The 57,671-nt window shown below is 73.8% G+C and carries 41 protein-coding genes and 1 pseudogene (1 of these 42 running past the window's edge); 19 read left to right on the top strand and 23 right to left on the bottom strand.

The window, feature by feature from the left end; translation table 11 throughout:
* Together ABD808_RS35400 and ABD808_RS35395 are read left to right on the top strand one after the other, a co-directional pair.
* A protein-coding gene (locus tag ABD808_RS35400) for a hypothetical protein (protein WP_344906833.1) crosses the window boundary here: on the top strand, positions 1-102 show its 3' portion. The gene continues 618 nt to the left of window position 1, outside the view; only the last 102 of its 720 coding nucleotides appear in the window; its start codon lies beyond the left edge, outside the window; its stop codon occupies positions 100-102.
* A gap of 94 nt (positions 103-196) precedes the next feature.
* Entirely contained in the window at positions 197-625 is a 429-nt protein-coding gene (locus ABD808_RS35395) for a PPOX class F420-dependent oxidoreductase (RefSeq protein ID WP_344906830.1), read from the top strand.
* Between the two features lie 247 nt (positions 626-872).
* On the opposite strand, the gene ABD808_RS35390 is transcribed toward ABD808_RS35395, so the two are convergent.
* The 5 genes and pseudogenes from ABD808_RS35390 to ABD808_RS35370 all read right to left on the bottom strand — a co-directional run.
* On the bottom strand, positions 873-3,488 hold the full coding sequence (locus ABD808_RS35390; RefSeq protein WP_344906828.1) for a GMC oxidoreductase: 2,616 nt from the start codon (positions 3,486-3,488) through the stop codon (positions 873-875).
* Between the two features lie 57 nt (positions 3,489-3,545).
* Complete coding sequence (locus tag ABD808_RS35385; RefSeq protein ID WP_344906825.1) at positions 3,546-4,640, bottom strand: alpha/beta hydrolase; 1,095 nt, start codon at positions 4,638-4,640, stop codon at positions 3,546-3,548.
* A 180-nt stretch (positions 4,641-4,820) separates the two neighbouring features.
* Complete coding sequence (locus tag ABD808_RS35380; protein ID WP_344906822.1) at positions 4,821-7,838, bottom strand: helix-turn-helix transcriptional regulator; 3,018 nt, start codon at positions 7,836-7,838, stop codon at positions 4,821-4,823.
* A gap of 444 nt (positions 7,839-8,282) precedes the next feature.
* A complete protein-coding gene (locus ABD808_RS35375) occupies positions 8,283-8,903 on the bottom strand; it encodes a LutC/YkgG family protein (protein ID WP_344906819.1) in 621 nt (206 codons plus the stop codon).
* Positions 8,900-9,577: pseudogene (locus ABD808_RS35370) on the bottom strand (4Fe-4S dicluster domain-containing protein); the annotation flags it as partial. The gene ABD808_RS35375 and the pseudogene ABD808_RS35370, both read right to left, overlap by 4 nt.
* Positions 9,578-9,649: 72 nt before the next feature.
* Here ABD808_RS35370 and ABD808_RS35365 point away from each other — a divergent pair.
* On the top strand, positions 9,650-10,852 hold the full coding sequence (locus tag ABD808_RS35365; RefSeq protein ID WP_344906817.1) for an RNA-guided endonuclease InsQ/TnpB family protein: 1,203 nt from the start codon (positions 9,650-9,652) through the stop codon (positions 10,850-10,852).
* Positions 10,853-10,990: 138 nt separating this feature from the next.
* Here ABD808_RS35365 and ABD808_RS35360 read toward each other — a convergent pair whose 3' ends face one another.
* Positions 10,991-11,899, bottom strand: coding sequence for an acetamidase/formamidase family protein (locus ABD808_RS35360; RefSeq protein ID WP_344906815.1), 909 nt, complete (start codon positions 11,897-11,899; stop codon positions 10,991-10,993).
* A 135-nt stretch (positions 11,900-12,034) separates the two neighbouring features.
* Between ABD808_RS35360 and ABD808_RS35355 the strand changes: the two genes are divergently transcribed.
* The 3 genes from ABD808_RS35355 to ABD808_RS35345 all read left to right on the top strand — a co-directional run bounded on the left by ABD808_RS35355 (position 12,035) and on the right by ABD808_RS35345 (position 13,779).
* Complete coding sequence (locus ABD808_RS35355) at positions 12,035-12,490, top strand: MarR family winged helix-turn-helix transcriptional regulator (RefSeq protein WP_344906811.1); 456 nt, start codon at positions 12,035-12,037, stop codon at positions 12,488-12,490.
* 122 nt (positions 12,491-12,612) lie between these two features.
* Positions 12,613-12,831 (top strand): hypothetical protein, encoded by a 219-nt coding sequence (locus ABD808_RS35350; protein ID WP_344906808.1) that lies wholly within the window; start codon positions 12,613-12,615, stop codon positions 12,829-12,831.
* 6 nt (positions 12,832-12,837) lie between these two features.
* Positions 12,838-13,779 carry a ribokinase gene (locus tag ABD808_RS35345; protein WP_344906805.1) on the top strand — a complete coding sequence of 314 codons (942 nt, stop codon included), beginning with the start codon at positions 12,838-12,840 and terminating at the stop codon, positions 13,777-13,779.
* Here the strand turns inward: ABD808_RS35345 and ABD808_RS35340 are convergent.
* Positions 13,776-14,216, bottom strand: coding sequence for a PH domain-containing protein (locus ABD808_RS35340; protein WP_344906801.1), 441 nt, complete (start codon positions 14,214-14,216; stop codon positions 13,776-13,778). The two genes, ABD808_RS35345 and ABD808_RS35340, sit on opposite strands and share 4 nt — an antisense overlap.
* Before the next feature lie 130 nt (positions 14,217-14,346).
* Here ABD808_RS35340 and ABD808_RS35335 point away from each other — a divergent pair, with 130 nt between their 5' ends.
* Both ABD808_RS35335 and ABD808_RS35330 read left to right on the top strand, forming a co-directional pair.
* Positions 14,347-15,279, top strand: a complete 933-nt coding sequence (locus ABD808_RS35335; protein WP_344906798.1) for a Ppx/GppA family phosphatase — start codon at positions 14,347-14,349, stop codon at positions 15,277-15,279.
* Positions 15,280-15,391: 112 nt separating this feature from the next.
* Positions 15,392-17,557, top strand: coding sequence for an MMPL family transporter (locus tag ABD808_RS35330; RefSeq protein WP_344906795.1), 2,166 nt, complete (start codon positions 15,392-15,394; stop codon positions 17,555-17,557).
* Positions 17,558-17,650: 93 nt separating this feature from the next.
* Here the strand turns inward: ABD808_RS35330 and ABD808_RS35325 are convergent, their stop codons facing one another.
* The 4 genes from ABD808_RS35325 to ABD808_RS35310 all read right to left on the bottom strand — a co-directional run bounded on the left by ABD808_RS35325 (position 17,651) and on the right by ABD808_RS35310 (position 25,234).
* The gene (locus ABD808_RS35325) at positions 17,651-19,591 is read right to left on the bottom strand and encodes a protein kinase domain-containing protein (protein WP_344906792.1); all 1,941 of its coding nucleotides are present in this window, start codon (positions 19,589-19,591) and stop codon (positions 17,651-17,653) included.
* Positions 19,592-19,732: 141 nt separating this feature from the next.
* Positions 19,733-23,008 carry an error-prone DNA polymerase gene (locus ABD808_RS35320; RefSeq protein WP_344906789.1) on the bottom strand — a complete coding sequence of 1,092 codons (3,276 nt, stop codon included), beginning with the start codon at positions 23,006-23,008 and terminating at the stop codon, positions 19,733-19,735.
* Entirely contained in the window at positions 23,001-24,527 is a 1,527-nt protein-coding gene (locus ABD808_RS35315) for a DNA polymerase Y family protein (protein WP_344906786.1), read from the bottom strand. Before ABD808_RS35315 ends, ABD808_RS35320 begins: the two co-directional genes overlap by 8 nt.
* On the bottom strand, positions 24,524-25,234 hold the full coding sequence (locus tag ABD808_RS35310) for a hypothetical protein (RefSeq protein WP_344906783.1): 711 nt from the start codon (positions 25,232-25,234) through the stop codon (positions 24,524-24,526). Before ABD808_RS35310 ends, ABD808_RS35315 begins: the two co-directional genes overlap by 4 nt.
* A 113-nt stretch (positions 25,235-25,347) precedes the next feature.
* Between ABD808_RS35310 and mtnA the strand changes: the two genes are divergently transcribed.
* Positions 25,348-26,382, top strand: a complete 1,035-nt coding sequence (gene mtnA / locus ABD808_RS35305) for an S-methyl-5-thioribose-1-phosphate isomerase (protein WP_344906780.1) — start codon at positions 25,348-25,350, stop codon at positions 26,380-26,382.
* Here mtnA and ABD808_RS35300 read toward each other — a convergent pair.
* On the bottom strand, positions 26,379-27,236 hold the full coding sequence (locus ABD808_RS35300; protein ID WP_344907625.1) for a transferrin receptor-like dimerization domain-containing protein: 858 nt from the start codon (positions 27,234-27,236) through the stop codon (positions 26,379-26,381). The genes mtnA and ABD808_RS35300 overlap by 4 nt on opposite strands.
* Before the next feature lie 52 nt (positions 27,237-27,288).
* Positions 27,289-28,512: a PA domain-containing protein gene (locus ABD808_RS35295; protein ID WP_344906777.1), complete on the bottom strand. Its 1,224-nt coding sequence runs from the start codon at positions 28,510-28,512 to the stop codon at positions 27,289-27,291.
* Positions 28,513-28,623: 111 nt separating this feature from the next.
* Here ABD808_RS35295 and recD2 point away from each other — a divergent pair, with 111 nt between their 5' ends.
* Complete coding sequence (gene recD2 / locus ABD808_RS35290; RefSeq protein WP_344907622.1) at positions 28,624-30,927, top strand: SF1B family DNA helicase RecD2; 2,304 nt, start codon at positions 28,624-28,626, stop codon at positions 30,925-30,927.
* A 142-nt stretch (positions 30,928-31,069) separates the two neighbouring features.
* On the opposite strand, the gene ABD808_RS35285 is transcribed toward recD2, so the two are convergent.
* Complete coding sequence (locus ABD808_RS35285) at positions 31,070-32,572, bottom strand: peptide ABC transporter substrate-binding protein (RefSeq protein ID WP_344906774.1); 1,503 nt, start codon at positions 32,570-32,572, stop codon at positions 31,070-31,072.
* Positions 32,573-32,781: 209 nt separating this feature from the next.
* Here ABD808_RS35285 and ABD808_RS35280 point away from each other — a divergent pair, with 209 nt between their 5' ends.
* Positions 32,782-34,233 carry an LVIVD repeat-containing protein gene (locus tag ABD808_RS35280; protein ID WP_344906771.1) on the top strand — a complete coding sequence of 484 codons (1,452 nt, stop codon included), beginning with the start codon at positions 32,782-32,784 and terminating at the stop codon, positions 34,231-34,233.
* 13 nt (positions 34,234-34,246) lie between these two features.
* On the opposite strand, the gene ABD808_RS35275 is transcribed toward ABD808_RS35280, so the two are convergent.
* Genes ABD808_RS35275 through ABD808_RS35265 form a run of 3 tightly spaced genes read right to left on the bottom strand, consistent with a single transcriptional unit; the run spans position 34,247 to position 37,575 of the window.
* Positions 34,247-35,512, bottom strand: a complete 1,266-nt coding sequence (locus tag ABD808_RS35275) for an aromatic acid exporter family protein (RefSeq protein ID WP_344906768.1) — start codon at positions 35,510-35,512, stop codon at positions 34,247-34,249.
* Positions 35,513-35,570: 58 nt separating this feature from the next.
* Positions 35,571-36,098: a CGNR zinc finger domain-containing protein gene (locus tag ABD808_RS35270; RefSeq protein WP_344906765.1), complete on the bottom strand. Its 528-nt coding sequence runs from the start codon at positions 36,096-36,098 to the stop codon at positions 35,571-35,573.
* Between the two features lie 10 nt (positions 36,099-36,108).
* Positions 36,109-37,575: a glutamine synthetase family protein gene (locus tag ABD808_RS35265; protein WP_344906762.1), complete on the bottom strand. Its 1,467-nt coding sequence runs from the start codon at positions 37,573-37,575 to the stop codon at positions 36,109-36,111.
* A 104-nt stretch (positions 37,576-37,679) separates the two neighbouring features.
* Between ABD808_RS35265 and ABD808_RS35260 the strand changes: the two genes are divergently transcribed.
* Positions 37,680-38,771: an amidohydrolase family protein gene (locus tag ABD808_RS35260; RefSeq protein ID WP_344906759.1), complete on the top strand. Its 1,092-nt coding sequence runs from the start codon at positions 37,680-37,682 to the stop codon at positions 38,769-38,771.
* 14 nt (positions 38,772-38,785) lie between these two features.
* Here the strand turns inward: ABD808_RS35260 and ABD808_RS35255 are convergent, their stop codons facing one another.
* Positions 38,786-40,042 (bottom strand): tetratricopeptide repeat protein, encoded by a 1,257-nt coding sequence (locus ABD808_RS35255; protein ID WP_344906756.1) that lies wholly within the window; start codon positions 40,040-40,042, stop codon positions 38,786-38,788.
* An 83-nt stretch (positions 40,043-40,125) separates the two neighbouring features.
* On the opposite strand from ABD808_RS35255, the gene ABD808_RS35250 reads away from it, so the two are divergent.
* Genes ABD808_RS35250 through ABD808_RS35230 form a run of 5 tightly spaced genes read left to right on the top strand, consistent with a single transcriptional unit; the run spans position 40,126 to position 49,937 of the window.
* A complete protein-coding gene (locus ABD808_RS35250; RefSeq protein WP_344906753.1) occupies positions 40,126-43,446 on the top strand; it encodes a DUF4132 domain-containing protein in 3,321 nt (1,106 codons plus the stop codon).
* Positions 43,443-44,531, top strand: coding sequence for an ATP-binding protein (locus ABD808_RS35245; RefSeq protein WP_344906750.1), 1,089 nt, complete (start codon positions 43,443-43,445; stop codon positions 44,529-44,531). Before ABD808_RS35250 ends, ABD808_RS35245 begins: the two co-directional genes overlap by 4 nt.
* The gene (locus ABD808_RS35240; protein WP_344906747.1) at positions 44,531-46,855 is read left to right on the top strand and encodes a DUF5682 family protein; all 2,325 of its coding nucleotides are present in this window, start codon (positions 44,531-44,533) and stop codon (positions 46,853-46,855) included. The genes ABD808_RS35245 and ABD808_RS35240 overlap by 1 nt, the downstream gene beginning before the upstream one ends.
* On the top strand, positions 46,852-47,994 hold the full coding sequence (locus ABD808_RS35235) for a VWA domain-containing protein (RefSeq protein WP_344906744.1): 1,143 nt from the start codon (positions 46,852-46,854) through the stop codon (positions 47,992-47,994). The genes ABD808_RS35240 and ABD808_RS35235 overlap by 4 nt, the downstream gene beginning before the upstream one ends.
* Complete coding sequence (locus ABD808_RS35230; protein ID WP_344906742.1) at positions 47,991-49,937, top strand: hypothetical protein; 1,947 nt, start codon at positions 47,991-47,993, stop codon at positions 49,935-49,937. Before ABD808_RS35235 ends, ABD808_RS35230 begins: the two co-directional genes overlap by 4 nt.
* 9 nt (positions 49,938-49,946) lie before the next feature.
* Here the strand turns inward: ABD808_RS35230 and ABD808_RS35225 are convergent, their stop codons facing one another.
* Entirely contained in the window at positions 49,947-50,885 is a 939-nt protein-coding gene (locus ABD808_RS35225) for an MBL fold metallo-hydrolase (protein WP_344906739.1), read from the bottom strand.
* Between the two features lie 24 nt (positions 50,886-50,909).
* Complete coding sequence (locus ABD808_RS35220) at positions 50,910-51,974, bottom strand: rod shape-determining protein (RefSeq protein WP_344906736.1); 1,065 nt, start codon at positions 51,972-51,974, stop codon at positions 50,910-50,912.
* 179 nt (positions 51,975-52,153) lie between these two features.
* Between ABD808_RS35220 and ABD808_RS35215 the strand changes: the two genes are divergently transcribed.
* On the top strand, positions 52,154-52,903 hold the full coding sequence (locus ABD808_RS35215) for a PP2C family protein-serine/threonine phosphatase (protein ID WP_344906733.1): 750 nt from the start codon (positions 52,154-52,156) through the stop codon (positions 52,901-52,903).
* Positions 52,900-54,678, top strand: a complete 1,779-nt coding sequence (locus ABD808_RS35210; RefSeq protein ID WP_344906730.1) for an N-6 DNA methylase — start codon at positions 52,900-52,902, stop codon at positions 54,676-54,678. The genes ABD808_RS35215 and ABD808_RS35210 overlap by 4 nt, the downstream gene beginning before the upstream one ends.
* A 96-nt stretch (positions 54,679-54,774) precedes the next feature.
* On the opposite strand, the gene ABD808_RS35205 is transcribed toward ABD808_RS35210, so the two are convergent.
* The 3 genes from ABD808_RS35205 to ABD808_RS35195 form a co-directional block, all read right to left on the bottom strand.
* On the bottom strand, positions 54,775-55,746 hold the full coding sequence (locus tag ABD808_RS35205; RefSeq protein ID WP_344906727.1) for a C40 family peptidase: 972 nt from the start codon (positions 55,744-55,746) through the stop codon (positions 54,775-54,777).
* A gap of 168 nt (positions 55,747-55,914) precedes the next feature.
* Entirely contained in the window at positions 55,915-57,339 is a 1,425-nt protein-coding gene (locus tag ABD808_RS35200) for a maltokinase N-terminal cap-like domain-containing protein (protein ID WP_344906724.1), read from the bottom strand.
* 2 nt (positions 57,340-57,341) lie between these two features.
* Positions 57,342-57,671, bottom strand: a 330-nt coding sequence (locus ABD808_RS35195; RefSeq protein ID WP_344906721.1) for an alpha-glucosidase C-terminal domain-containing protein, incomplete at its 5' end; no start/stop codon positions are given.

Genomic DNA, 57,671 nt, shown 5'->3' with positions numbered 1-57,671 from the left:
ACCGACCGAACCGACGGGACGGGCGCCGGGGACGGCGGCGACGGCCGGGACGCCGAGCCCGCCGCCGACGTCCTCGACTTCCCCGCCCTCGCCGCCGGATAGTTCCGATCGCCTCCCGCCCCCGGGAAGCGATCGGGCCGGTGCGCGGTTGACGCCTGGAAAGCGGACCAGGGCGTGTTCAGGACGGAGGCCGACGATGGCGGACGAGACGGCGCTTGCGAAGCTGGTGGCGGGGCGGGACCTCGGGGTGCTGATCACCCTCAGACGGGACGGGCGGCCCCAGTCGTCCAACATCAACTACCACTACGACGAGGCCCGGCGGCTCGCCCGGATCTCGATCACCGCGGACCGGGCCAAGGCCCGCAACCTGGCCCGGGACCCGCGCGCCAGCCTGCACGTCAGCTCCGCCGACGGCTGGTCCTATGCGGTCGCCGAGGGCACCGCCGAGTTGTCGCCCGTCGCCGCCGAACCCGGCGACGCGACCGTCGAGGAACTCGTGGAGGTGTACCGCGACATCCGCGGCGACCACCCCGACTGGGACGAGTACCGCCGCGTCATGGTCGAGGACGGGCGTCTCGTCGTCCGCCTCACCGTCGAGCGGTTCTACGGGATCGTCCGCGGCTGACGGCCCGCCCCCGAAACCTCCGGGACGCGCTCAGGGGCCGCGTCCCGCGAGCCCCCCGCACCACGCGCCCACCGGTGAGTGCGGGGCCGGGGGCCGCGCGACCCCCCGCGCGACCCCCGGCGAAAAGGGTGCAGGCCGAGAGCACCCCGCAGTTCCCTCGGCCTGCACGACCACGGCCCCCCGTGTTTCCCCCGGTCCCTCCGTTTCCCCCGTGTTTCCCCCGTTTCCCCCGGTCCGTTCGCCCCGATCACACCGGATCGGGGCCGTACACCTCCCACAGTTCGCCCGCGAAGAACCGGCCGAACCTGAGCAGCGCCTCCGCGCCGTCCGGGCCCGACGTGCGGAACGTCGTGAGCTGCCGCGCGAAGTCGGTCAGCCGGATGTGGAGCACCCCCGCGCCGACCACCTCCGCGTCGCTCTCCCCGTCGGCGTCGACGTGACCGTCCAGCAGCCGCACGTACAGCGTGGAGGTGTCCGGCCAGATCCGCGTCGGCGGACCGTGCAGGACGTTCTTCACGCCGGTCAGCGTGCGGGCCCGGCCGTCGCCGTCGGTGTAGAACAGGCGGTACCGCATCAACCGCCTGTCCTCGCCGCCTCCCGCGCCCCCCGCGGGATCGACGAACAGGTTGAACGTGCCGCGCTCGACCCGGCGCCGGCCCCCGTGACCGGCGGCGTCGACCCAGCCCTCGGCGCGTGCCTCGTGGCCCGCCTCGCGGACGAACCGGTCGGTGTCGTCCGCCGTGATCGTCAGGCGGAACGACAGGCGGCGCCGCGCGTCGCCCTCCGCGCCGACCTCCGGGTCGGTCTCCCCGTAGGTGACGAACCCCTTCATCTCCTCGGTGAACCACAGCGACGTACGATCCGAGGCCACGGCGGACACCCCCCGACTTCCTCCGTGGCCCCCCGAAACCGGACCGTACGTCGCCGAGCCATTCGCGACCCCGTTCACGGAACCGTGCGCGGAACCATTGACGGAACCATTGATGGAACCACTGACGGAGCCGGTGACCGGCCCGTGCGCGGTCCCGTTCGCGGTCCCGTGTTCCGGGCCGTCGCCCGCCCCGTCCGGCGAGCCGGAGTCCCCGCCCGGCTCGGCCCCCGTGGCAGACGGGGCGGTGACGGCGGGGCCGCCCGCACCTCCTTGTGCGGACGCGTTCTCCAGCAACCGCGTGGCCAACCGGTCGGCCTGCGCGGCGATGGTGAGCGAGGGGTTCGGGCCCACCGGCCCCGGCATCGCCGCCCCGTCGGCGATATAGAGGCCAGGGAACCCGAACACCTCGCCGAAGGCGTCGCAGACGCCCTCGCCCGGGTGGGCGCCCATCGGGGCGCCGCCGAGAGGATGGACGGTGATGATGCGCTTGCGGAACCACATCGGGTTGTCGGCGTAGTCGGCGCCGAGCATGTCCGCGATGCCGCGCATCGTCTTGCGGACCCGGTTGAACAGGTCCTCGCTGGTCGCCGTCGTCCAGTCCGCCGACAACCGCCCGTCCCGGAGTAGCAGCCGCCCGTCGGGGGTGTCGCGGCCCATGCCGAGCAGCGGCAGCGAGCTGACCGTGAGGGCGCCGTCGCCGATGAGGTCCGACAGCTCCTTGGACAGGTTCGTGTCGGGCGCCTCACGGAACAGGGCGGTGAACCGGCCCCACAGGAACTTCATCGCGCGTTCGACGTCGTTCTCGACGTCGTAACCCTCGACGATCCAGTCGGTGAACCCGGGGTAGCCGCCGTCCTGGATGTAGGCGCCGGGGCCCGCGCCGGGCACGCCGTCCAGGTCGTCGGGCAACCGGATCGCCGTGGTGATCACCGGGCCCCTGCTGGCGTTCAGCGGACGGACCCGGTTGCGGTCGGTGGCCCGCAGCAGGAACGTCAGCAGGTCGCCGTTGCCGCTGAACCGGCTGCCGAGCGCGTCGCTGAGCCCCGGGAACGCGTCCCGCGACTTCAGCAGCAGGAACGTCGTGCCGTAGGTGCCCGCGCCCAGGATCAGCCGGTCGCAGGTGATCGTCCGGACGACCGGGCGGCGCCGCTTCTTCAACGTCACGCCCGCCGAGCGCGGCGGGACGTCGTGGTGGACGTAGTCGACCTCGTATCCGCCGCCGGGCCGGGGCCGCAGCGCCTTCACCTCGTGCGACGTGCGGATGTCGGCGCCCCGGTGCGCCGCGGCCGACAGGTAGGTGTGGTCGAGGCTGTTCTTGGAGCCCTCGTTGCAGCCGATGTCGCACTCGCCGCACAACCGGCACGTCCGCCGGGGCACGCCGTGGATGTTGCGGTAGCCCGCGTCGGCGATCGGCAGGCTGAGCCCGGGTTCGCCGCCCGGCCGCGCGGCGAAGCTGACCGCGAGTGGCGGCAGCGTGCACTGGAGGCCGAGTTCGGCGGCCGCGTCCTGCATCGCGTGCGTCTTCGGCGTGTCGTCGAACGGGACCTGGTCGAGCGGGTACGGCGTCGCGCCCATCATCTTCTCGACCACGCCGTAGTGCGGGTCCAGGTCGGCGCGCGAGATCGGCCACGGGTCGTAGGAGCCGCCGGGGCCGTCGTTGACGAACCAGTTCTCGTCCTTGCGCAGCAGCACGTTCGCGTAGATCAGGGAGCCGCCGCCGAGGCCCGCGGACACGACCGAGTCGCAGCCCTTGAAGCTCCACACGTCGAACATCCCGTAGAGCCCGGCGTCCGGATCCCAGAACGCGCGCCCCATCTCTGAGGGGGAGCGGGGGAACGTGCCCGGCGGGTAGGGCTGCCCGCGTTCCATCAGGACGACCGACAGCCCGGCGTCCGCCAGCCGGTACGCGGACACGGACCCGCCGAACCCGGACCCGACCACCACCGCGTCGACGTGCTCGCGCGCGGCGCCGTCCCTCATGTCGTCACCCATCGAACCGACCCCTCCGCTGCCTTTCCTTCCGCTTCACCGCCGGAACCGCCGCCGCGCTCATGAGCTGTGGCGTTTCAGGAAGTCGACGACCAGCGGGTAGACGTCGATGTGGGAGTCCTTGCCGATGATCGGATCCAGGTGCCCGTAGCCGGGGAGGACGGCCAGCTCGTGGCGTCCGGGCGCGGCCTTCTCCAGGATCTTGTGCAAATGGACGTTCGAGTCGGTGAAGACGCGGTTGTTGCCCGGCGCGAGCAGCAGCAGGGACGTCTCGACGTCCGCCGCGTTCGTGAGGTAGTTCTCGGGCAGGGCCGCGTACCGGCGGTCGTTGGGCGCGAACTTCACCGAGTGCCCGGCTTTGACCATCTTGCGGACGTGCCGGTAGTAGTTCATCGCGGACGCGCCGCAAATGTCGGCGACGCGCGCGTGCGTCTCGGGCAGCAGGTTGTCGTGCTCGTACATCGCGGGCCTGCCCGCCCCCCACTGGAAGCTCTGCATGTGGCAGGCGCGGACGTCGCACTCGCGGTGGAACATCGACACGCCCCGCGACGTCATCCAGGCGCGGGTGAAGCGCGGCGCGTGCCCGAACCTCGGGTCCAGGAACGGTAGCCCGACGACGTATTCGAGCATCCAGGTGCCGAGGCCGAGCTTGAACCTCGACCACTTCGGGACCCGGGGCGTCAGCGAGACGCTGTTGCAGGTCAGGGTGGTGATGCCGGAGATGGTCCCGGCGAACACGGCCATCGAGAACGACACGGCGCCCAGGCAGTGCGAGAAGACGTGCAGCTTGCGGTCGCCGATGTGCTTGCGCAGCTCCGCCAGCGCGGGCGGGAAGTCGTACAGGGCGATGTCGTCCAGGGTGTAGCGGTGCGTCTCGGTGTCGTACGGGTAGCGTCCGCTCATCCGGAAGTCGAGCGTCCAGACGTCGGTGAACCCGTTGTCGAGCAGGTGGGACGCCAGGTTCGGGATCTCCGGCATGATGTACAGGTCGCTGGAGGACGTGAGCCCGTGCAGGAGCAGGACGACGTTGTCGCTCTCCTCGCGCAGGAACCGGGTCAGCGTCAGCCCGAGGCCGTCCTCGGTCGTGACCGGATATGTCGAAATGTCCGCGTCATGCACGCCGCTAAGCGTGAACCGGGGGATCACTCGATCCATGTCTGGCCACCTCCAAATCCCGCAACGATGATGCTGTGACCCGGCGTTTCGGGGCATCGTGGTAAACCCGTACTTCTGCCCCGGAACCCGATCAGCAGGAGGAGAGCGCATCGCGGCGATGTCCGTTACTACTGTGATGATCCCCGTTGAGCGGAAGTTCGGGAACCCCGAATCGGGACGTCAGTCGCTGCCCGGTCCGCCCGGGTCCGGCGCGGCGCGGGTGAGGGCGTTCACCACGCCGACCCGCGAGCTCACCCCGAACTTGGCGAAGATGTGCGACAGGTGCGTCTCGACCGTCCGGATGCTGACGAACAACCGCTCGGCGATCTGAGAGTTCGTACAGCCCTCGACGACCAGCGACGCGACCTCGTACTCGCGTTTGGACAGCCCGCCAGGGAGCTGGGAGTTCCGGCCGCCACGGCCACCCTTGGCCGGGACCCGCACGCCGAGCCTGCGCTGCTCGCGGACGACCTGGGCGTGCAGCGCCTTCGCCCCGCAGCTCGTGAAGATCTCGGCGGCCTGCCGCAGCTGCTCGCGGGCGGCGGCGCGGTCACCGGCCTCGGCGTGCGCCTGCCCGGCGCGCAGCCGGGCGCGGCCGACGTCGAGCAGATGGCCGGCCTCGGCCAGCGTCGTCGCCGCCGCGAGCGCCTCCCGCGCGGCCGCCTCCGCGTCGGTGGTCTGGAGGGCGTGCGCGCTTGCGAGCCGCGCGAGCGCGTTGTGCGCGTCCAGGCCGGGGATGACGAGTCGTTCGGCGCGCCGCACCCACCGGGCCGCCGCGTCGGCGCGGTCGCGTCCGGCCTCGACCCCGGCCATCATCTCGCTGACCGACAGCTGCGTGCGCTGGTCGAGCGGCCCGCTGACCGCGCGCTCGAACGCCTCGGCGGCCTCGTCGAGCCGGCCGAGCCCGATCAGCGCCGTGCCGTGCGCGTACCGGGCCATCGACCCCCACCACTCGCCGACGCCCGCGCCGACCTCGACGGCCTCCTCGGCCTGCCGCAGCGCGGAGTCGTTGTCGCCGGACCAGCCCGTCACCAGGCTCTGCTGGGTCAGCGCGAACACCAGCTGCTGCCCGGAGTCGAGCAGCCTGGCCTCCTCCACCGCCTCCTCGACGGCGGCGGCGGCCTCCTCCAGGCGGCCGAGCATCCCGTGCGCGCGGGCCAGGCCCGACATCAGGTTCGTGACGATGTACTGCTGCCCGGTCGCGCGGGCGATGGTGACCGCGCGCTGGAACCGTTCGGCCGCGTTCTGGAAGTGGCCCATGAACGACTCCGCCCAGCACAGCCAGGCGATCGCGTCCATCCATTCGGCCAGGTGCTCGTCGGGGGCGGCGTTGACCAGCCGATCGGCGGCATCCAGGTAGCGGACGGCGTCCTGGACGCGTCCGGCCGCCAGCGCGGGCATCGGGCGGACCGCCGCGACCGCCAGCTTCAGGCTGGGCTCCCAGTCGTCGGAGCTGTCGGGCATCAGGTCCAGCACGGCCTGCGCGGCGCGGAAGTCGATCCGCATCATCCGTTCCGCGACGAGCCGCATGCGCAGCGGGACGGCGGCCGGTGAGCGGGGGTCGGGCATGCGGCGCAGCTCGTCGAGCAGCAGCGCGCGCGCCTCGTGCGGACGGTCGAGCTGCCGTTCCATCAGCGCGGCGAGCCGGGCCGCGCGGGCGCGCCGCTCGTAGTCGTCGGGCGGGAGCATCCGCAGCACGTTCCGCGCGGTCTCGCGGCCCTCGATGAGGTGCCCGCCGACCGTCTGGACCTGCGCCAGCTCCATCATCAGCTCCAGCCGGGACGGCAGCGCCGGGTCGTCGGCGTCGTCGTCGTCCCTGGCGTCCACCGGGCCGGTCGTCGGCATCAGGCTGAGCGCGGCCTGCAACCAGTGCGCGGCGGTCGTCGGGGCCTGCGTGGCGAACGTGCGCGCGGCCTCGACCAGGGTGGCGATGGCGTCGCGGTCGCCGATCCGGCCCGACCGTTCCAGATGCCGGGCCCGCACCGCCGCCGGTGCGCCGACGCTGGTCAGGTAGGCGGCGATGCGGCCGTGCGCGGCCAGCCGCCAGCCCGCCGCCGCCGACCGGTACGCGGCGTGCCGGACGAGCGGATGCCGGAACCGGAACCGCTCGGCGCGCGGCCGCACGATGTCGCGGGCGACCAGCTCGTCCAGCGCGGCGAGGGCCTCCTGCTCGGTCACCTCCGCAGCCGCGGCCGCCAGCAGCGGGGTGAACTCGTCGGACGCGACCGCCGCGCTCTGCGCGATCAGTTGCGCCTGCGGGGACAGCCCGCTCAGCTCCAGTTGGAGCGCGGCGCGCACCGCCGGGGGCAGCTCGCCCTCGGCGTCGCCCGCCGCGACGGGCTCCCGCGTGCGGGCGAGGGCCTCCAGGTAGAAGGGGTTGCCGCCGCTCGCCCGGTACAGCTCGCGGCAGCGCGTCCCGCTGACGCCGGGGCCGAGCAGCTCGGTGACCTCGTCCTGGGTGAGCGGCCGCACCGGCAGCCGGTCGCCGCCGACGGCCTGGAGGGACGCCTGCACCAGCGCGGCCAGCCGGGGCGACGCCTGCGCGGGACGGTACGCGAGCGCGATCAGCACGCGGGCGCGCGGCGGGTGCCGGACGAGATGGTCCAGCAACTCGATCGTGGCGTCGTCGGCCCAGTGGACGTCGTCGAGGATCAGCACCAGGCCCGACGGCGCCGCCACCTGCTCCAGCAGGTGCCGCACCGCCCGGTACAGCTGGTAGCGCGCGACGGGTGTGGCATCGGGGGACGCGCCGAGCGCGCCGTGCGGGACCGCCGGGTGGGGGGCCGCCGGGTGGGGGGCCGCCGGGTGGGGGCCGGGGTGCTCGCCGTAGGTGAGGGCGGCCGACAGGGCGGGGAACACCGGGGCCAGCAGCCGTACGGTCGTCGGGGCGAGGTCGCCGACGTGCTCCTCAAGGTGGTCGTCGAGGGCGTCGACGACCGCGCCGAACGGCATCTCCTGCTCGAACTCGGCGGCGCGCCCGGCCAGGACGACGAGCTTGCGGGCGCCCGCCGCGCTCCACAGCTCGTTCAGCAGGCGGGTCTTGCCCGCGCCCGGCTCGCCGACGAGCGCGAGGAACCGGAACGAGTCGGCCGCGGTGGCGTCCAGGGCCCCGTCGAAGGCGCGGAGGACGTCCTGCCGGCCGACGAGGGGAACGCCGTTCGACGGCTCCGCGCCGCCATGGCCGGTACGACCCTCCATGTCCACACCCCAACAGTGACAGGCGGTCGATACGCCGTGATCGTGCTTCTTTGTAGCGGTTCCAGAGAATTGACGGGTTTTACCCTATCGGGTCGAACGTCAATAAGGTGGGGCGCCGCGTCCCCGCCCGCCGGTCACGCGCCGGGTGGGCGCGGCCCCGCGAGCGGCCCGTCACCTGCACCGTCACCGGTGGCTCCAGCCTGATCGTCACGGCCCTGACCGTCACGGCCCTGATCTTCACGGTATTGACCGCGCCGTTGCTTCACTGCTATCAACCGTCCTCGCGCGCCTCGTGTCAACCTCGGGTGGGTAAACCGTTCCGCCGTCGTGACCTCCGCTACATGGGCCGCGCGGCGACGCCGTGATGTCGCGGGCACCGACCGCCTGATCACACGCTGTGCCCGCACCGTCGAGCATAACGCCGCCGCCGGGGGCCTCCGGGGGTTATTCGGCGAGCACGACCTCCAGGGTGCGCGGGCCGTGCACGCCCTCGACCCGGGACAGTTCGATGTCGCTCGTCGCGGACGGGCCCGAGACCAGCGTCAACGGCCGCGCCGGGTCGAGCCGCGCCAGCGCCTCGGGGACGTCCGGGGCGACCTGCCCGGCGAGCACGACGATCAGATGGCGGTCGGGGACGAGCGACAGCGCGCGGCGCCCCTGCGCGACGCCGTGGTCCAGGACGATCGTGCCGGTCTCGGCGATCGCCACGGCGCAGCCGGTCACCGCGCCCGCCAGCCCGTCGAGCGAGGCCAGCGGCGGGTCGCGCACCAGTTCCGCGGCCGTCGCCGACGTCCACGCGGCGGGCAGGTCGGACGGCACGCCGTAGGGCCCGGGATGCGCCGCGAGCCGCTCGGCGACCACCTGCGCCACGTCGGCCGGCCGCACGCGCAGGACCGTCGCGCGGTAGTCGGCGACCCGCTCGGCGAACAGGTCGAGAACGTCGCCGTCGTGATGGCGGCGCACGTAGTCGCGGTCGATCCGGGCGTAGGACGCGGCGACCGCATCCGGCCCCGTCGCCGGGGCGGCCCGGTCCACCCGGCGCAGGATCTCCTCGCGCGCGTTCACGTCTCGCTCCCGTCCTGGCCGCCCGTGCGGGACCACCACGCGCGGAACGACTCGGGCGGCGGGACGGGCGCGTCCCGGGTCTCGGTCCAGGCGCCGAGCGGCCCGGGAAGTCGCCGGATCCGGCCACGCCGAGACACGACGCGCCGCGCGGCGGAGGCGGCGCGCTGGGCGAGCGCGAGCCGGGCGGGGGAGCGCAGCGTCCATCCCGCCGCCGCCATCGCGAGCCGTTCGAGGCGGTGGCGCGGGCCCGTCTCGACGGCGCGGGCCCGCAGGTGGACGAGCACCTCCGGGATGTCGATCGCGACCGGGCACGCGTCGAAACACGCCCCGCACAGCGACGACGCGAACGGCAGGGACCGGTCCACGTCCGACCCGAGGCCCCTGAGCTGCGGCGACAGGATCGCGCCGATCGGCCCCTGGTACGGCGACCCGTAGGCGTGGCCGCCCGCGCGCCGGTAGACCGGGCACACGTTCAGGCACGCCGAGCAGCGGATGCAGCGCAGCGCCTGCCGTCCCACCTCGTCGGCCAGGGTCGCGGTGCGCCCGTTGTCGAGCAGGACGAGATGGAAGGCGCGCGGGCCGTCACCGGGATGGACGCCCGTCCACGCGGACGTGTACGGGTTCATCCGCTCGGCTGTGGACGAGCGCGGCAACAGTTGCAGGAACACCTCCAGGGCGGATGGTCGTCCGGCGAGATCTGAATGTTCTCGCACACGTGTTCGAAGTAATGCGGTAGGTTTCGTGTCATGCCGCAGACGGGAACGGAAGAGGAGCCGGGTGTCGCCCGGTACACCTACCGTCTCCGCCTGTCCGGCCGCGCCGAGCGGGCTCTGCTGCGGGAATGGGACCGTTGCCGCTGGGTGTGGAACCAGTGCGTGGTGGAGTCTCGTGCCGCGCACCGGGCGGGGGAGAAGATCGGCCCGGCGGCGTTGGACCGGATGCTGACCGGGTGGCGCGCCGGGCGAGGGTGGTTGCGCCGGGGCGCCAGTGTGCCGCAGCAGCAGGTCATCCGTGATTTCGGCCGGTCCCGCGCGAAAGCGATCAAGGACATCAAGGAGCGGCTGCCGGTGCGGCGGCGCGCCGGGATGCCGAACCTGAAGAAGCGGGGCGTGGCGGATCCGACGTTGAACTACACGCGGCGCGGGTTCCGGCTGCGTGATGGATTGCTGGTGCTGGCGGGTGGTATCGGGGTGGGGGTGGTGTGGTCGCGGGAGTTGCCTGCGATGCCGTCGTCGGTGCGGGTGTACCGCGACGGTGTCGGCCACTGGTATTGCTCGTTCGTCGTCCCCGCCCAAGTCGAACCGCTACCGGTGACCGGCCGGGCGATCGGGGTGGACTGGGGCGTCAAACAGTTGGCGACCACCACCAGCGACGCCCACGACCTCCCCCACCCCCAGCACGGCAAGGCGGCTGCCGCGAGGCTGGCGAGGTATCAACGGCAGATGGCCCGCCGCCGTACCCCGAAGGGCGGGCCGGGTTCCAAGGGGTACAAGCGGGCTGCGCGCCGTGCGGCCCGGCAGTACGCCAAGGTGCGGCGGCAACGTGCCGACACCGCCCGTAAATGGGCCAAGCGGGTGATGCGGGATCATGACCGGGTGGCGGTGGAGGACTTCAGACCGAAGTTCCTGGCGCGTTCGACGATGGCGCGCAAGGCCGCCGACGCGGCGATCGGCGCGGCCAAACGTGAGCTGATCGACATGGGCCGCAAGCACGGCCGTTTGGTCGTGCTGGTCGACCCGAGGAACACCACGACCGACTGCGCATCGTGTGGAGCGAGAACCAAGCACGCACTGCCGCTGTCGGAACGCACCTACACCTGCGAGGCGTGCGGGGTGTCTCGTCCAAGGGACAAGAACTCCGCACACGTGATGCTGGTCCGGGCAGGTTTCGTCCCGGCCGGTGCCGAAGGCGTCAGACCTGGGAGCCCGCCGGGTTCCCAGGCCGCCTGAGCCGGAAATCCCCACCAACCCCATGACGGGAGGGAATCCCCTTCCCTTCAGGGAGGGGAGGATTCAAGCAGGTGAGAAACAGCGCGATCCTCATTCCGCCCATGATCCGACCCTACGCGCGGCCTCTCGGACCGGCCGTCAGGAGAGGAGGGACAGTTCGAGGTGGGCGGAGACGATCCAGTTGGGGACGTCCACGACCTCGGAGATCTTCAGGTCGGCGGCGACGCTGGCCAGCAGGTAGGCGTCGACGGCGGCCATGCCGGTCCGCGCGGTGATCTCGTCGATCAGGGCCCGCGTCGCGTCCTTCGACGCCCGCATCAGGTCGGGGCCGATGCCGGTGGTGGCGAGCGACGCGCCGGTCCGGTGGCTGCGCGGATCCGTCTCGATGATCGGGGTGGACGGCGCAGACCCGCGCCGCACGTCCACACGGAGCCGCACGACCGCGTCGGTCTCGACGCCGGTGCCGCAGACCTCGCCGTCGCCCATCGCGGCGTGCGCGTCGCCGAGCGACAGCAGCGCGCCCTCCACACCGACCGGCAGGACGAGCCGCGCCCCGGGGCCGAGGTGCCGGATGTCCATGTTCCCGCCCCAGCGGCGCGGCGGGACGATCGAGTGCTCACCCGGCTCCGGCGGCGCCACCCCGATCGTGCCGATCATCGGGACGACCGGGATCCGCACCCCCGGGAACGGCTCGGCGAACCCGCCGGAGATCTTCGAGATCCGCAGGTGCGCGTCGGGGAAGTCGTCGGTGAGCAGGCCGAAGCCGGGGATGCAGGCCGTCCAGCCCCAGTCGCCGGTCTCCATCTCCAGCACGTCGATCACCAGCGCGTCACCGGGCTGGGCACCGTCGACGTGGAACGGGCCGGTGACCGGGTTGACCTTGCCGAAGTCGAGGGCACCGACGTCGGCCGTCCCGGACTCGGGCCGCAGCTGGCCGCCGCTCGCGTCGGCGGTCTCGACGGTCAGCTCGTCGCCCGGCGCGAGGGTCGCGACGGGCGGGACGGCGTTGTCCCAGGCGTTGTGCACGCTGGTGCGGCGGATGTGCATCGCTCCTCCAACGGAGTGTCGGCGTTCCGGACCCGACCCTATAGATCATCCGTCCGGCCGGACCGCCCCGCTGCTATGGTCATGAACGGCTATGGTCATGAACGTTGACAGTCACGATGCCTTATCAAGTGGGAGGTGGCCGTGGAGGCGGAGGCCGAGGGCCCCGATCTGGGCGTGCTGGCCGGTCAGCTGATGCGGGCGCTCCAGGAGGAGCTGTTCCGGCGGCTGGCCGAGGAGGGGCACCCGGGCGTCCGGCCACGGCACGGCACCGTTCTCGCCTTCCTTGACCGTTCCGGTCTGCGCGCGACCGAGCTGTCAGCCCGCTCTGGACAGCACAAACAGATCGTCGGGTCGATCGTCGACGAGCTGGTCGCGCTCGGGTACGTGCGCCGCGAGCCCGACCCGGCCGACCGGCGGGCCAAGCGCGTCGTGCCCACCGAGCACGGTCTGGACGAGATCGCCAAGGCCCGCGCCATCCTCGCCGACATCGAACGGCGGCATCGGCGGCACCTGGGCGACGAGCGCTTCGCCGCGTTCCGGGAGACATTCCAGGAAATCGTCCGTGACCAGCGCGGATGGGGCGACTCTTGACCTCATGGATCGGTTCGGACGGTCCTCGCCGGGCAGGACGGCCCTCGTGACCGTACCGAACGTTGATCTCCTGGACGACCCCGCGCTCGTCACGGAAAGTTACGAAGCGTAACGTTCTGTGCATGGGGGGCGATCGGGGAAGCTGGACCGGGCCCGGCGGCGTGCGGGTCACCGCGGTCCGGCTGAGCGGCGCCCACGGGGTGTGGGCGCGGTTCGTCGGAATACACGGCCAGAGCGCGTTCCTGGTCACCCGGGACGGGACGTTCGTCGGCCGCGGCTACTACGCATCCGTCGCCGAGCTGTCCGAGGTGGTCGACCTGTCCACGCTCCGGACAGAATGAAGCACTGTGACCACGCGGGACTGGGACGTCGTCGTAGTCGGATCGGCCAACGCGGACCTGGTCGTCGGCGTCGACCGGCGGCCCGGGCCGGGGGAGACCGTCCTCGGCTCCGACCTCGCGACGCATCCGGGCGGCAAGGGCGCCAACCAGGCCGTCGCGGTGGCCCGGCTCGGCGGCCGGGCCGCGCTGGTCGGCCGGATCGGCGACGACGGCCACGGCGCCCTGCTGCGCGACGCCCTCGCGGCGGACGGCGTGGACCTCGCCCAGCTCACCACCACGCCCGGCGTCCCCACCGGCGTCGCGATGATCACGGTCGGGCCGGACGGGGACAACAGCATCGTCGTCTCGCCCGGCGCCAACGCCCGGCTCGGCCCGGCGGACGTCGCCGCCGCCCGCGACCTGATCGCCGCCGCGTCCGTCGTGTCCCTCCAGCTTGAGGTGCCGCTGCCCGCCGTGGAGGCGGCCGCCCACGCCGCCGCCGGTACGGGCGGGCGGGTCGTGCTCAACCTGTCGCCGCCCGCGCCCGTCCCCGCCGACCTGCTCGCGCTCTGCGACCCGCTCGTCGTCAACGAACACGAGGCCGCCCGCCTGCTGGACGAGGACGCCCGCCCCGCCGGACACGCCGATTCGGCCGACCCGGCCGGGCTCGCGGCGGCGCTCGCGCGGACCGGCCCCCGCTCGGTCGTGATCACGCTCGGCGCGGACGGCGTCGTGGTCACGGACGCCGCGCACGCCGCCCCGGTCAGGGTCGCGTCCCCGCGAGTGAAGGCCGTCGACACGACCGGCGCGGGCGACGCCTTCACCGCCGCGCTGTGCCTGCGGCTCGCGCGGGGCGACGCGCTGCCGGACGCGGCCCGCTACGCCGCCCGCGCGGGTGCCGCCGCCGTCCGCGCGCACGGGGCGCAGAGTTCGTTCCCCACGGCCGACGAGCTGCCCGAACCGGGCTAGCGCGGCGGCTCGGGGCTGGTGCGGGCGCGGATCCGGTACAGCTCGTCGGCGACGTCGTGCACGTCGGCGCCGAGGTCGAACGCGCTGAGCAGGTGCAGGTCGTCGGTGGTCTCGATCTCCAGGATGCGGGTGCGGGCCAGCACGCGGCGCCGCTCGTCCACCCGGATGGAGGTCACCTCGCGCCACGGCACATGGCGGTGCCCGGCGTAGCCGGACACGACCGTCATGCCCTCGCCGTCGGCGCTGAGGCGGACCGGCGCGAGCAGGTCGCGCAGGGCCAGCCCGTTCAGCCCGACCGCCGCCACGGCCGCGAGGAAGAGGAACTGGTAGTCGTGCCTGTACAGGACGACGAGCGCCGTGACGGCCGCCGCCGCGACGCACTTCACCGCCACCTGTCCGGGCGGCACCCGCCACCGCCGTCGCGCTCCCGTCTCCATGACCGCCACCGTAGCCGTGGGCGCGGGCGGGACACGAATGCGTCCGCGCGGTCATAGTGCTGTGACCTGTCGCCATGTCCGTGGACGGTCGCCCCCGACGTCGACCAAACCGTCCGATAGCGTCATAAATATGCGACTCGGCGTGCTGGACGTGGGCTCGAACACCGTGCACCTGCTGGTGGTGGACGCCCACGAGGGAGCCCGGCCCCTGCCCGCGTTCTCCCACAAGGCGGACATGCGCCTCGCCGACCACCTGGACGACGGCGAGCGCCTGTCCGAGGAGGGGGAGTCGCTGCTGCGCGACTTCGTCGACGAGGCGCTCCAGATCGCGGAGGACAAGGGCGTCGAGGACCTCGTCGCGTTCGCCACCTCCGCCGTCCGCGACGCCGCCAACGGGGAGCAGGTGCTGGAGCGGATCCGCGCCGACAAGGACATCGACATCAAGGCGCTGTCCGGCGAGGAGGAGGCGCGGCTCACGTTCCTCGCGGTGCGGCGCTGGTTCGGCTGGTCGTCGGGACGGCTGCTGGTCGTGGACATCGGCGGCGGCTCGCTGGAGATCGCGTCCGGCGTCGACGAGGAGCCGGACGTGGCGTTCTCGCTGCCGCTCGGCGCGGGCCGGCTGACTCGCGCCAGGTTCAGCGCCGACCCGCCGCCGCAGGACGAGGTCCGCGCCCTGCGGCGGCACGTCCGGGCGGAGATCGCGCGGCGGGTCGGGGACGTCGCCCGGTACGGCCCGGCCGACCACGCGGTCGCGACGTCCAAGACGTTCAAGCAGCTAGCCCGGATCGGCGGGGCCGCCCCGTCCGCGGATGGACCGTACCAACGGCGGGTGCTGGGGGGCGCCGCGCTGACCGACTGGGCGGACAAGTTGGCCGCGATGCCCGCCGCGGAGCGGGCCGAGCTGCCCGGCGTGTCGGAGCGGCGGGCCCACCAGCTGCTCGCGGGCGCGATCGTCGCGGACGCGGCGATGGACCTGTTCCAGCTCGGCGAGCTGGAGATCTGTCCGTGGGCGCTGCGCGAGGGCGTGATCCTCCGCCGCCTGGACATGATCACAACCGGTTGACCGGATCCGGCCGCCCTACCCGATAAACGCGATATGACTTGCCGAGCGGGATTCAACAGCGTAGGGAGGAAGATCACGTTGTCCCGCTTCACTTCCTCTGGGGGTTCTCCGTATGACGCGCGCGTACAGATTCGCCTCGCTGCCCTGCGGGCGGCGCGGCAAATGGGTCGTGCTGGGCGTCTGGATCGTCATCCTCGTCGTGTCGTTCCCGCTCGCGGGCAAGCTGACCGGCGCGCAAACGAACGATTCGTCGGCATGGCTGCCGAACGACGCTGAATCGACGCGGGTCGTCGAAGAATCCAAGCGATTCGTGCCCGCTGACACATTACCGGCAGTGGTCGTCTACCACCGGAACGGCGCCGCGATCACCGCCGCCGACCGGGCCAAGGCGGCGGCGGACGTGCCGCGCCTGAAGGCCGTCACCGGCGAGGCGACGGACTCGGGCAAGCACCGGCGGCTCGCCGTCAACGTCCTCGGGCCGATCCCGGCCAAGGACGGCAAGGCCCTGGAGACGATCGTCAACGTCCATGTCGGCAACGACGGCTGGAACGTGCTCGGACCGGCCGTCGACGACTACCGCGACATCGTCCAGAAGGGCGCTCCCGGGCTGGAGGCGCACGTCACCGGCCCCGCCGGGTACGGCGGCGACTTCAGCAACGTGTTCTCCGGCTTCGACATCGCGTTGCTGGCCATCACCGCCGCGATCGTCATCGGGATCCTGCTGCTGACGTACCGCAGCCCGATCCTGTGGCTGGCGCCGATCCTCTGCGTCGGGTTCTCGCTGATGGGGGCCCAGGCGCTCATCTACCTGCTGGCCGAGTACGCCGGGCTCACCGTGAACGGGCAGGCGGCGTTCATCCTCACCGTGCTGGTGTTCGGCGCGGGCACCGACTACGCGCTGCTGCTGATCGCCCGGTACCGGGAGGAACTGCGGCGGCACCGCGACCGGCACGAGGCGATGGCCATCGCGCTGCACCGCGCCGGGCCCGCGATCCTCGCCAGCGGCACCACCGTGGCGCTGAGCATGATGAGCCTGATGTTCGCCACCCTCAGCTCCACGCGCAGCATGGGCCCGGTCATGGCGATCGGCATCGTCATCGCGTTCGGCGCGATGGTGACGCTGCTGCCCGCGCTGCTGGTGATCTGCGGCCGCTGGGTGTTCTGGCCGCGCCGCCCCTCCCACGGGTCCGAGGAGCCGACCGAACGCGGCGTGTGGGCGCGGGTCGGCTCGTCCATCGCCGTCCGGCCCCGCCTGACCTGGGTCGTCACGGCGCTGGTGCTCGGCGGCCTCGCCGTCGGGGTGTTCGGGCTGCGGACCGACACGCTGCCTGCCAAGGACGCCTTCAGCACCGGCAAGCCCGACGCGGTCACCGGTGAGGAGGTCCTCGGACGGCACTTCCCGGCGGGCAGCGGGTCGCCCATCCAGGTCATCACCAAGGCCGGGACCGAGAACGACGTGCAGGCCGCCCTCGCGAAGGTCAGCGGCATCGCCGACGTCAAACCGGCCGGGAACAAGCCGGGGCAGGCGTCCGGGGGGCTCGTCTACCTGGAGGGCACGCTCACCGCGCCGCCCGACAGCGAGCGCGGGTTCGCCGCCGTCGAACACGCCCGCGACGCCGTCCACGCGGTGCCCGGCGCGAACGCCCTGGTCGGCGGCTCGTCGGCGGTGACGCTCGACGTCAGCGACGCCTCGCACCACGACCAGTACGTCGTGATCCCGATCGTTCTGGCCGTCGTGTTCCTCATCCTCGCGTTGCTGCTGCGCGCGCTCGTCGCACCGTTGATCCTCATCCTGACGGTCGTGCTGTCGTACGCGGCGGCGCTCGGAGTCAGCGCGCTCGTGTTCAACCACGTGTTCGGGTTCGCCTCCACGGACCCGTCGTTCGCGTTGTGGACGTTCGTGTTCCTCGTGGCGCTCGGCACGGACTACAACATCTTCCTGATGACCCGCGTCCACGAGGAGACGAGACAGGTCGGCACGCGGCGCGGCGCGCTGGTCGGGCTGGCCGCGACCGGCGGCGTGATCACCTCGGCGGGCACGGTCCTCGCCGGGACGTTCGCGGCGCTCGGGACGATGCCGCTGGTGTTCGTCGCCGCGCTGGGCTTCACGGTGGCGTTCGGGGTGCTGCTGGACACGTTCATCGTCCGGTCGGTGCTCGTCACCGCTCTGAACCTGGACGTCGGGCGGCACATGTGGTGGCCGAGCGCCCTGTCGCGCGCCGAGCCGGAGACCACCGACGTGCCGGAGGAACCCGCGCCCGCCGTCCGCGGCGAGTAGCCGGTTCGCTTGGCCGACCCGCTCACGGGCGGGTCGGCCGGGCGGCCCCGGCGGTTCGCGTTACGACCAGCCCGCGTTACGACCAGCCCGCGTTTACGACCAGTACGGGTGGCCGAGCGTGCGCCCGGGCGGGGTGGTGACGCGGTCGCCGGTGCCGTCCGCGCGGACGGCGTGCATCACCGGCGCGCCGACCGGGCCGCGCACGTAGCAGAGCCAGCGGCCGTCGCGGGACCAGGCCGGGTCCATGTCGTCGTCCGGGCCCGAGGTGACCGCGCGCGGGGCCGAGCCGTCGGCGTTCATGACCCAGATGTCGCTGTTCTCGTCCGGCCCGCGTGTGAAGGCGATCCTGCTCCCGTCGGGGGACCATTCGGGGTCGACGGAACGGACGCCGTCCTTGGTGACCCGCGTCCACGCCGAGCCGGGACGATCCGGGTCGAGCGTGTAGATCTGGTCGGTGCCGTCCCGCCTGCTCCAGAAGACGACCTGGTTCCTGGACGACCACATCGGGTCGTCCTTGAACGAGTCGTCGGTCGTGAGCTGGACGGGCGAGCCCGACCCGTCGACGGGGACCGCGAAGAGCTGCCGCACGCCGCCCCGGTCGGCCACGTACGCCAGGCGGGTGCCGTCGGGCGACCAGGAAACCCGGCTGCCGCGCAGGATGCCGACGACCTTCCGTGCGCCCGTGCCGTTGGCGTTGACCATCCACGCCTCGGCCGTCTTGCCGCCCCGCTCGGCCTGCCGGGTGAACGCGATGCGCGTCCCGTCCGGTGACGCCTCGGGGAGGATGTCGCAGGTCGGCCCGCCGACGAGGGTCCGCGCGTCCGCGTCGCCGGGCTTGTAGAGGCCGAGGTCGGCGTGGCAGTCCGCCGGCCAGCCGGGCGCGGTGTCGATCCGGACGATCATCGTCTCGGTCGGGAACGTTCGCGGGGACGCCGCCGCCCCCGTGTCGCCCGCGTCGTCGTCCTGGTTGAGGTAGTACAGCCCGGCGGCCACGGCGGCGGCGGTGAGGAGCCCCACGACGGCGGACAGGGCGAACGTTCGGCGGGACGGCCCCTGCCGCCGCCGCGCGGGAGCCGGGACGGTGACGTCCTGGGAGGTGACGTTCGGGCCCGGAACCGGGGCCGGAATCGTGACCGGGATTGGAGCCGGGATCGGTGGCTGGACGGGCGGCGCCGCCCAGTCCTCGCCCAGTTGGGCCGTCACGGCCGCGTCCCCGGAGCCGCCGACGAGGTTGAGCAGCAGGTCACGGGCGGTGGGGCGCTGGTCGGGGTCCTTGCGCAGCGCCGCCGCGACGAGCCCCGCGAGGGGGGCGGGCAGGTCGCCGAGCTCGGGTTCGGCGTGGACGGCGCGGGCCGCGAGGATCTGGAACGAGCCCTCGCCGAACGGGTTGCGGCCGTTCGCGGCGTACGCGATGAGGCAGCCCCATGCGAACACGTCCACGGCGGGGGTGATCCGCTGCGTGGTGACCTGTTCGGGCGCGATCCAGCCGGGCGTGCCGACGAACTGCCCGGTGCGGGTGTGGGACGACGCCGCGTCCAGCGCGCGGGCGATCCCGAAGTCGATGACGCGCGGACCGGAGATCGACAGCAGCACGTTGCTCGGCTTGAGGTCGCGGTGCACCAGCCCGGCGCTGTGGATCGCGACGAGCGCGGCGGCGACCCCGACCGCGACGCCGTGCAGCATGCCGGGCGAAAGCGCGCCGTTCGTCCCGATGTGCGCCAGCAGGGACGGGCCGTCGATGTACTCGGTCACCATGTAGGAGAGCCCGAGGTCGTCGCCGTGTTCCAGGACGTGCGCGGTGCAGAACGACGCGACGCGCCGCGCGTTGGCGGCCTCGTCGTGGAACCGGGCGAGGAACGACGGGTCGCCCGCCAGCGCGGGCCGCACGACCTTCACGGCGACGGGACGTCCGGCCGGGTCGCGGCCGAGGTACACCGCGCCCATCCCGCCCTCGCCGATCTTGGCCTCGATGCCGTACCGGCCGATCCGCGTGGGGTCGTCCGGGCGCAGCCCGCGCACCGGGGTCGCGTCCATGGAGATCACCTTCCGGTCCCCTGGCCGCGTCCTGGCGCCCGCCGACACGGCGGCACGCGGCCCCACAGATCCATACGATGTCAGACTTTTGGTGAGATGCCGGGTGACGGGGCGAGGTTCCCGCCCGCCGTCCGATCCAGGTCAGTGGAAGTCGCGGGCCTGGACGCGGCCGGGCACGGGCAGCCGACGCAGCCGCGTGGCGCGGACGTTGGCGACGCCGTCGACCCGCTCCAGCCGCCCGCTGACCAGCAGCGCCTGGGAGTCGACGGCGAGACCGCGGTGCCGTCCGAACACCTGCGGCGGGCACACCACGTTGATGATGCCGGTCTCGTCCTCCAACGTCATGAACACGATGCCCCCGGCGGTCGGCGGACGCTGCCGGTGCGTGACCAGGCCCGCGACGACGACGTTGGTGTCGCCGGGCGTCTGGGCGAGGCGCGCGGACGACAGCGCGCCGATCCCGTCCAGGGTCTTCCGGACGTGCGCGACCGGGTGCGCGTGGGAGACGCCGGTGGCCCACAGGTCGGCGAGCGTCACCTCGATCGGCGTCATCGCGGGCAGCGGCGGGGCGGTCGCGCCCGGCGTCACCCCCTCCAGCTGCCCGGGGCCCGAACCGGCGAGCGCGCCCGCCGCCCACAGCGCCTCCCGTCGCGACAGGCCGAAACAGCCGAACGCGCCCGCCGTGGCGAGCGCCTCGAGCGCCCCGGGCGACAGCGGGACGCGGCGCGCGAGGTCCTCCATGCCGGTGTAGGGGCGGCCCGCCGCGATCGCCTCCGCCGCGTCGTCGCCGAGGTTGCGGATCCCGGCGAAACCGAGCCGGATCGCCGGTTGCGGCTCGCGCGGCGCGTGGGGATGGTCCGACTCGACCGGGACGGCCTCCTCCAGCGTCGGATGGGCGCCGCTGGCGTTGACGTCCACCGGCCGGACCACGACGCCGTGGCGGCGCGCGTCGCCGAGGAGGCTCTGCGGGCTGTAGAACCCCATCGGCTGGTTGCGGACGAGCGCGGCCGTGAACGCCGCCGGATGGTGGCGTTTCAGCCACGCGCTCGCGTACACCAGGTGCGCGAAGCTCTGCGCGTGCGACTCGGGGAACCCGAATCCGGTGAAGCCGAGGATCTTCTCGTAGACGCTCTCGGCGATGTCGGCGGGAATGCCGCGCTCGGCCATGCCGTCCAGCAGCCGCGCCCGCAGTCGCTCGACGCGCTCGGGCGCGCGTTTGGCGCCCATCGCCTGCCGCAACTGGTCGGCCTCAGCGGGCGTGAACCCGGCGCAGTCGACGGCGAGCTGCATCATCTGCTCCTGGAACAGCGGGACGCCGAGCGTCCGCGCCAGCGCGGGCTCCATCAGCGGGTGCGGGCACAGCGCGGGCTCCAGGCCCTTGCGGCGCCGCAGGTACGGGTGGACGGACCCGCCCTGGATCGGCCCCGGCCGGATCAGCGCCACCTCCACCACCAGGTCGTAGAACTCGCGGGGCTTCAGCCGGGGCAGCGTCGCCATCTGCGCCCGCGACTCGACCTGGAACACCCCGACCGTGTCGGCGTCGCACAGCATGTCGTACACCAGGGGATCCTCCGGCGGGACGGACTGGAGGTCGTGGCGGCGGCCGTGGTGCTCGGCGACCAGGTCGAAACAGTCGTGCAGCGCCGCGAGCATCCCGAGGCCGAGCAGGTCGAACTTCACCAGCCCGGCCGCCGCGCAGTCGTCCTTGTCCCATTGCAGGACGCTGCGTCCCGGCATCGTCGCCCACTCGATCGGGCAGATCTCCCCGACGGGACGGTCGGCGATCACCATGCCGCCCGAGTGGATGCCGAGGTGGCGGGGCAGCCGCAGCATCCGGTTCGCCAGCTCCGTCACCGGGCCGGGGATGTCGGTCTCCGAGCCGACCGGGTCGCGCGGGTCGATGCCCTTCGACCAGGCGTCCTGCTGGCCGGGGGAGAAGCCGAGGGCGCGCGCCGCGTCCCGGACGGCCATGCGCGGCCGGTAGCTGATGACGTTCGCGACCTGCGCCGTGCACTCCCGCCCGTACTTCCCGTACACGTACTGGATGGCCTCCTCGCGGCGGCGGTGCTCGATGTCCAGGTCGATGTCGGGCGGGCCGTCGCGTCCGGGCGACAGGAAACGCTCGAACAGCAGCCCGTGCCGGACGGCGTCCACGCCCGTGATGCCGAGCGCGTAGCACACCGCCGAGTTCGCCGCCGACCCGCGCCCCTGGCACAGGATGCCCTTCTCCCGGCAGAACTCCACGATGTCGTGGACGATCAGGAAGTAGCCGGGGAAGCGGAGCTGCTGGATGACGTCCAGCTCCTTGGCGATCTGCGCGTACGCGCCGGACACCCGCTCCGCCTCCGGCGGCCCGTACCGGAGCAGCGCCCCCTCCGCGACCAGGTGCCGCAGCCAGCTCGCCTCGTCGTGTCCGTCCGGGACGGGCCAGTCCGGCAGCCGTGGCGCGACGACGTCGAACCGGAACCGGCACTCCCGCGCCAGCTCGACCGTCCGGGCCTGGACGCCGGGGAACCGCGCCAGCCGCCGCGCCATCTCCGTGCCGCTCCGCACGTGCGCGGTGCCGCCCGCCGGGAGCCAGCCGACCATGTCGTCCAGGCCGCGCCGGGCCCGGACGGCCGCCATCGCCTGCGCCAGCCGCGCGTCCGCCCCGGGCGCCGCGAAGTGCACGTTGTTGGACGCCACCACGTCCACGCCGACCCGCCGGGCCAGCGCGAACAGCGCGTCGTTGCGGTGGTCGTCGTCAGGCTGGTCGTGGTCGATCAACTCGACGAACACGTTGTCGCGGCCGAACCTGGCGGTGAGGTCGCGCAGCTCCCGCTCGGCCGCGTCGGGACCGCCCGCCTCCAGCGCCGCCGGGACCGAGCCCTTCCGGCACCCGGTCAGCACCGCCCAGTGGCCGTCGTGCGCGTCGGCGAGGGCGTCCAGGTCGTAGACGGGGCGGCCCTTGCGCCCGCCCGCCAGCTGCGCCGCCGTGATCGCCGAGCAGAGCCGCGCGTACCCGGCCGCGCCGCGCGCGAGGGCGAGCAGATGCCGTCCCGCCGGGTCGGGCTCCCCGGTGCGCGGCCCGGGCAGGCCGAGACCCAGCTCCGCGCCGAACACCGTCTCCACCCCGGAGTCGCGCGCGGCCTGCGCGAACTGCACCGCCCCGTACATGCCGTCGTGGTCGGTGATCGCCATCGTCTCCACGCCGAGCCGCGCCGCCTCGGCGACGAGCGAGGCCGGGTCGCTCGCGCCGTCCAGGAAGCTGAACGACGAGTGGCAGTGCAGCTCCGCCCACGGCACGTCCGTCTCGACGCGGCGGGGAGCCCGGGGCTTAACGGGCGGGGCGTCGTCGCGGTGCTGTTTCGTCGGACGCCACGACAGGCGTTCCTCGAACTCCCGCCACGAGATCGGCGGGTTGAACCAGCTAGTCATAGACGCCCTCGATGTGCCAGCGGCCCCCTTCGACGGCGAGCAGGTAGGCGGCGCCGTCGTCGGTGGTGACCTGGAAGCGGGCACGGCGCCGCGCGCGGCCGGGGTCCCACCAGCGTTCGTCGGCGGGCCACGGGCCCGTCCAGCCGGTGATCGCGGCGGTCCGGCCCCGGACGACCAGCGCGGCGGGCGGCGCGGACACCTCGCAGCGCGCCGACACCGTCACCGCGTCCCCGGCGGCGTCGACCAGGTCGACGTCGGGCGGCGCCGGGGGCACGACCGCCGGGGCGGGGGCCGTGAGCCGTCCCGGCCACGGGCCTTCCGGCAGGTCGGCGGGCGGCACGTCCCCGATCGGCACGCGGACGACCTGCTCGCCGGGCCCGCGCCCGCCGACCAGCACCGGCCGGGTGATCCCCTGGTGGCCGAGCAGCGCCTGGATGCGGTCGGCGGCGCGCGCGATCCGGTCGGTCACCGACGTGCGGCCCCACAGCCCCTCCTGGCGTCCCTCGTCGGGGACGAGGTGGTCGGGCACCAGCTCCAGCCACGTCACGCCGCCCCACACGTCCGCCGGGTCGGCGCCCTGCTGGCCAGACAACTGCCAACCGGACAACTGCCACCGCGCGCGCTCGGCCACGGCCAGCGCCGACAGCCCGTCGTGCCGCCACAGGCGCCGCAGGACGCGCCCGTCCGCGAAGCCCGCCGCGATCTCCAGCCGGACGCACGCGAACCCGCCCGCCGCGAGCCCCTCGTGCAGCTCGCCCGCGAGCCGTTTCGCCGCGAACACCACCCGCTCGGCCTGCTCGGCGGGCGGGTCGAAGTCGGTGCGCACCGACAGATCCTCGGCCCCCTGGACCGGCGCGATCGGGCGCGGCTCCTCGCCCCTGGCCATCCGGTGCGCGAGCGCGCCGTCCGCGCCGAACCGTCCGGCGACATGCCCCGACGGCAGGGCCGCGAAGTCGCCGAGCGTCTTCACGCCGAGGCGTCGCAGCAGGTCGGCCAGCTCCGGCCGGTCCAGGACCGACAGGGGGTACGGTGCGAGGAACGCCGCCGCGCCGCCCTCCGGCACCACCACGCCGCCCTGCCCGGACCGCGCCGCCAGCTCCGCCGTGAACAGGCCGTCCGCGACGCCGGAACCGCAGTCGTGCCCGGCTTCGACGACCGCGTCCTGGACGAGGATGCGCAGTACTTCCTCGCCCCCGTGGAACCGGGCCGGGCCGCGTGCCGGGATCGCGCACAGCCCCGGCCGCACCACCTCCACCCGGGGAGTCAGCGCCGCGACGGCCGCCGCGACCGGCTCGAACAGCCGTCCCTCCGCGTCGGGGTCGCGCTCGCGGACCACCAGGTCGGGGCACCGGCGCTGCGCGTCCCTGAGCCGCTGCCCGCGCCGCACGCCCTCGGCCCGCGCCGCCGCCGTGCAGGCCTCGACCCGCCCCTTCGCGACCACGGCACCGGCGGTCGCGGCGTCCACGCCGACCGCCGTGGCGGGCCAGTCCGGGCACCACACGACCAGAACCCGCGTCATGCGATCTCCCTGCGTTCCGGGACGGTGTGGACGGGCGCACCGGCGGCGACCGCGCCGGGAACCAGCTCCAGCGGCGGCCGGACGGGTGCGTCGACTCGCACCGCGCCGTCGGAGGCGGGGAGCCACAGGTCGGCGACCCGGCCGGAGCCCGGCGCGTCATGCCCCCGCGCGACGACCCGGACGCGACGGCCGGTGAGCCGTCCGTGCCCGTCCGCGAGGCCCTCCCAGGCGACGTCCTCCAGGTGGAGGCGGAGCCGGACGCCGGGCCACTCGCGGGCGAACGCGCCGGTCAGCGTCAGGACGCAGCCGTGCCTGCGGGCCAGCGCCGACAGTCGCCGGACGGCGGCCGACCCGGGACGCTCCGGCGGGCACAGCAACACCAGCTCCACGGCCTCGGTCAGCGCGGCGACCACGTCGGGCCAGCGGTCGCCGGGCTCGTCCACGAGAAGTAGACGTTCGGGCGCGGCACCCATGCCGGTCGCGGCGACGACGCCGAAGTCGCGGACGCCCACGACGCCGCACCAGCCGCCCGTGCCCTCCTCGCCGCCGTGCCGGGACACCCCGGCCACGAGCGCGAGACCGAGGGACGCGGCGCCCGGCCCGTCCAGCCCGACGACGGACCCGGGCCGGAGCCCGCCCCCCGGCAGCACGGTCCGCAGCGCGGGCAGGACGGGCACCGCTTCGGCCCCTGGCGTCCCACTTCTCACATCCTCCAATCTCGAACAGAAGTTCGATGCGTGTCAAGTTGCCGCAGGTCACAGGCAGGGCACGGGACGTCGAGAACGTCGATGGCGCAGGGCCTTCGGGCATCATGGACGGTATGACGAGCGAGGTGCGCACCATCGAATGGACGGGCGACGGGCTCCGGCTCCTCGACCAGACGCTCCTGCCCGAACGGGTCGAGTACGTCGATGTCGACGACGTCGACACGCTCGTGGACGCGATCCGGCGGCTCGTCGTGCGGGGCGCGCCCGCGCTCGGCGTCGCGGGCGCGTTCGGCGTCGCGATCGCCGTCCGGCAGGCCGTCCGCGAAGGATGGGACGCCGCCCGCCGCGACGCCGCGATCGCCCGCGTCCGCGCGGCCCGTCCCACGGCGGTGAACCTGGCCGCCGGGGTCGACCGCGCGCTGCCGTTCGCCGCCGACGGCACGGACGCCGTCGTGTCCGAGGCCCAGGCGATCCTGGACGAGGACGTGCGCGGCAACCGCGCCATTGGGGCCCTCGGCGCCGACTGGATCCTCGCCAGGACGGGCGACCGGCCGCTGCGCGTCATCACGCACTGCAACGCCGGCGCCCTCGCCACGGCCGGATGGGGCACGGCGCTCGGCGTCGTCCGCGACCTGCACGAACGCGGCCGCGTCGAACTCGTCTACGCCGACGAGACGCGCCCCCTGCTCCAGGGCGCGCGGCTCACCGCGTGGGAACTCGACCGGGACGGCATCCCGTGCGTCGTCCAGGCCGACGCGGCGGCGCCGAGCACGATCCTGCGCGGCCTGGTGGACGTGGCCGTGATCGGCGCGGACCGCGTCGCCGCCAACGGCGACACCGCCAACAAGATCGGCTCGGTGGGGGTGGCGCTGGCCTGCGCGGCGGCCGGGATCCCGTTCGTCGTGGCCGCGCCGTGGAGCACCGTCGACCTGTCCGTCCCGGACGGGCGCGGCGTCCCGATCGAGGAGCGTCCCGCCGAGGAGGTCCTGACCTGGGGTGGGGCCAGGACCGCCCCGGGCGGGGTGGGGGCGTTCAACCCCGCGTTCGACGTCACGCCCGCCCGTCTCGTGACCGCGCTGGTCACCGAGACGGGCGTGCTGGAGGTGTCGGCGGGCGCGACGCCCTCGGTGGTCTCCTCCGGGGTCTAGCCGTCTCCTCCCGGGCTCAGGGTGCGGGTCGCGGCGCGCAGGCTCTCGTACAGGTGCGCCTCGTACGCCTTCGCGGTGCGGACGTCGTTGTCGGTGAACAGCGCGTCGTGCAGGGCGGGCAGCCGCTGCGTGGCGTAGCCGGTGTCGATGCCGGGCGCGTAGATCTGGTGCTCGTACCAGGGGCGTCCCGGCAGGCCCGCCCGCGTCAGCAGGTCACGCTCCGCCTGCATGATCTTGCCGTTGAGGCGGCGGAACGCGGCCGTGTCGCCGTGGCGGAGCGCGTCGTCCGCCCGCGCCTGGAGCGCCGTCGCGGCCTGCTCCCACGCCTTGGCCTGCTCGACGTCGCGGGACACGTCCACGACCACCGAACCGAGCTTCTTGCGCTGCTCGTCGGTGAAGTCGTTCAGGTAGCGGGCGGTCTCCTCGGCGTAGGGACGGTAGCCGAGCGCGACCACGTCGGCGTTCGCCAGCCGCAGCACCGAGATCCCGGCGAGCCGGGACATCGCCGTGTGGTACTCCCAGCTCGGGTCGCCGAAGTGCGACATCCAGTAGTTGTCGTCGCAGGAGCAGTGGTAGTTGCCGCCGCTGCCGGGCGACGCGGCGCCGATGTCCATCGCGGGCACCCCGTACCGTTGGAAGAACGCCTGGAAGTCCGAGCCGCCGCCGATGCGGCCGATCGGGGTCCTGCCGTCGTTCTGCGCCTTCCACGCCTCGTACAGCGTCCCGTCCGTGCCGGGCCACCGCACGTCCTTCGTCGCGTCGACGACGGAGGCGTCCAGCGCGGGCGTCGTGGAGGCCCCGAACTGCGAGCCCCCGGCGCCGTCCATGTTCACGTACGCGACGGCGTTGCGCAGCGCGCGGGCCCGTTCCTCGGCGTACTCGGTGGAGCCGAACAGGCCGTACTCCTCACCGTCCCCACGTGGCGAGGACGACGGTGCGCTTGGGCCGCCACCCCTTCTTCAGCAGCGTCCCGAGCGCGCGGCCCACCTGGATCACGTTCTCCGCGCCGGACAGGTCGTCGCTGCTCCCGTACGCCCAGGCGTCGTGGTGGGCGCCCAGGATGACCTCCTGCTCGGGATGCTCACTGCCCGGGATGCGGACGGTGACGTCCCACAGCGGGCGCACCTCGAACTTGTTCTTCAGATCCAGGTGCACCTTCGTCCCGCCGGGGCCGAACCGGTACGTGAACGGCAGGCCGCCCTGCCACTCCTTCGGCACCTCCGCGCCCTTCAGCGCCTTCAGCAGCGGCGCCGCCGCGCCGTAGGAGATCGGCGTGGTCGGAATGAGGTCCCGGAGCATGGGCGCCTTCGACGGCGGGACGCGGTGCGCGCCCTTCACCGCGGGCCACCCGGGCGTCTGCGGGTCGCCCGCCGCGAGCTGGATCTGCGCGATGCTGCCGCGCTGGATGCCGTCGGGGGCGCGCCACGGCCCGTCCGGGTACACCTTGCCCTTCGTGTACCCGTCGTCGGCGGGGTCGGAGTAGATGAGCACGCCCTTCGCGCCCCGCCGGGACGCCTCGCGCGGCTTGATGCCACGGAACACCGCGCCGTACCGGATCAGGACGATCTTCCCCTTGACGGAGATGCCGTTCTTCTCCAGCAGCGCGAAGTCCTCGGGCCGCCCGTAGTTGGCGTACACGACCTCGCCCTGGATGTTCCCGGACGGCGACATCCCGTTGTGCCCCGGGATGACCTCGTCGAAGTGCTTCTGCCAGGGACGCTTCTTCTCCTTGACGGGCAGCGTCGCGTGCTGCGGCGCGGTCATCTCGACCTTCACGCGCTCCGGCCTCGACAGGTAGGCGTAGTACGTCTTGACCTCGGGCTCCAGCCCGTACGACTTCAGGTGCGCGACGATCCGCTCGACGCGGTGCCGGTCGCCGGTCGTCGTGGCGAGGGCAGGTTCGCTCGACAGTTCGGCGTCCAGGTCACGGGCGACCTTCGGGGACGGGACGGCGCTGAACAGCCGCTCGTACCGCCGCTGCCATCGGGAGTTCTCGTCGGTGAAGCCGGGGATCGGATGTCGGGAGTCGGCGGACGGCGACGCCACGGCCGGAACCGCGGACAGGACGAGGGCGAGGGACGCGGCGGGCGCGGTCAGCGCCGCCAGCGCCTGGGTTCGGGAGCTGAACACCGGGGTTACCTCTCAGTGGCCGTACGGGTGCGCCCGGACCGTACGTCGTGATCATCGGAAGATCCAGGACGCGTGCCGGATCCGGCCAACCTGTCGGAGCGATCGGCCATCATGGTGACCGTGCCGACCTCCCCGACGCCCGCTGCCGCGCCGCGCCCGGCCGAGCTTGACGCGGTCTTGGAGCGGATCACGTACGCCAATGAGGAAACCGGCTACACGGTGGCGCGCGTCGCGACCGCCAAGAGCGGCGCCGACCTGCTCACCGTCGTCGGCGCGCTGCTCGGCGCCCAGGTGGGGGAGAGCCTGCGGCTGGTCGGCCGGTGGCGGTCGCACCCGAAGTACGGGCGGCAGTTCGAGGTGGAGTCGTACTCGACCGTCCTTCCGGCGACGATCCAGGGCATCCGCCGCTATCTCGGCTCCGGCATGATCAAGGGGATCGGGCCGGTGATGGCCGACCGGATGGTCGAGCACTTCGGCACCGACATCCTGCGCGTCATCGAGGAGGAACCGGGACGGCTCGTCGAGGTGCAGGGCCTCGGGCCCAAGCGGACGAAGCGGATCGGCGAGGCGTGGGAGGAGCAGAAGGCCATCAAGGAGGTGATGGTCTTCCTCCAGGGGGTCGGGGTGTCCACGTCGCTTGCTGTGCGCATCTACAAGCAGTACGGCGACACATCCATCGACACCGTCCGGCGGGAGCCGTACCGGCTCGCGGCCGACGTGTGGGGCATCGGGTTCAAGACCGCCGACACCATCGCGCAGGCCGTCGGCATGCCGCACGACAGCCCCGAGCGGATCAAGGCGGGGCTCCAGTACACGCTGTCGGAGGCCGCCGACGACGGGCACTGTTTCCTGCCCGAGCCGAACCTCGTCACCGACGCCGAGAAGATCCTCGGGGTGGGGCGGGAGCTGATCGTCCCGGCGCTGGACGAGCTGGCCCGCGACGAGGGGGTCGTCCGCGAGCCGATCCCCGGCCCCGGCGAGGACGCCGCGACGATCCCCGCCGTCTACCTGGTGCCGTTCCACCGGGCCGAACGCTCCCTCGCCCGAGGACTGCTGGAGTTGCTGGACGCGCGGAACCCTTGTGGGGGGACGACCCCCCACTCCCCCCGGAACGGCCCGGGCGACCGGCTCAAGGCGTTCGCCGACGTCGACTGGGGCAAGGCGCTGCCGTGGCTGCGGCAGCGCACCGGGCAGGAGCTCGCCCCCGAGCAGGAGGAGGCCGTCAAACTGGCGCTGACCGCCAAGGTGTCGGTGCTGACCGGCGGGCCCGGCTGCGGCAAGAGCTTCACCGTCCGGTCCGTGGTGGAGCTGGCCGCCGCGAAGAAGGCGAAGATCGTCCTGGTGGCGCCGACCGGGCGGGCGGCCAAGCGGCTCGCCGAGCTGACCGGGCACGAGGCCGCGACCGTCCACCGGCTCCTCCAGCTCCAGCCCGGCGGCGACCCCAAGTACGACCAGGACGCCCCGCTCGACGCCGACCTCGTCGTGGTGGACGAGTCATCCATGGTCGACCTGATCCTCGCGAACAAGCTGGTGAAGGCGATCCCGCGCGGCGCGCACCTGCTGCTCGTCGGGGACGTCGACCAGCTTCCGTCCGTCGGCGCGGGCGAGGTGCTCGCCGACCTGCTCGGCGCCGAGGTGATCCCGCGCGTGCGGCTCACCCGGATCTTCCGGCAGGCGCAGCGGTCCGGCATCGTCGTCAACGCGCACCGCGTCAACTCCGGCGACCACCCGCAGACCCACGGCTTCCCCGACTTCTTCCTGTTCCCGTGCGACGAGCAGGACGAGGCCGCCGAGCTGACCGTGGACGTCGTCGCCAACCGCGTCCCGCGCAGGTTCGGGCTCGACCCGCGCCGCGACGTGCAGGTGCTCGCGCCGATGCACCGGGGCGCCGCCGGGGCGGGCGAGCTGAACGCGCGGTTGCAGGAGGCCCTCACCCCGCACGACGACGCGCGTCCCGAACGCCGCTACGGCGGGCGCGTCTTCCGCGTCGGCGACAAGGTCACCCAGTTGCGCAACAACTACGACAAGGGCGAGGCCGGGGTCTTCAACGGCACCGTCGGCGTCGTCACGTCGGTGTCGCCGGAGGAGCAGACGCTGACCGTCGTCACCGACGAGGACGAGAGCGTCGACTACGGCTTCGACGAGCTGGACGAACTCGCCCACGCCTACGCGATCACCATCCACCGGTCGCAGGGCAGCGAGTACCCGGCGGTCGTCATCCCGCTCACCACCGGCGCCTGGATGATGCTGCGCCGCAACCTGCTCTACACGGGCATCACCCGCGCGAAGAAGCTCGTCGTGCTGGTCGGGTCGCGCCGGGCGCTGGCGGCGGCGGTCCGCACCGCCGGCGCGGGCCGCCGCCACACCGCTCTGGCCCACCGCCTTTCAAGGGAGCCGGGCCTGTCTCAGCGGTAGCGCTGGAGTTCCCACGGGTCGTGGGCGCAGAAGACCTGGACGGCGCCCTCTCTCACGAGGACGTGAACGGCCGCGTCCGTGAAGTCGCTGAGGCCCCGGACGGGTACCGCGAAACTAAACAGACCGGTCCAGTAAGACGAACTCAGTCCTTCAGGGACAGGGCGGCGAGGCGCAGGCCGGTGAAGGCTCCGGCGCTGACGCCGCGGACGCGCTCCGACCACACGAAATGGTCGTGCCGGGACCACAGCGGCATCGCGGGCATGTCGCGCAGCATCGCGCTCTCGGCGAGGCGGGCGGGGATGACGCCCTCGTCCGGGGTGGCCGCGCGTTCCGCCTGGTCGAGGAGGTCGGTGGTGTAGCCGTCGGCGAAGCCGGTCCCGGCGTCCAGCAGCGGCGCGAGCGAGGCGACGGGCGCGGGGTAGGCGGCGGTGGCGTGGACGGCGAACGGCCCGTCCACCGTCCCGTCCTGCACGGCCTTGCGCAGGTCGGGGACGGGGTGCGGACGGGCGTCGAGCCTCAGTTCCCGGCGGAGCTGGTCGGCGACGGCCTTCACCCAGGCGTCGTCGCCCCGGCCCGCCTCGTACCAGAGGTTCAGCGGCCCGGTGAGGCCGCCCGCGTCGGCCAGCGCCGCGACGGCGGCCTTCCCGTCGTGCACGCACAGGCGGCACTGCCCCTCGCGGTGTCCGGGCAGGATCCCGGGGGCGACCAGCGCGTCGGCGGGGGAGTACTGGTGGCCGAGCGGGCCCTCCGTCACGGCGGACCGGTCGATCGCCATCGACAGCGCCTGCCGGACGGTCGGCGACGCGAGCCGCTCCACCCGGCCCGGGAACGCGAGGTAGGTCATGTCCCGTCCGGGGACGGCGCGGTGGCGGTCGCCGAAGTCGGCGTTCATCGACTCGTGCCGGTCGGTCGGCACCCGCGTGGCGACGTCCAACTCGCCGGACTCGGCGGCCGTGTACTGCGTGCGGGCGTTCGGCATGGTCTTCACGACGACGTCGCGGCCGCCCTTGCGGGGCGTCAGGACGATCTCCCGCGCGTTCCGCGACCGCACGCGCAGCGGCCCGTTGCCCACCGGGGTGCGGCCGTAGGACGCCCAGTCCCGCGACGCCAGAACCCTGTCGGGCAGCGGGAAGAACGCGGGGTCGCCGAGCAGCGCCGGGAACCCGCCCATCGGACGGTCGAGCGTCACCACGAACGTCCGGTCGTCGGTGACCTTGAGGTGGGCGGCGTCGAGCCCCGCGACGTCCGAGAGCAGCCGCGACCCGGCCCAGTGCTCGCGCAGGACGGTCGTCCAGGCGCCGGTGAACGAGCGGGACGTGACGGGCGAGCCATCGTGGAACGTCGCACCGGGACGCAGCCGCACCGTCCAGACCCTCCGGTCCGGGCTGGTGATCGACGCGGCGGCGGCGTTCACGGCGGCGCCGGTCTTCGGGTCGTAGGAGACCAGGCCCGTCCACACGGCGTTCGCGATCATCCGTCCGGTGTCGTCGCGGACATCGCCGGGCAGCAGCGTCGCCGGGGCGGCCGCGCCGACCGAGATCCGCGGATCGGCCGGGTCGCTCCACGCCTTGAGCGCCGCGATGGGGGCCAGCAGGACCACCACGGCCCCGGTGACCAGGGCTGCGGTACGGGTGGAGCTCTTCAACGGCCTCTCCCGGGAGCGGGGCGGGTCGCCCGTGAGAGTACGGCAGCACGACAGGACTCACCAGTCCTTACGGTGCTGAGTCCATTTCGTGACCCGGCCGACTGTTGATCAAGCTCGACGCCTCGTTGATCCTGTGGGGGGCGACCCCCACGCCCCCGAAACCGCCGGTGCGCACTGGCGCCTGCGATGATCTCTTTTGTGGAGGTGCGATGACCCCCCGCACATCCGTCCCCGTGCGGCGCCTGCTCCAGGGCGGCGGCGCGATCGTGGCGGCGGTGGCCCTGACGGCCGGAACGGCCTGGGCCTGCCCCCCCGAACCCACCGGAAACCAGACGAACCAGTCCGCGCAGGCGGCGTCCGAAGGTGAGGGCACCGGTGGCTCCCGCCACTCCGGGCACTACCACCGGGCTCCCGCCGCCGAGACGAAGTCCGAGGCGATCAAGGGCGTGCGGCGCGTCGGCGGGGTGCCGGACGCCAAGGGCGCCATCTCGCTGATGTTCATCGACTACGGCCACGGTCGGCACAAGCGGACGATCATGTACGCGACCGGCCAGTTCGGGTTGAAGGCCTACGACATCACCGCCGACCCCCGCGTCCCCAAGCTGGTCGGGCAGCTGAACATGCCCGGCATGTGGGAGACCGAGGACACCGACTTCGACCCCAGGCGCAAGATCATCTACCTGTCCCGGGACCCGCGCGCGTTCAACGGCAACACCCGGACCGGCGAGTCCGGGATCTACGTCGTGGACGCCTCCAAGCCGGAGAACCTGCGGCACATCACCTACGTCAAGGTGCCCGCCGGGCACACCACCACCTGCGTGAACGACTGCCGGTACCTGTGGACGGGCGGCCCCGCCAAGGCCGACTGGATGCCCGCCGACTGGGGCGGACGGCCCGTGTGGGTCACCGACGTCCGGAACCCGGCCAAGCCGAAGGTGTTCAAGGACCCGATCGACACCGGCCGCAACGACGGCAGGACCGACTACACGCACGACATCCAGGTCGACTCGCAGGGGCTTGCCTGGGCGTCGGGACGCGGCGGCGTCCGCGGCTACTACACCACCGGTCGGCACTACGACCCGGTGAAGAGGACGTGGCGCAGGGCGACCGCGTGGGACCCCGTCCCCTACGCGGGCGGCGGACTGGACGAGGCCACGACCAACTCGACGTTCATGCACAACAGCTACCGCGCGGTCGGACGCACCCGGAGCCAGGCCGCCGACCCGCGCAGGTGGGGTAACGGCCAGCTGCTGTACGTCACCGAGGAGACGTTCAACGACGGCTGCGCCAACGACGGGCTGCTCGTCATCGCGTCGCTGAAGGGCTCCTACCGGGGCGAGGGCTGGCGGTCCACGCCGCAGGACCCGTTCCGCCTGCACACCGTCGGGACCTGGGGTGTCGCCGGTAAGGAGGGCAGCGACCCGGCCAGCGACGACTGCTCGGCGCACTACTTCGACGTCCGTGACGGCGTCATCGTCCAGTCGTACTACTCGCAGGGCACGCGGTTCCTGGACGTGCGCGACCCGACGAACCCCCGGCAGGTCGCCTACTTCCGTCCCGCCGACGCCGCGTCGTGGCAGCCGTACTGGCACGGCCGGTACGTGTACGTCGCCGACAACACGCGCGGCATCGACGTGCTGGAGCCCACCTTCCGCCGCTGACCCGGCCGCACGGTCAGGGGTCCTCGGACTCGCGGGCGTTCCGCTCCGCCGCGGCCGCCGCCGACTCGGCGGCCCGGCGGAGCTGGTGCCCGGCCCGCTGGACGGCCTGGACGGGCCGCGCCGGCAGATGCCGGGACGCGCCGCGATGCCGCCGCCAGTGCTCGCGGGCCCGGGCCCGGTGCTCGACCCGCAGGTTCTCGATGAGCCGGTCGACGTCCATGGACACCTCGCCGTACAGCGGCCACGGGTCCCCGGCCACGGCCCGCTCGTGCAGCCTGCGGGAGAGCCGGGCGCGGCGCTCCCGCGCGACGTCCACCCGGACCTCCAGATCGTGCTCGGCGAGGAACGGGCGCGCGTCGCGGGCCAGGTCGGAGCGGGCGAGCCGACCGTAGGCGGCGATGCTGGCCGAGATCCCGGCGAGGGCGTCGCCGAGTTCGTCGCGCAGCGCGTCGTCGGTCAGCAGCCGGCCCCGCCGCCCGAGCCGCTCGTCGTCGGCCAGTGACCGGGTGAGGCCGCGCAGCGACAGCATGAAGTGCTCCATGGTCTCCATCGCGTTCCGCAGCGCGACCCCGGCGTCGATGAGCCGCCGCGCCCGCGTGCGCGGGTTGAGCCGGACGCTCTCCTCCGCCACGCCGAGGTCGTGGTCGGTGCGGCCGATCTCGCGGGCGAGCCGTTCGGCGGCGTCCTGCCAGCGGGCCGCCTCGCCCTCGGTGCGCTCGCCCCGCAGCCCCTCCGCGATGTCCTGGAGCAGCTCGCCCAGCTTTTCGGAGATGTCCTGGACGGCGTCCTCGGCCGGACGGACCCGCACCGCCGGGGCGAGCAGCGCCGCCGCGAGTCCGGTGGCGGCGCCGAGCAGCGTCTCCAGCACCCGTTCGGTGGCGCCGCTGCCGCTGGCCGCGCCCAGCGCGAAGATCAGCATCGCGGAGATCGGCACCTCCAGGACGTGCTCGCCGAGCCGCAGCACGTGGCCGATGACCAGCGCGGCGAGGATCGTCAGGCCGAGCGCCCACCAGGAGAACCCGATGGTGTTCGCGAACATCACCGCGACCAGCACCCCGCAGATCACGGCGGCGACGCGCAGGATGCTCGCCTTGATCGTCTGGTAGACGGAGAACTGGACGACCAGCAGGGCCGTCAGCGGCGACAGCAGCGGCTTCGGCACGTCCTGCGGCAGGACCGCCAGCGCCAGCACGTACGCCACCACCGCCGTGATCGTCAGCCGGGCGATGCGGTAGGCGTCCGACCGGTCGGACTGGCGGCGGAACGGCACGAATCGCATGCCGCTGTTCTTCCCGCGCGTCGGCAATATTGCGGCAAAGGCCGCGATGTCAGCTAGATCACCCTCGGCGGCGGGCGCGGAAGGCCGCGACGTTCGTCCGGTTCGCGCAGGGCTCGGAGCAGAAGCGGCGCCGTCCCGCCCGGGACGTGTCGGCGTACACGCGGTGGCAGTCGTCGGCCGCGCAGACCCCGGTCCGGCCGAGGCCGTGCTCGACGACCAGTTCGGCGAGGTTCATCAGCGTGGTGGCGCGGAACCGGTCCGGGAGCCGCGACGACGGCGGCGCGTAGTGCATGTGCAGCCCGTGCGGCTCGTGGTCGGACAGGTGCGGGTGCATCGGGACCCGCAACATGAGCCCGTTCAGCATGGTCACCGCGTCCTCGGCGCTCGTCGCCGTGAAGAACGGGTGCAGGGTGCCCCCCCAGTGGCGGAGTTCGTCGGCGTCCGCGTCCCGGAACTCGCGCCAGAAGAAGCCGTTGTCGCGCAGGATCCGGCGCAGCGCGTCCGGCGAGTCGTCGCCGCCGAGGACGGCGTTGACCAGCGCCGCCGCCGCGGCGACCCCGTGGCTCCGGTATCCGGTGATCCGCATCGTCGCCGTCCTAGTGACGCCAGCGGGTGGCGGCGGCGATCTGCTCCGGGGACGCGCCGTCGAACAGCGCGATCTCCCCGCGCCGGACCGCCGACACGGTGTCGACGACGGCCTCGCCGAGCGCGTCCCGCATCAGGTCGTCCGCCTCGAACGCCGCGACCGACTCGGCCAGCGACGCGGGCAGCGGCGTGATGCCCCGGGCGGCGCGCTCGTCCGCCGTCAGCTCCGCCGGGTCGGTGCCGACCGGCTCGGGGAGCCGCAGCTCGGTGCCGATGCCGTCGCGTCCGGCGGCCAGCAGCGCCGCCAGTGCCAGGTACGGGTTGGCGGCGCCGTCCAGGCACTTGACCTCCAGGTTCGCCGCGTCGGCGCGCTCGCCGTCCGGGCCGGTGACGAACCGCAGCGCCGCCTCCCGGTTCTCCAGGCCCCAACAGGCGAACGCGCCCGCCCAGTGCGAGGGGACGAGCCGCAGGTAGCTCGCCACCGACGGCGCCCCGACCGCCAGCAGTGCGGGCAGGTGCCGCAGGATCCCGGCGGCGAACGCCTCCCCGGCGGACGTCATCCCGCACGGCCCGTCGCCGCCCGCCATCGCGTTCGTCGGAGTCTTCAGGCTGTTCGAGACCTCAGGCCGCCAGAGGCTCAGGTGGACGTGCGCGCCGTTGCCGACCGAGTCGGCCTCGACCTTCGGGGAGAACGTCGCGGCCAGCCCGTGCTCCATCGACACAGCCCGGATCGTCTCCCGCACCAGGACGGCGGTGTCGGCCGCGCCGAGCGGGTCCTCGGCCAGCACCGACACCTCGTACTGCCCGGCCGCGTACTCCGGGTGGAGCTGCGCGACGGTGACCCCGGTGTCCTTCAGCGCCGACAGGAGGTCCCGCAGGTATCCGGCCAGCTCGGTGACCCGCGCCATCCCGTACGCGGGGCCGTGGCAGGCGGCGACGAACTCGTCCCCGTCGCCCTTCGACACCGCCCATTCGATCTCGAAGGCGGCCCTCACCGACCAGCCGCCGTCCGCGAGACGCTCCGTCTCGCGGCGGAGCAGCGCCCGCGCGTCGAGCGGGTGGACGGTGCCGTCCTGCGCGTACCGGAGCGCGGGCGCGTGCGCCCAGCCGGGCAGCGCCGCCATCGGCCGCAGCCGCTCCAGCACGGGATGGAGCCGCAGGTCGCCGGACGGCCCGCCGATGTGCCGCCCGGACGTGATCGAGTCGTCCAGCAGGAACACGTCGAACACCGGCGACATCCCGACGCCCCAGGCGGCGGCGTGTTCGAGGCGCTCCACCGGGACGGTCTTGGTGCGCGTGATCCCGCTGACGTCCACCCAGGTCAGCGCGACGGCCGCGATGTCCTGACCGGCCAGCCTGCGCGCGGTCTCGGCGGCGCGCGTGCCCAGCCGGGCGCGGGCGCGGCCGTCGAGCCTGTGCTCGTCGAACGCGCGCCCGTCGAACCCGTGCCCGGGGACGGTCTCAGGGATCTGTTCCACAGTGCTGGCTCCCGATCGGAGTGGCGTCGGCGTGACGGGACGACGCGGACGTCCCGTAGAGGCATCGTAGAGAGATCATCCCCTGCGCAGGAGGAGATGCGCCCGTGCTCGCATACCTGGAGTCGCTGTCCCTGGTCGACCACCACTGCCACGGCGTCCTGAACCGGGACCTGGACCGCCCGGCGTTCGAGGCGCTGCTCACCGAGGCCGACCACCCCGGGCCCACCAGCATGTTCGACACCCAGGTCGGGTTCGCGCTGCGGCGTTGGTGCCCGCCCGTCCTCGGCCTGGACGCGCACGCGGACCCGGACGCCTACCTGGCCCGACGCGCCGAGCTGGGCGCGGCCGAGGTGAACCGGCGGTTCCTGGCCGCGGCCGGGCTGGCGGCCCTGTGCGTGGACACCGGGTACACGCCCGAGTCGATCCTCGACCCGCCGGACCTCGGACGTCTCGCGGGCGCGCCCGCGCACGAGATCGTCCGGCTGGAGAGCGTCGCCGAGCAGGTCGCGGCGGACGGCGGCGGCGCGGCGACGTTCGCCGACGAGGTCCGCGCCCGCGTCGAGGGGAGCGGCGCGGTCGGCGCCAAGTCGATCGCCGCGTACCGGGCCGGGCTGGAACTGTCGGGCGAACGCCCGTCGGCGGCGGAGCTTACGGCGGCGGCCGGGCGGCTGATGCGGGAGGAGGCCCCGCGCGTCTGCGACGAGGTCCTGCACCGCTTTCTCGTCTGGTGCGCGGTCGACGCCGGGCTTCCCGTCCAGTTCCATGTCGGGATCGGGGACGTGGACGCCGACCTGCGGCGCGGTGACCCGCTGCTGCTCATCGAGTTGCTGCGCGCCATGGACCCCGCGCCCGCGATGCTGCTGCACAACTACCCGTTCCACCGGAACGCGGGCTATCTGGCCCAGGTGCTGCCCAACGTGTACGTCGACGTGGGCCTCGCGACCCACAACCTCGGGCACCGCGCGCCCGCGCTGATCGCCGAGCTGCTGGAGCTGGCGCCGTTCGGGAAGGTGCTCTACTCGTCGGACGCGTTCGGCCTGTCCGAGCTGTTCCATCTGGGCGCGCTGCTGTTCCGGCGCGGCCTCGCGGACTTCCTCGGCGGGGGAGTGGACGACGGCGCCTGGACGGCCGCCGACGCCGAACGGGTCGCCGGGCTGATCGCGTCCGGCAACGCGCGCCGCGTCTACGGGATCTGAGGAGGGAGGGGACGTCAGGCGAAGCGGCTGCTCGGGACGGGGCCGTGCGAGGACACCGCGTCCCGGGGGCCGGTGAGCCACTGTCCGGCGACCGTCCGGACGAACCCGGCCAGGGCCTCGTCCGAGTCGGGCGGCGCGCCGTCGTCCGCGTCGTCGTAGGTCTCGGGCGCGGCGCCGACGACCTCGGCGGCCAGTTCCTCGGCGGGCCGCCCGTCCGCCGGGACGGTCTCGGTCTCGCCGTCCGGCGTCACCCGCATCCCCTGGCCCCACGGCGCGACGACGACCTGGTGCAGCAGGCCGGTGACGTCGGCGCTGACCGCCGGGGGATCGGTCCAGCAGGTGGCGCGTTCGAACAGCACCTGCCCCTCGGCGCGTTCCCACAGCCCTTCCGCGTCGGACTCGTTGAGGTCGTACGCCACCACCAGCGTGTCGGGACGGCCGGGCGCGTACGGCTCCGCCGGGAGCCCGAACAGGCGCGCCGTGGCGAGCCCCAGGATCTGGCTCGACCGGTCCGGCAGCACGCCGACCGAGGTGGGTCGCCGCCCGGCCGCGTCCAGGATGAGCCGCAGCCGGTCGATGGACCGTCGGCACGTCCCGTAGCTGTCGGACGTGTACGCGAACCGTCCCGTCATGCCCTGGTCGAACCCGTACGGCGAGATCGCGCCGAGCACGCCGCCGCCGAGCGTGAAGTGCCAGCCCCGCAGGTCGGTGGCGTCGAGCGGGCTCGTCGTCCGGGCGGCGCGCGCCCGGTCGAGCATGCGCGCCAGCCGGTCCCGGGCGGGCGTCCAGTCGGCGTCGTCCGGGGCGGGCAGGACGGCCGCCTCGCGCTCGGACCGGTCGACGTCCCCCGCCAGCAGCGCGTTGAAGGCGAGCAGGTAGCGGGCTGGCCACGGGTCGAGCGACGCGACGCGCGGATCCAGGACGGCGACGGCCTCGGCGTGCCGGTTCTCCCGCTCCAGGGCGGAGACCAGCTCCATCACCAGGACGGGTTCGTCCGGCATCAGCTCCAGGGCGCGGCGCAGCGGCGGGATCGCCAGGAACGGGACGCCGCGCTCGATGCAGGCGTACCCGAAGTCGTAGAGTTCCTGCGGCCCGCGTGCGCGGACCATCGCGGCGGCCGCCTCCCGCATGTCGTCGAACCCTGACCTGGCCGCCGCGCCCTCCATGAGCCCCGCGACCTCGGCCAGATCCATGGCCTCCGCGTTGAACCGCAGATGCCGGATGAGCCCGGTGATGTCTCCTTGGTCCAGAAGTGCCCGCGCTTCGCTCATGAGGGGTCACGCTACAACGATCAGTGGGGGGGACTGTTTGGATTTTCCCCGGATATGTCGGCATGCTCCCCTACGGTTGGCGCATGCAAGATCACATCCCCGACGAGGACGTGCCGACGATCCCGGAGGCGTGGCGGCGGACGTTGCACGCTCGGCGCGGCGGCGCCCCCGGGCCCGCGATCACGGTGGACGCGAGGGCGCCGGAGACCGTCCGCGCGCTCGTCGCGGAGACCGGCGGGGCCGTGGAGTCCCTCCTGGAGGACACGTACGGCGACCGGGAGCTCGCGGCGGCGGCGCGCCGGTACCTCGACGGCGGCGACGACCCGGTCGGTGCCGGGGCGGTGGCGGCGGCGACCGCGCACGGTCTGCGACATCAACCACAGGGTGGCCCGGCCCGCGGGGAAGAGGCACATCGCGCGTTCGTCGACGCCTGGGTCACCGAGCGCGGGATCGCGTTCGCGGCGTGCGCGCTCGTCGAGCTGGGCCGGACGGAGACGAAGGCCGGGGCGGGCGGCTCCTGGGGCGGCACGTCGGTCGGCGCGTTCCACCACGGGGACGAGAAGCTCGAACACATCGAGCCGGAGACCGCCCGCCGCGTTCGCGGTCTGCTGGCGGCGGCCGACGAACCGGAGTACGCCGAGGCGGTCGAGCGGCTGGCTCGCCACCGGTCCGGCCCCGGGACGAAGTGGTTCGTGTCGTATCTGGTGCCGACGCGGGACGACTGGGTCGACGAGTGCTGCGCCGGAACGCCCTGTCCCCGGATGGGGCGGAGCGAGGCGCGGTGGATGTGGCTGTCGGCGCTGGGCAAGGCGTCCCAGCTGCGACGGCTCGCCGTGTACCTGTTCTGGGGCGACGCGACCCGGGCGCAGCTCGCGACGATCGTGGACGGCGTCGGCCCCGGCGCGCTCGGCTTCCTCCTCGAACAGGCCGACGGCGGGCACGTCGAGTCGACCGACCGCAGGCGCATCTTCGAGGCCGTGGCCGTCCTGCCGACGGACGAGGCGTTCCAGGCGCTCGTCGACCGGCTCGACCGCAGGCATGTGCGTCCCGCGCTGGACGCGGCGGCGGGGTGCTTCCCGGTGCGGGCGCTGCGGCTGCTGGCACGCGCGGGCAAGCGGACCGACGGGGTGCTGCGCGACCACGTCCGGGCCCACCCCGAGCTGGTCGCGGCGGCCCTGCCCGGCCTGCCCGACGACGTGCGCGCCGTGGTCGAGCCGCTCGCGGCGACATCGGCGCGCGTCCCGGTGGCGGGCCCGGAATCGCTGCCCGGCGTGCTCGTGGACCCGCCGTGGGCGCGGCCCAGCCGCCCCGCCGTCCCCGGCCTGCGGGAACCGGCGCCGCGGATCGTCTGGCGGGACGGCGAACGGGAGAAATGGCTCGCCGCCGACCCCGGAGTTCGTACGCCGGACCGCGACGACTGGGACGTTCTCGTCCAGGCCCACCTGTTCGGCCGCTCCCTCATCGGTGGCGAGGAACTCGTCCTGCACGGCCCGGAGGACCTGGTCCGGCCGCTGCTGCGCGACTTCGAGGGGTACGCCGAACGCGACGCCCACACGTGGGTGCGGGTGCTCGTCGCCCGCTACGAGCTGGACGCGCTGCCCGCCGCGATCCGGATGGCCAAGCCGTACCCGGAGACCTGCGTCGGCCCGCTGCTGCCGTTCCTGGACGCGGGCCTCGCGCGGCTCATGGCCGGATGGCTCGTCCGGGGCGGCGCGTACGTGGGCCCGGCCCGCCGGTGGCTGCGGCACCACGGGCTCGACGCCGTCCCGCTGCTCGTCCCGGCGGCGCTCGGGCAGAGCGCCAAGCGGTGCCGGGAGGCCGAGACCGCGCTGCGGTACCTGAACGACGCGCACGCTCTCGGCGCCATCGCGGACGCCGCCCGCGACGCGCACGGCGAGGACGCGGGCCACGCGATCGAGGAGCTGCTGGCGGCCGAGCCCGCCGAGACGGGGCTGGACGCGCCCGCGAGGATCGGCGACTGGGCCGACCCGGCGGTGCTGCCGCAGGTCCTGCTGCGCGGCCACGAGCGGGCCCTTCCGCCGGACGCGACCCGCCGCCTGCTGGAGCTGTTCGCGCTGCCGTCCCCCTACGTCATGGACGAACCGGCGAAGACCTGCGACCCCGACTCGGTCGCCGAGTTCGGCTGGGCGGTGTTCCAGCGCTGGCTCGACGCGGGCCACCCGCCCAAGGACGTGTGGGCGCTGACGCAGCTGGCCCGCACCGGCGACGACGAGACGGCCGGGCTGCTGGCCGCCGTCATCCGGACGCTGCCCGGCAAGGGCGGACACAAGCTCGCCGTCCGGGGCCTGGACGTGCTCGCCGAGATCGGCTCCGACGCGGCCCTGACGCATCTGAACGGCATCGCCCGCAAGGTCGCGTTCAAGGGCCTGCGGGCCGAGGCGGAGCACCGGATCGAGGAGGTCGCCGAGCGGCTCGGGCTGAGCCCCGACCAGCTCGCCGACCGGCTCGTCCCCACCTTCGGGCTCGACGCCGACGGCGCCATGACGCTCGACTACGGGCCGCGCCGGTTCCTCGTCCGGTTCGACGAGCAGCTCAGGCCGTTCGTCACCGACGAGGACGGCAAGCGCCGCAAGACGTTGCCGAAACCCGGTGTCAAGGACGACCCGGAGTTGGCGCCCGCCGCCCACCAGGCGTTCACGGCGCTGAAGAAGGAGGTGCGGGGGGTCGCGTCCGACCAGCTCCTCCGGCTCGAACAGGCCATGGCGGAGCGGCGGTGCTGGACGCCGGTGGAGTTCGGCGAGTTCATCGTCGGCCATCCGCTCGTCCGGCACATCGCGCGCCGCCTGGTCTGGATCGCGCTCGACGGCGGCGACGCGACCGCGTTCCGCGTCGCCGAGGACGGCACGTTCGCCGACGCGGCCGACGACGCCTTCGCCCTGCCCTCCTCGGCGGACGTCCTCATCGCGCACCCCCTGCACCTCGGCGACGCCCTCAAGGACTGGGCGGAGGTGTTCGCCGACTACGAGATCCTCCAGCCGTTCCCGCAGCTCGGACGGTCCGTTCACGCGCTGACCGAGGCCGAGAAGGACGGCGGACGGCTGGAGCGGTTCGAGGGCGTCACCGTCCCGTTCGGCAAGGTGCTGGGCCTCGTCCGGCTCGGCTGGGAACGCGGCGAGCCGCAGGACGCGGGCGGCGAACGCTGGATCTCCCGCCGGGTCGGCGACGACCGGTACGTCGTGATCGACCTCTATCCCGGCATCACGGTCGGCAACGTCGGCGGGTCGGGCGACCACCAGACCCTCAGCCACGTGTGGTTCGCCACCAGGCCCGACGACTACCGCGTGCGCGTCGGGACGCCCCTGCGGTTCGGCGAACTCGACGCCGTGACCGCGTCGGAGATCCTGTCCGACCTGATCGGGCTGGCCGAGGCGGACGTGCGATGAGCGACGCCGCCTACCAGCGACCGCCCGCCGAGGTCCGGTTCGCCGAGGAATTGGAACGGCTGCGCGACGGCGACTCCGGGCCGCGCCCGCCCGGCTGGGCGCTGAGCCTGACGGCGGCGCGGCGGTTCGTCGTCGGGGACGCGGCACTCGGCGTCGCACGCAAGTTCGTCGGCGACACCGCCCTCATCGACCGGGCCCTCGTCACGCTCGCGACCAGCCGGGGCCTGATGCTGGTGGGGGAGCCGGGGACCGCGAAGTCGCTGCTGTCGGAGCTGATCGCGGCGGCGGTGAGCGGCACGTCCACGCTGACGATCCAGGGCGGCGCCGCGACCACCGAGGACCAGATCAAGTACTCCTGGAACTACGCGCTGCTGGTGTCGGAGGGGCCGTCCACCCGGTCGCTGGTGCCCGCGCCGCTGCTGACCGGGATGGCGGAGGGGAAGGTCGTCCGGTTCGAGGAGATCACCCGCTGCCCGCTTGAGGTGCAGGACGCGCTGCTGTCGCCGCTGTCCGACCGCGTCCTGGCGATCCCGGAGCTGTCGGGGGACGAGGCCATGGTGTTCGCGCGGGACGGGTTCAACGTCATCGCGACCGCGAACACCCGCGACCGGGGCGTCAACGAGATGAGCGCCGCGCTCAAACGGCGGTTCAACTTCGAGACCGTGTTCCCCATCGCCGACTTCGCCACCGAACTGGGCCTCGTCGAACGGGAGGCGACGCGGCTGCTGGAACGCAGCGGCGTCGAGGTCGCGCCGCGCCGCGACGTCCTCGAAGTGCTCGTCACGACGTTCCGGGAACTGCGCAACGCCGCGACCGAGGACGGCCAGGCCATGGACCGGCTGTCGGCCGTGATGAGTACGGCGGAGGCCGTGTCGGTCGCGCACCAGGTCGGCGTGCGCGGCTGGTTCCTGCGCGGCGAGGCGGGCGCCGCCGCCGACATCGTCGAGTGCCTCGCCGGGACGGCCGCCAAGGACAGCCCCGACGACCTGGCTCGGCTGCGCCGCTACCTGGAGCAACGGGCGCCGCGCCGCGACGGCGAGCAGTGGCGCGCCCTGCACGCCGCCCGGCATCTGCTGCCCGGCTGATGGCCGTCATGTTCGTCGGCGTCCGGCACCACAGCCCGGCGTGCGCGCGGCTCGTCCGGGACGTGATCCAGCGGCTCCGCCCCGCGTACGTGCTGGTGGAGGGGCCCGCCGACTTCGGCGCCCGGATCGACGAACTGCTGCTGGCCCACGAACCGCCCATCGCGATCTTCAGCTACCACCGGGACGCGGAACGCGCGCACGCGTCGTGGACGCCGTTCTGCGCGTACTCGCCGGAATGGGTCGCGCTCAACGAGGGCCACGCGGCCGGGGCGCGACTGCGGTTCATCGACCTGCCCGCGTGGCATCCGGCGTTCGGCGACCGTGGCAACCGGTACGCCGACGCCGAACGCCGGTACGCCGAGGCCACCGGACGGCTGTGCCGCGAGTTCGCCGTCGACAACACCGACGTCCTCTGGGACCACCTCTTCGAGATCGACCCCGACGACCCGGCGGAGCGACTCGCCGCCTATTTCGCCCTCCTACGAGGCGAGGCCGAGGCGGGGCCGGACGACACGGCGCGCGAGGCGTACATGGCGCGATGGATCAGGGCGGCCGCCGCCGACGCCGATGACCGGCCGGTCGTCGTGGTGGCGGGCGGCTTCCACACACCCGCCCTCGAAACGCTCGCCGCGACGGGCGACACCGGCTGGCCGGACGTCCCCGCGCCGCCCGAGGGCGCCGCCGGGGGGAGCTTCCTCGTCCCGTACTCGTTCCGGCGGCTGGACGCCTTCACCGGCTACGAGTCGGGGATGCCGTCGCCCGAGTACTACCAGCGGCTCTGGGAGGGCGACCCGGACACGGCCGCCGCCGCGCTGATCGAGACGGTCGTGGCGCGGCTGCGGGCGCGGCGGCAACCCGTGTCGACCGCCGACCTGGTCGCCGCCCGCACCCTCACCGGCGGCCTGACCCGGCTGCGCGGGCACCGCGCCCCGGCCCGCACCGACCTGCTGGACGGCCTGGTGTCCGCGCTGGTCAACGACGACCTGGACCAACCCCTCCCATGGACCACGCGAGGCCCGCTCGCCCCCGGCGCGATTCCCGGGGGGTGCGGGGGGCCGTCCCCCCACATGGCGACGGGCGCGCATCCGGCCGTCGTGGAGATGGTCGCCGCGCTGAGCGGGGACCGGGTCGGGCGTCTGCACCCCGACACCCCGGCGCCGCCGCTCGTCCACGACGTCGCCGCCGAGCTGGAACGCCTCGGCCTTGACCAGAGTGGCCCGGTCACTTTCAGGCTGACGTCCTCGCGTGGGCTGGAGCGGAGCCGTGTCCTGCACCGGCTGCGCGTCCTGCGGATTCCCGGCGTCGAGCGCCGGTCGGGGCCCGCGACGGGCGCCGACCCGGTGCTGGAGGAACGCTGGACGCTGGACCTCTCCGGCCAGGGCGGGCGCCGCGAGTCCGCGCTGATCGAGGCGGGGGCGTACGGGGCGACGCTCGGCGACGCCGCAGCCGCCGCGCTGGACGAGCGCATGGCCGACGCCGGAGCCGACATGGGCGCGCTCGCGGTCGTGCTGTTCGACGCCGCGCTGTGCGGGTGCGCGGCCCAGTCCGGCCGGATCGCCGAGTCGATCGCCGCCGGGATCGCGGGCGCGGCCGAGCTGCCGCCGCTCGGCGCGGCGCTGGAGACCGTCCTCGGCCTGTGGCGGCATGATCGGGTACTCGGCACGGCCCGCAGCCCGCTGTTCGGGACGGTCGTCGCCGCATGCGTCGCCCGCGTCCTGTGGTTGATGGAGGGGCTGCGCGGCGGGCCCGCGCCCGCCGATCTCGGTCGCCTGCGCGCCGTCGCCGCCGTCCGCGACGCGCTGCTGCACGCCACCGACGCGCTCGACCTGGACAGGGCCGCCGCGCTCGGCATCGCGCGCCGCGTCGCCGCCAGGACGGACGCGCCGCCCGACCTGCGGGGCGCGGCGTTCGGGCTCGGCCGGGCGCTCGGCGACACCGCCGACGCGGCACGCGCGGTGCGGGGCGCGGCCGGGCCCGCGACGTTCGGCGACTGGCTCGCCGGGCTGTTCGCGCTCGCCCGGCAGGAGGTGCTCGACCCCGGCGCGCCCGTCCTCGGCGTCCTCGACGAACTGGTCGGCGCCATGGGCGAGGGCGACTTCCTCGTCGCGCTGCCCGCGCTGCGGCAGGCGTTCGCGTTCTTCCCGCCCCGCGAACGCGAGACGATCGCCCAGGGCCTCCTGGACCGGCGCGGCCTGCGCGGCTCACCCCGCGCGCTCCTCCACACCGGCGCCGACCCACTGCTGATCGCCGAGGCGCACGCTCTGGAGGCCCGTGTCGACCGCGCCCTGGAAGCCGCCGGACTCGCCTCCGAGGGGACGTCGTGAGCACGCCCGATCTGGAGCGGTGGCGGCTCATCCTCGGCGCGCCCGCGCAGGCGTGCACCGGACCGCTCGGCGGCGCGGACGCCGAACGGGACGCCGCGCTCGACTGGCTGTACGGGCGCGACCCCGACCTGGCCGAACGCGGCGTCCGGCGCGGCCCCGGCTCTCCCGACGACGACCGCACCGCCGGGGACGAGCCGTCCCGACTCACCACCGTCGACTGGCTCGACGCCGTGCACCGGCTGTTCCCGAAGGAGACGATCGAGCGGCTGGAACGCGACGCCGTCGAACGCTACGAGATCCTGGACGTCGTCACCGACCCCACCGTCCTCGCGCGCATCGAACCCGACCGGACGCTGCTGCGCGCCGTGCTGCGCACCAAGCACCTGATGGACCCCGAGGTCCTCGCGCTCGCCCGGCGCATCGTCGAGGCCGTTGTGCGGGAGCTGTTGGAGCGGCTCGCCACCGAGATCCGGCAGGCGTTCCACGGCGCCAGGTCGCGGCGCCCCAGCCGGTTGAAGAACTCCCGGAACTTCGACTTCCACCGGACGATCCGCGCCAACCTCGCCCACTACCGCCCCGACGAGCGCCGCCTCTACATCGAGGAGCCCCGGTTCGTGGCCCGGACGCGGCGGCACGTCGAACGGTGGCAGCTGATCCTGCTGGTCGACCAGTCCGGCTCCATGGTCGGGTCGGTGATCCACTCCGCCGTCACGGCCGCGTGCCTGTGGGGGCTGCCGGGCCTCACGACGCACCTCGTCGCGTTCGACACGTCCGTGGTGGACCTGACGTCCGACGTCACCGACCCCGTCGAACTGCTGATGAAGGTGCAGCTCGGCGGAGGCACCAACATCGCGCGGGCCGTCGCGTACGGGGCGGGCCTGGTGGACAACCCGCGCCGTGCGATCGTCGCGGTCGTCTCCGACTTCTTCGAGAGCGGCGACCCGTACCGGCTCGTCCGGGAGGTGCGGCGGCTCGTCCAGCAGGGGACGCACGTGCTGGGGCTGGCCGCGCTCGACGAGGACGCCGAACCGGCCTACGACCGGGAGGTGGCGCAGCGCCTCGCCGACGTCGGCGCGCACGTCGGCGCGATGACGCCCGGCCAGCTCGCGGAGTTCGTCGCGGAGCGGATCGGCCGATGACCCGCGCCGACCTGCTGTCCCTCACGCCGGACGCCCTGGCCGCGCTCGCCAACCGCGGCCTCGTCAAACGCGCCGCCAAGGACCTGGACGCGGGGAACGGCCCCGAGGTCACGGTGTCGCCGGACGGCGCCGTCACCGGCGCGTACCCCGACGGCGTCAGGGCGTCCCTGCCGCCCGGCGCCGGGCTGGAGGCCGCGGCCTGCACCTGCGCGGCGACGGGAACGTGCCGCCACCAGATCGGCGTCATCCTCGCCTACCAGCGGACGACCGGTGAAGCGGCAGAACCGGAACCGGAGCCGGTGGTCGTCTGGTCGCCGGGCCGGTTCGACGACGACGCGCTGGCGGGCGTCCTCGGGCGGCGCGCCGTCACCGCCGCCCGCCGCGCGTTCCGCGGCGGCTACTCCGCCGTGGTCCGCCGTCCCACCGCCGACGATCCGGTGGCGCGGGTCGAGTTGCCGACGTGCACGGTCAGGTTTCTCGTGCCGGGCGAACTCGGCTACGTCCACACCGACGCGGTCGCGGCGTTGCGCGGCGAGGTGACCGTCCTGGCCGTCTGGGCGTTCCGGGCCGCCGACGAACGCGGCCTGACCGGCGACGAGGCCCGCCTGGACGTCGGCGGCGGACCCGGCCGGACCTCCGACGGCCTCGCACCGGCGCTCGACCTGGTTGACCAGATCCTTCTCGACGGGGCCGCTAACGCCGGGCCGGTGCTGGTCGCCGCGTTGGGCCGTGCCGCCGCCGGGCTGACGGCGCGCGGCGCGCACTGGCCCGCCGCCGCCCTGGACGACCTGGCCGCGCAGCTCGCCGCCCACCGGGAACGCCGCGCCGACCACGACCCGGCGCGCGTCGCGGAACTGCTCGCCGAACTCCACGCCCGGCACCGGGCGTCCCTCTCCGGCGGGGACCGCTCGCAGGTCCTCGGGACGGACGAGGCGGCCGAGACCCCGCTGCGCCGCGTCCGGCTCGCCGCCCTCGGCTGCCGCGTCGCGGGCACCCCCGGCACGCGCACGGCGGACGTCTTCCTCGCCCACACCGGGACGGGGATCGTGCTCGTCCTGAAACGCCGCTGGGACGTCCCGGACGGCACGCGGCTGACCGGCGCCGACATCGCCGCCCGCCGCGTCCTCGGCGCCACGCTCCGATCGCTCGCCACCGGCAACGTCGTGTCGGAGAGCGCGACCCGCAGCGCCGGACGGGTCGTGCGCGTCGCCACCGGACGGATCGCGAAGACGACCGTCACGCCCCTCGGCGACACCTGGACCGGCCTGCCCGCCGCGCTCACCGTCCGCGACTTCGCGGCGGAGGAACGCGCCCTGGACGCGCTGCCGCCCCGGCTCGTCCGCCCGCGCGTCGCCGCCGAACGGGTCCGGGTCGTCGGGATCGCGGAGCTGCGCGACCTCGGCTACCACCCCGGCGCGCAGCGGCTCGACGCGCTGGTCGCCGACGCGGCGGGCGCCACGGCCGTCGTGTCCGCGGCCTACAGCCCATACCGTCCGGCCGCGCTGGACGTGCTCGCCGGGGCGCTCACCGCCGGGCCGTGCCTGCTCGGCGGCGCGGTCGGCCGGGACCGGGGCGGCCTGGTCATCGACCCGTTCGCGGTCCTCACCCCGGACGGCGTCGTCGTGCCCGACCTGGAACCCGGCGACGGGACCGCCGCGCTGGACGGCCCGCCCCCGGCCGCCCCCGACCCGCTCGGACACGCCCTGGACGAGGCGCTCGCCGCGTGCTCCGCCGCCGCGCACCGGGGGCTCGTCCACGTCACGCCCACCCTCCAGGACCGGATCGCCCGCGCGGGCGACGACCTCAACAAAGCGGGCCTGCGCACCGCCGCCCAAACCGTCGCGGCCCTCGCCACCGCGCTCACCGACGACGACCCGCACCGCGCCGTCCGCGCCTGGGCCACCGCCTGCGTCCGCCTCATCACCACGGCGGAGCTGCGCTGACGCGCGCGCTCAGGCGCGGCAGGTCAACGGGCGGCCCCCGTTGAACGCGATCATGTCCTCCAGCGCAGAGACCACGTCGATCCGCGCGCCGGGCTCGGCGCCGTCCAGCTCGGCGTAGGCGCGGTGCAGGTTCCCGACGAGGCGCTCGGCGTCGGTCAGCTCCGCGAACGGGCCGAGGCCGGCCTCCCGTGCCGCCTCCAGCGGCGTCAGCCCGGCCCGCCTGCCCTCGGCGGCCGTCGCCTGCACGAACCGCAGATATCCGGCCACGTGGTCGATCAACTCGGGGCCCGCGACCGGGCCGTGCCCGGGGACGATCACCTCCGCGTCCAGCGGCGCGAGGACGTCCTGCAACACCGCGAGCGCGCCCGACACCGACCCCTGCATGAGGAACGGGGTGCCGCCGTTGAACAGCAGGTCGCCGCAGAACAGGACGCGCCGGTCCGGGATCCAGACGATCGAGTCGTTGGTGGTGTGCGCGGGCGTCCCGACGTGCCGGACCTCGCAGCGCAGATCGTCCACCCACAGCGTCACGGCGTCGGTGTAGGTGAGGAACGGCGGCTCCAGTTCGACGTCGCCCCAGTCGACCTTCGTCCAGTACGGCTCGTCGAACGGCTTGCCCCACGCGATCGCCGCCGCGCGGGTCTGCTCGTGCCCGACGACGGTCGCGCCAGAGAACACGAAGTTGCCGAACGTGTGGTCGCCGTGGTGATGGGTGTTGACGAGCGTCCGGACCGGACGGTCGGTCACCGACCGGATCGCCTCCAGGTAGGCGCGGGTCCTGCGCTCGGTGGAGCAGGCGTCGACGCTGGTCACGCCCCGCGAACCGGCGACGAAACCGGTGTTGTTGATCCACCAGGTGCCGTCCGGCTGGACGTAGGCGAACACCCCGTCCGAGACCTCCTCAAGGCGCGGGCTGCCGGGACCGTCGCGCTCCGGTGCGTCGCTCATGAGACCCGGAGTCTAGCCCGCGGGTCAGTACTCGAACTCGGGGATGGACGTGACGAGGTGCGGGCGCGGCGAGCTCTCCCGGGCGGACGGCTCCGGCGAGTGCGCCGAGCGCAGCACCTCACCGGCGCCGAGGACGGCCGCGTCGCCGGTGTCGTCCCCGATCCGCGCGGCCAGGCCCGTCCGTTCCCGGATCAGCCGTTCGAGGCCCGGCAGCCGGGCCGACCCGCCGGTGAGGGTGACGCCGACGCTCAGCAGGTCGCCGGAGATCTCCGGCGTGCAGCCCGCGAGACCGGTGCGCACCGCCTCCACGATCTCGGTGACCGGTCCGGCGATCGCCCGGCCGATGTCGACGGTGGTGAGGACGATCTCGCGCGGCATCCCGGTCGCGAGGTCCCGCCCGTGCGCGACGGTCTGCCGCACCTGGCGGCGGCCGAGCGGCGGCACCGCCCCGACCTCCCGTTTGGCGGCCTCGGCGGCCGACAGCGAGATGGCCGTGTTCTGCTCGCGCCGGACCAGCGCGACGATGGCACGGTCCAAAGCGGACCCGCCGATCTGCGCGGTGTGGGACGTGACGAGCCCGCCGAACGCGATGACGCCGACGTCGGTGAGGTCCGCGCCGATGTCGGCGACGACCGTGATCTCGGGCCGGGCCGACGAGGTCAGGCCCATCCCGATGGCGGCGGCGATCGGCGTCGGCACCAGCGTCAGGCGCCGCGCGCCCGCCTGGTACGCGGAGAACTGGAGCGCCCGGTAGTGCACGGAGCTCATCCCGCTCGGCACCGTCACGACCAGCCGCGGGCGGGCCGTGTACCGGCGGTGATGGTGCCTGCGGACGAGGTGGCGCATCAGGTACTCGGCCTCGTCGGTCTCGGTCGGGGCGCCCTCGCGGATCGGCCGGACGAGGGTGACGTCCGGGTTGCGTCCCGCCATCTCCCGCGCCGGGCCGCCGAGGGCGAGGATGCGTCCGGTGCGGCGGCAACGGGCCAGCAGTGACGGCTCCCTACAGACGACCCCGCGATCTCGCACATGCATCCGCACGGTGGAGCTGCCCAGGTCGATAGCGGTGTCACGGCCCGCGAAGTCCCACATCGCGTCCCTCCCAATCGCCCCGAAAGTCGCAAGAGCCCTGATGATGCCCTCATGTCCGAGGGCGATGCCCACGGCCGGGTAAGCGAATCGCAACGGCCCGGCGAATGGTCATCCATGGCAAACGGCATCGTTGAGCAGGACATTTGTGAATCGAGTTTTAGCGTGTTTGCATGGGATGCATGGCTCACCATGTGCTTCGGTTCGCCGCGGGTTCGGACGTCGGCATGCGCCGGAAGGTCAACGAGGACTCCGCGCTCGCCGGGCCCCGGCTGCTCGCGGTCGCCGACGGGATGGGCGGCCACCCGCACGGCGACGTCGCGAGCCGGACGGCCATCACGATCCTGTCCGGGCTCGGCCCGGGCGGCGACCTCGCCGGTGCGGTCACCGAGATCGCCGACCGGCTCGACGCCCTCGCCCGCCACGAGCCGGACCTGATGGGGATGGGCACCACGCTCACCGTGATGGCCTGGGACGGCGGCGGCTTCGCGGTGGCGCACATCGGCGACTCCCGCGCCTACCTGCTGCGTACCGGCGACCTGTTCCAGCTCACGCGCGACCACACGATGGTGCAGTCGCTCGTCGACGGCGGGCAGCTCACCCGCGCGGAGGCGGACCGCCACCCCAAGGGGTCGATGCTGGTCAAGGCCCTCCAGACCGGCACGCGCTCCGAACCCGACGTGTTCCGGCACGACGCCCTGCCCGGCGACCGCTACCTGCTGTGCTCCGACGGCGTCTCGGGCTTCCTCCCGCCGGACGCGATCCGCGAAGCGCTGGCGGGCGCGGCGCGGCCCGAGGACGCCGTCACCCGCCTCATCGGCCTCGCGAACGGCACCGGAGGGCTCGACAACATCACCTGCGTCGTGGCCGACGTCGTCCCGTCCGCCCCCGAAGTGTCGCCGCTGGTGGTGGGCGCGGCGGCGCGCCGGTGACCGACGACCCGGGGGTGACGGCGGGCGACATCGCCCGCCTGGCGGGCGTGGGACGCGCCACGGTCAGCAACTGGCGCCGCCGCCACGGCGACTTCCCGCGCCCCGTCGGCGGGACGGCCACGAGCCCGTTGTTCTCCCTCGTCGACGTCGAGAGCTGGCTGCGCCGCAACGGCAAGCCGTTCGAGCTGTCCCTCGGCGACCGGGTGTGGCAGCGGCTGCGGGCCTCCGGCGACGACTTCCACCTCGCCGACCTCGTGGGCCGGGCCGGGCTGCGGCTCCTCGAACTCCTCGAACTCCGCGACGACACCGCGCCACACGAACCGGCCGACCCGGGGCTGGCCGAGCTGGCCGCCGAACACGGACACGCGGGGGCCTTCGAGCTGCTCGTCCAGCGCTATGTCCAGGCGCACTCACGGCGGCTCTCCGTCACACGTGAGGACGTGGCGCGGCTGATGGCCCGGCTCGTCTGCCGGGACGGCGACACCGTCCTCGATCCGGCCTGCGGGCTCGGCACGCCGTTGCTGGCGGCCCGGGGCGTGCGGCGGGCGCTCGGCCAGGACGCCGCCGCGCCCGCCGCCCGCATCGCCGAGGCCCGCCTGCTGCTCGCCGGGACACCCGCCGAGATCGTCGCGGGCGACTCCCTGCGGCACGACGCCTTCTCGGGCGTGACCGTCGACGCGGTCCTGTGCAACCCGCCGTTCGGTGACCGGGCCTGGGGATACGACGAGCTGGCCGGCGACCCGCGCTGGGAGTACGGGCTGCCGCCGCGCGGCGAACCGGAACTCGCCTGGGCGCAGCACTGCCTCGCGCACCTGCGGCCCGGCGGGCGCGCCGCGGTGCTGATGCCGTCGGCGGTGGCGTCCCGGCGGCCCGGGCGGCGCGTCCGCGGCACCCTGCTGCGGGCGGGCGCGCTCCGCGCGGTGATCACGCTGGCGCCGGGCGGCCCCGACCTGTGGCTGCTGCGGCGACCCGAACCGGGTGCCGCGCCGCCCGCCACGATCCTGCTGCTGGACGCCGAGGGCGACCTCGACCTGGCCGAACGCGTCTGGAAGCGGCGCGCGGACGGCGAGCACTCGGTACCGGTCATCGACCTGCTCGACGACGAGATCGACCTCAGCCCGGCCCGGCACCGTCCACGGCAGAGCGGGGAGGCGTTCGGCCGCCGCTTCACCGAGGTGCTGGACCGGCTGGCCGCCGCCGCGCCCGTCCCGCCCGCCCTGGATCCGCTGCCCGAGCGGCGGCCCGTGCCGGTCACGACGCTCGCCGAGCTGGCCAGGGCCGGGGTGGTCACGATCAGCCATGCGCCCGCGCGGCTCCGTCCGGGCGGTGACGTGCCGGTCCTGACCGCCGACGACGTGAGCGCCGGGACGGGTCCGTCCGCGACGTCCGCCGCCGATCCCGGCCTGATCATGCTGGAGCCCGGTGATGTCGTCGCCACCGCCGCCGGGGCGGCCCGGGTCGTCACGGCGTCCGGCGCCGCGCTCGGCCCCTACCTCACCCTGTACCGACCGGACGCGGAACGGCTCGACCCCGGTTTCCTCGCCGGTTTCCTCACCTTCGCCCACCTCCGCACCGGCACCGGTTCGAGCCGCGTGGACCTCCGCCGCGCCCGCATTCCCCGGCTCTCCCCGGAGCAGCAGCGCGACTACGGCCGGGCCTTCCAGGAACTGGCCTGGCTGACCACGACCTTGCGCGACCTGTCGACCCTGGGCGAGGAACTGGTCCGGTTGAGTTTCGACGGCCTTCTCGACGGCCACCTGGCCCCCCGCCGCTGACCGTGTTCGGCGCTCCGCGTCCGAGACGGCGCGTTGTGATCGCCGCCGACCACGGGTGCGAGTGCCCGTGGACGGCGGCGCGCTGATGGCGACGGGTCAGCGCGGAGTGTGACCCGGGACGGTCAGCTCCTCCAGCGGGCCCACGTAGTCGGCCCAGGGACGGGACGGCCGCCCGGGCGTCTTCTGCTCGTGGTCGTCGGCCTTGTAGCGCGGCCGGGGTTCGGGACGGGACTCGTCCGGTGGTGTACCCGAGGGGGATTTGTCGGGGAGAATGTCGGTTTTTCCGGGCAATGTATCGGTGGGTGGCGGAATTTCGGGGGTCCGCGACTTATCAGGCGGTTTATGATCCGCGCGCTTCTCCGCGCTCATCCGGTCGATCTTCTCGACCAGCTCCTTCACCGACGGCGACCACTCCTTGTAGGCGGGGGCGCCCGGGCGTACCGCGCCCGCGAACTGTCTCTTCCGCCGTTTGCCGAGCTTGTCGATCCGCACCCGCGCACCGGAGTGCGGCGCGTGGAGGAAACGCTCGTTCCCCGTGTAGATCCCGACGTGGCTGCGGCCGTGGAAGAAGACGAGGTCGCCGGGTTCGAGGTCCTTCAGGCTGACCTTCCGCTTCACCTGCCGGTACTGCGAGTAGGTGACCCGGGGGATCTTGACGCCCGCCTCCCGCCACGCGGCCATGGCGAGGCCGGAGCAGTCGTAGCCGCTCGGGCCGTCCGCGCCCCACCGGTACGGCTTGCCGAGCTGCTTGCGGGCGAACGCCAGGGCCTCGTCGGCGTGTTCCCGCTGCGTCTCCTCGCGCGTCCGGTACTTGTCGTACGCCTGGACCTTCTTCTGCGTGGCGGAGTCGAGATGCAGGCCCCGCAGCACCGTCGGGTTGAGCGCGGCCTGCGCCTCCGCGCCCATCGGGGCCGTCAGGACGAGCCCGGACGCGAGCCCGGTCGCCGTCACCGCGACGACCGTCCTGAGCGTCCTCTGTTTTCGGACGCCGCCCCGGGCGTGGGCGGCATGGCCCGCGAACGCTCCGGTGCGTGCGGCGGCTCGGTGCGATCGGTATGTGGTGGACATCGGTGTGTTCTCCGTTCCCCCATTACGGGGATCTATCTTCGCGTGTTTCCCGGCGGGGAATCTCCCTGCCGAGAGTTCGGGTACCCGTCGAACGCGAATGGATTTGGAGAGCACACCGATTTTGCATGATCATGGCACGGAATTAGCGGTGACCTTTGGTGTCTTTGATCATGCGGTCAGATGCGCCAGCGATTTCAGTGGAACGGGCAGCCAGGCGGGCCGATTTCGCGCCTCGTACCGGACCTCGTAGACGGCCTTCTCGAATTCGAAGGCGCGAATGAGCACCGCGTGCGCCGCCGGATCGGGTCCGCCCGCCGCCGCGTAGCCGCGGCAGAACGCGGCACGGTTCCGCGCCGCCCAGGCGTGCGCCCGCGTCTCCACCCGCCCGCCGGGGCCGGACGGCGTCGTCCCCGACTTGGCGATGAGGAACCGGGCGGCGTACTCGAACGAGCGCAGCATCCCGGCGACATCCCGCAGCGGATGCGCGAGAGCCGTGCGCTCATGTTGGGTTCGTGCGGGTTCGCCCTCGAAGTCCAACAATGTCCAGCCGCTCTCGGTGCGCAGCACCTGGCCCAGGTGGTAGTCGCCGTGGACGCGCTGCACCGGCAGCGGCTCGGCCCGCGCGGCCAGGTCCAGGAAAGCGCTGGTCAGCGCCTTCGCGTGCGGTGCCAACCCGGGCACCGCGCGGCAGGTGCCGGTCAGCTCGTCGTTCATCCGCGCCGCCATCGCGCGCACGTCCTCGGCGGGCAGCACCGTCACGCCGAAGGCGTCGGCGAGGGCGCCGTGCACCTCGGCGGTCGCCGCGCCGAGCCGCTCCGCCTCGGCCGCGAAGTCGCCGCCCGCGACGCTGGCGTCCAGCTCCGCCCACTCGCCCTCCCACGCGCCGTCCCGGCCGGGGTCGCGCGGCGGCGTGTGCGCGAACCAGTCCCGGACGCTCGCGATCGCGAGGCTCCAGCCGTCCGCGCCGGTGTGCAGGTAGTCCGACAGCAGGCCGAGCGTGAGCGGTCCCGGCTCCAGCTCGATCCACCCGCGGACGGCCGGGACGCGCGCGCACCCGCCGCGCGTCAGCGCCAGGTTGACCTCCAGGTCGAGGTTGACGCCGCGGCTGAGCCGCCGGAACAGCTTGCAGATGTAGGCGTCTCCGAACAGCAACGACGTGTTGCTCTGCTCGGCGGTGATGGGCAGGCTCGTCAGGTCCGTGCGGATGCGGGAGTCGTCGGCGCGATGGAAACGCAGCGGGCCGATGGACGTTCCGACGGCCAGTTCGTCCAGCAGCGTCCGCGTCAGGTCGGGATCGTGGGCGGCGTCATAGAGGTGCGGCCCCCGGGTGTCGTCGTCGTGGCGGGTGATCTCCGCGTGCCGGAGCCGGTCGGGCAGGTGCTGCCGGGTGCCGAGGAGCAGTTGGTAGTGGTCGGTGGTGCCGTTCTGGTGGACGTCGAGGATGAGGTGGTGCAGGGCGGGGTCGCCGGTGCGGAGTTGGGTCGCGGTGCCGATGGTGAGGTCGTCGATGGGGCCGTCCTTACCGCCGAACCACCGCTGCCTGGGCAACCACTCCGCGAGGGTCTCGGTGAGACCCGGCTGGGGCGGCAGCACGGTCAGGCGGTCCTTTCCGCCCGTGGGCCCGTATCCGCGCCGTCGTCGTCGGGCGGCGCGAGCTGGAACCAGTAGAAGCCGTGCCCGGGAAGGGTCATCAGGTAGGGCAGTTCGCCAATGGCAGGGAATTGCACGCCGCCCATGCATTCGATGGGGGAGTAGCCCTCGAAGCGACGCAGGTCGAGTTCCACGGGTTGCGGAAAACGCGACAGGTTGCTGACACAAAGGACCGTGTCCATCTCACCCCACGGGCTCTCGTCCTCGGTGATCTCGCGGGTGAAGGCGAGGACGGAGGGGTTGGAGGCGGAGAGTTCGACGTAGGAGCCGACGCC

Source organism: Actinomadura meridiana, assembly GCF_039537545.1.
In the GTDB taxonomy this organism is placed as follows: domain Bacteria; phylum Actinomycetota; class Actinomycetes; order Streptosporangiales; family Streptosporangiaceae; genus Spirillospora; species Spirillospora meridiana.
Note: the sequence above shows the minus strand (reverse complement) of the source record. Positions and strands in the feature narration are given on the sequence as shown.

Bases quoted from the DNA above. Each gene is read 5' to 3' on its own strand.
- ABD808_RS35280 (WP_344906771.1), top strand. From the start codon at position 32,782: ATGACCCCCCGCACATCCGTCCCCGTGCGGCGCCTGCTCCAGGGCGGC.
- ABD808_RS35390 (WP_344906828.1), bottom strand. From the start codon at position 3,488: ATGGGTGACGACATGAGGGACGGCGCCGCGCGCGAGCACGTCGACGCG.
- ABD808_RS35225 (WP_344906739.1), bottom strand. From the start codon at position 50,885: ATGAGCGACGCACCGGAGCGCGACGGTCCCGGCAGCCCGCGCCTTGAG.
- ABD808_RS35325 (WP_344906792.1), bottom strand. From the start codon at position 19,591: ATGGACGCGACCCCGGTGCGCGGGCTGCGCCCGGACGACCCCACGCGG.
- ABD808_RS35220 (WP_344906736.1), bottom strand. From the start codon at position 51,974: ATGTGGGACTTCGCGGGCCGTGACACCGCTATCGACCTGGGCAGCTCC.
- recD2 (WP_344907622.1), top strand. From the start codon at position 28,624: ATGGTGACCGTGCCGACCTCCCCGACGCCCGCTGCCGCGCCGCGCCCG.
- ABD808_RS35360 (WP_344906815.1), bottom strand. From the start codon at position 11,899: ATGCACATCCGCCGCACCAGCGTGCACAACGCCTGGGACAACGCCGTC.
- mtnA (WP_344906780.1), top strand. From the start codon at position 25,348: ATGACGAGCGAGGTGCGCACCATCGAATGGACGGGCGACGGGCTCCGG.
- ABD808_RS35205 (WP_344906727.1), bottom strand. From the start codon at position 55,746: ATGTCCACCACATACCGATCGCACCGAGCCGCCGCACGCACCGGAGCG.
- ABD808_RS35250 (WP_344906753.1), top strand. From the start codon at position 40,126: ATGCAAGATCACATCCCCGACGAGGACGTGCCGACGATCCCGGAGGCG.
- ABD808_RS35215 (WP_344906733.1), top strand. From the start codon at position 52,154: ATGGCTCACCATGTGCTTCGGTTCGCCGCGGGTTCGGACGTCGGCATG.
- ABD808_RS35385 (WP_344906825.1), bottom strand. From the start codon at position 4,640: ATGGATCGAGTGATCCCCCGGTTCACGCTTAGCGGCGTGCATGACGCG.
- ABD808_RS35275 (WP_344906768.1), bottom strand. From the start codon at position 35,512: ATGCGATTCGTGCCGTTCCGCCGCCAGTCCGACCGGTCGGACGCCTAC.
- ABD808_RS35350 (WP_344906808.1), top strand. From the start codon at position 12,613: ATGGGGGGCGATCGGGGAAGCTGGACCGGGCCCGGCGGCGTGCGGGTC.
- ABD808_RS35315 (WP_344906786.1), bottom strand. From the start codon at position 24,527: ATGACGCGGGTTCTGGTCGTGTGGTGCCCGGACTGGCCCGCCACGGCG.
- ABD808_RS35365 (WP_344906817.1), top strand. From the start codon at position 9,650: ATGCCGCAGACGGGAACGGAAGAGGAGCCGGGTGTCGCCCGGTACACC.
- ABD808_RS35340 (WP_344906801.1), bottom strand. From the start codon at position 14,216: ATGGAGACGGGAGCGCGACGGCGGTGGCGGGTGCCGCCCGGACAGGTG.
- ABD808_RS35230 (WP_344906742.1), top strand. From the start codon at position 47,991: ATGACCCGCGCCGACCTGCTGTCCCTCACGCCGGACGCCCTGGCCGCG.
- ABD808_RS35395 (WP_344906830.1), top strand. From the start codon at position 197: ATGGCGGACGAGACGGCGCTTGCGAAGCTGGTGGCGGGGCGGGACCTC.
- ABD808_RS35255 (WP_344906756.1), bottom strand. From the start codon at position 40,042: ATGAGCGAAGCGCGGGCACTTCTGGACCAAGGAGACATCACCGGGCTC.
- ABD808_RS35240 (WP_344906747.1), top strand. From the start codon at position 44,531: ATGGCCGTCATGTTCGTCGGCGTCCGGCACCACAGCCCGGCGTGCGCG.
- ABD808_RS35335 (WP_344906798.1), top strand. From the start codon at position 14,347: ATGCGACTCGGCGTGCTGGACGTGGGCTCGAACACCGTGCACCTGCTG.
- ABD808_RS35270 (WP_344906765.1), bottom strand. From the start codon at position 36,098: ATGCGGATCACCGGATACCGGAGCCACGGGGTCGCCGCGGCGGCGGCG.
- ABD808_RS35320 (WP_344906789.1), bottom strand. From the start codon at position 23,008: ATGACTAGCTGGTTCAACCCGCCGATCTCGTGGCGGGAGTTCGAGGAA.
- ABD808_RS35245 (WP_344906750.1), top strand. From the start codon at position 43,443: ATGAGCGACGCCGCCTACCAGCGACCGCCCGCCGAGGTCCGGTTCGCC.
- ABD808_RS35380 (WP_344906822.1), bottom strand. From the start codon at position 7,838: ATGGAGGGTCGTACCGGCCATGGCGGCGCGGAGCCGTCGAACGGCGTT.
- ABD808_RS35330 (WP_344906795.1), top strand. From the start codon at position 15,392: ATGACGCGCGCGTACAGATTCGCCTCGCTGCCCTGCGGGCGGCGCGGC.